The sequence below is a fragment of the Fibrobacter succinogenes genome (assembly GCF_902779965.1).
GTDB classification, from domain to species: Bacteria; Fibrobacterota; Fibrobacteria; order Fibrobacterales; family Fibrobacteraceae; genus Fibrobacter; species Fibrobacter succinogenes_F.
Window position 1 is genome coordinate 57,672 of the sequence record NZ_CACZDK010000005.1, and the last position, 57,671, is coordinate 115,342.

54 protein-coding genes and 1 tRNA gene (2 of these 55 cut by a window edge) are annotated in these 57,671 nt (G+C 46.8%); 25 read left to right on the top strand and 30 right to left on the bottom strand.

Features of this window, described 5'->3' with window-relative positions; all coding sequences use genetic code 11:
* On the top strand, nt 1-2,311 hold the 3' portion of the coding sequence (locus HUF13_RS03890; protein WP_304038788.1) for a fibro-slime domain-containing protein. The gene continues 1,256 nt to the left of window position 1, outside the view; 2,311 of the gene's 3,567 nt are visible here — the last part of the coding sequence; its start codon lies off the left edge, out of view; its stop codon occupies nt 2,309-2,311.
* Between the two features lie 239 nt (nt 2,312-2,550).
* On the opposite strand, the gene HUF13_RS03895 is transcribed toward HUF13_RS03890, so the two are convergent.
* The gene (locus tag HUF13_RS03895; protein WP_173473906.1) at nt 2,551-4,086 is read right to left on the bottom strand and encodes an Rne/Rng family ribonuclease; all 1,536 of its coding nucleotides are present in this window, start codon (nt 4,084-4,086) and stop codon (nt 2,551-2,553) included.
* Nucleotides 4,087-4,631: 545 nt separating this feature from the next.
* Here HUF13_RS03895 and HUF13_RS03900 point away from each other — a divergent pair.
* Complete coding sequence (locus HUF13_RS03900) at nt 4,632-5,501, top strand: hypothetical protein (RefSeq protein ID WP_173473907.1); 870 nt, start codon at nt 4,632-4,634, stop codon at nt 5,499-5,501.
* Between the two features lie 14 nt (nt 5,502-5,515).
* Here HUF13_RS03900 and HUF13_RS03905 read toward each other — a convergent pair whose 3' ends face one another.
* Together HUF13_RS03905 and HUF13_RS03910 are read right to left on the bottom strand one after the other, a co-directional pair.
* Nucleotides 5,516-6,337: a M23 family metallopeptidase gene (locus HUF13_RS03905; protein ID WP_173473908.1), complete on the bottom strand. Its 822-nt coding sequence runs from the start codon at nt 6,335-6,337 to the stop codon at nt 5,516-5,518.
* The gene (locus HUF13_RS03910) at nt 6,324-6,608 is read right to left on the bottom strand and encodes a hypothetical protein (protein WP_173473909.1); all 285 of its coding nucleotides are present in this window, start codon (nt 6,606-6,608) and stop codon (nt 6,324-6,326) included. The genes HUF13_RS03905 and HUF13_RS03910 overlap by 14 nt, the downstream gene beginning before the upstream one ends.
* 60 nt (nt 6,609-6,668) lie before the next feature.
* On the opposite strand from HUF13_RS03910, the gene HUF13_RS03915 reads away from it, so the two are divergent.
* From HUF13_RS03915 to HUF13_RS03925, 3 genes are all read left to right on the top strand, one after another.
* The gene (locus HUF13_RS03915) at nt 6,669-6,818 is read left to right on the top strand and encodes a hypothetical protein (RefSeq protein ID WP_173473910.1); all 150 of its coding nucleotides are present in this window, start codon (nt 6,669-6,671) and stop codon (nt 6,816-6,818) included.
* 3 nt (nt 6,819-6,821) lie between these two features.
* Nucleotides 6,822-7,943, top strand: a complete 1,122-nt coding sequence (dnaN, locus tag HUF13_RS03920; protein WP_173388856.1) for a DNA polymerase III subunit beta — start codon at nt 6,822-6,824, stop codon at nt 7,941-7,943.
* A 198-nt stretch (nt 7,944-8,141) separates the two neighbouring features.
* The gene (locus HUF13_RS03925; RefSeq protein ID WP_041260116.1) at nt 8,142-8,864 is read left to right on the top strand and encodes a tRNA 2-thiocytidine biosynthesis TtcA family protein; all 723 of its coding nucleotides are present in this window, start codon (nt 8,142-8,144) and stop codon (nt 8,862-8,864) included.
* A 68-nt stretch (nt 8,865-8,932) separates the two neighbouring features.
* On the opposite strand, the gene HUF13_RS03930 is transcribed toward HUF13_RS03925, so the two are convergent.
* Nucleotides 8,933-9,616 (bottom strand): fibrobacter succinogenes major paralogous domain-containing protein, encoded by a 684-nt coding sequence (locus HUF13_RS03930; RefSeq protein ID WP_173473911.1) that lies wholly within the window; start codon nt 9,614-9,616, stop codon nt 8,933-8,935.
* Nucleotides 9,617-9,815: 199 nt separating this feature from the next.
* Here HUF13_RS03930 and HUF13_RS03935 point away from each other — a divergent pair, with 199 nt between their 5' ends.
* From HUF13_RS03935 to HUF13_RS03985, 11 genes are all read left to right on the top strand, one after another.
* The gene (locus HUF13_RS03935; protein WP_173473912.1) at nt 9,816-10,412 is read left to right on the top strand and encodes a hypothetical protein; all 597 of its coding nucleotides are present in this window, start codon (nt 9,816-9,818) and stop codon (nt 10,410-10,412) included.
* Between the two features lie 2 nt (nt 10,413-10,414).
* Nucleotides 10,415-11,965, top strand: a complete 1,551-nt coding sequence (locus tag HUF13_RS03940) for a type I restriction-modification system subunit M (RefSeq protein ID WP_173473913.1) — start codon at nt 10,415-10,417, stop codon at nt 11,963-11,965.
* A 77-nt stretch (nt 11,966-12,042) separates the two neighbouring features.
* Nucleotides 12,043-12,918 carry a KilA-N domain-containing protein gene (locus tag HUF13_RS03945; protein WP_254899954.1) on the top strand — a complete coding sequence of 292 codons (876 nt, stop codon included), beginning with the start codon at nt 12,043-12,045 and terminating at the stop codon, nt 12,916-12,918.
* Nucleotides 12,919-12,960: 42 nt separating this feature from the next.
* On the top strand, nt 12,961-14,568 hold the full coding sequence (locus HUF13_RS03950) for an AAA family ATPase (protein ID WP_173473914.1): 1,608 nt from the start codon (nt 12,961-12,963) through the stop codon (nt 14,566-14,568).
* Nucleotides 14,555-15,250: a DUF4145 domain-containing protein gene (locus HUF13_RS03955; RefSeq protein WP_304038790.1), complete on the top strand. Its 696-nt coding sequence runs from the start codon at nt 14,555-14,557 to the stop codon at nt 15,248-15,250. The genes HUF13_RS03950 and HUF13_RS03955 overlap by 14 nt, the downstream gene beginning before the upstream one ends.
* 43 nt (nt 15,251-15,293) lie before the next feature.
* Entirely contained in the window at nt 15,294-16,223 is a 930-nt protein-coding gene (locus HUF13_RS03960) for an MBL fold metallo-hydrolase (RefSeq protein ID WP_173473915.1), read from the top strand.
* Nucleotides 16,220-16,717, top strand: a complete 498-nt coding sequence (locus tag HUF13_RS03965) for a hypothetical protein (RefSeq protein WP_173473916.1) — start codon at nt 16,220-16,222, stop codon at nt 16,715-16,717. The genes HUF13_RS03960 and HUF13_RS03965 overlap by 4 nt, the downstream gene beginning before the upstream one ends.
* A 5-nt stretch (nt 16,718-16,722) precedes the next feature.
* A complete protein-coding gene (locus HUF13_RS03970; protein ID WP_173473917.1) occupies nt 16,723-18,021 on the top strand; it encodes a restriction endonuclease subunit S in 1,299 nt (432 codons plus the stop codon).
* Between the two features lie 21 nt (nt 18,022-18,042).
* Complete coding sequence (locus HUF13_RS03975; RefSeq protein WP_173473918.1) at nt 18,043-19,101, top strand: virulence RhuM family protein; 1,059 nt, start codon at nt 18,043-18,045, stop codon at nt 19,099-19,101.
* An 8-nt stretch (nt 19,102-19,109) separates the two neighbouring features.
* The gene (locus HUF13_RS03980; RefSeq protein ID WP_304038791.1) at nt 19,110-22,205 is read left to right on the top strand and encodes a type I restriction endonuclease subunit R; all 3,096 of its coding nucleotides are present in this window, start codon (nt 19,110-19,112) and stop codon (nt 22,203-22,205) included.
* Entirely contained in the window at nt 22,205-22,906 is a 702-nt protein-coding gene (locus tag HUF13_RS03985) for a M48 family metallopeptidase (protein WP_173473919.1), read from the top strand. The genes HUF13_RS03980 and HUF13_RS03985 overlap by 1 nt, the downstream gene beginning before the upstream one ends.
* 36 nt (nt 22,907-22,942) lie before the next feature.
* On the opposite strand, the gene HUF13_RS03990 is transcribed toward HUF13_RS03985, so the two are convergent.
* Nucleotides 22,943-23,848, bottom strand: a complete 906-nt coding sequence (locus tag HUF13_RS03990; RefSeq protein ID WP_173473920.1) for a LysR family transcriptional regulator — start codon at nt 23,846-23,848, stop codon at nt 22,943-22,945.
* 254 nt (nt 23,849-24,102) lie between these two features.
* Between HUF13_RS03990 and metE the strand changes: the two genes are divergently transcribed.
* The 4 genes from metE to HUF13_RS04010 all read left to right on the top strand — a co-directional run bounded on the left by metE (nt 24,103) and on the right by HUF13_RS04010 (nt 29,618).
* Nucleotides 24,103-26,370 (top strand): 5-methyltetrahydropteroyltriglutamate--homocysteine S-methyltransferase, encoded by a 2,268-nt coding sequence (gene metE, locus HUF13_RS03995; RefSeq protein ID WP_173473921.1) that lies wholly within the window; start codon nt 24,103-24,105, stop codon nt 26,368-26,370.
* A 473-nt stretch (nt 26,371-26,843) separates the two neighbouring features.
* Nucleotides 26,844-28,049, top strand: a complete 1,206-nt coding sequence (locus HUF13_RS04000; RefSeq protein WP_173473922.1) for a cytosine permease — start codon at nt 26,844-26,846, stop codon at nt 28,047-28,049.
* A gap of 77 nt (nt 28,050-28,126) precedes the next feature.
* Complete coding sequence (locus HUF13_RS04005; protein ID WP_173473923.1) at nt 28,127-28,957, top strand: pyridoxamine kinase; 831 nt, start codon at nt 28,127-28,129, stop codon at nt 28,955-28,957.
* Between the two features lies 1 nt (nt 28,958).
* Nucleotides 28,959-29,618 (top strand): TatD family nuclease-associated radical SAM protein, encoded by a 660-nt coding sequence (locus tag HUF13_RS04010; protein WP_173473924.1) that lies wholly within the window; start codon nt 28,959-28,961, stop codon nt 29,616-29,618.
* 6 nt (nt 29,619-29,624) lie between these two features.
* Here HUF13_RS04010 and HUF13_RS04015 read toward each other — a convergent pair whose 3' ends face one another.
* From HUF13_RS04015 to HUF13_RS04030, 4 genes are all read right to left on the bottom strand, one after another.
* Nucleotides 29,625-30,959 (bottom strand): ATP-binding protein, encoded by a 1,335-nt coding sequence (locus HUF13_RS04015; RefSeq protein WP_173473925.1) that lies wholly within the window; start codon nt 30,957-30,959, stop codon nt 29,625-29,627.
* Between the two features lie 109 nt (nt 30,960-31,068).
* Nucleotides 31,069-31,956, bottom strand: a complete 888-nt coding sequence (locus tag HUF13_RS04020; protein WP_173473926.1) for a hypothetical protein — start codon at nt 31,954-31,956, stop codon at nt 31,069-31,071.
* Nucleotides 31,957-32,041: 85 nt separating this feature from the next.
* Complete coding sequence (locus tag HUF13_RS04025; RefSeq protein ID WP_173473927.1) at nt 32,042-32,470, bottom strand: hypothetical protein; 429 nt, start codon at nt 32,468-32,470, stop codon at nt 32,042-32,044.
* Nucleotides 32,471-32,583: 113 nt separating this feature from the next.
* Nucleotides 32,584-33,903, bottom strand: coding sequence for an aspartate kinase (locus tag HUF13_RS04030; protein ID WP_072830594.1), 1,320 nt, complete (start codon nt 33,901-33,903; stop codon nt 32,584-32,586).
* 338 nt (nt 33,904-34,241) lie between these two features.
* On the opposite strand from HUF13_RS04030, the gene HUF13_RS04035 reads away from it, so the two are divergent.
* On the top strand, nt 34,242-35,186 hold the full coding sequence (locus HUF13_RS04035; protein WP_173473928.1) for a sigma 54-interacting transcriptional regulator: 945 nt from the start codon (nt 34,242-34,244) through the stop codon (nt 35,184-35,186).
* Nucleotides 35,187-35,191: 5 nt separating this feature from the next.
* Here HUF13_RS04035 and HUF13_RS04040 read toward each other — a convergent pair whose 3' ends face one another.
* The 3 genes from HUF13_RS04040 to HUF13_RS04050 form a co-directional block, all read right to left on the bottom strand.
* The gene (locus HUF13_RS04040; protein WP_173473929.1) at nt 35,192-36,106 is read right to left on the bottom strand and encodes a PorV/PorQ family protein; all 915 of its coding nucleotides are present in this window, start codon (nt 36,104-36,106) and stop codon (nt 35,192-35,194) included.
* A 262-nt stretch (nt 36,107-36,368) separates the two neighbouring features.
* On the bottom strand, nt 36,369-37,901 hold the full coding sequence (locus tag HUF13_RS04045; RefSeq protein WP_173473930.1) for a phosphomannomutase: 1,533 nt from the start codon (nt 37,899-37,901) through the stop codon (nt 36,369-36,371).
* 164 nt (nt 37,902-38,065) lie between these two features.
* Nucleotides 38,066-38,959 carry a hypothetical protein gene (locus HUF13_RS04050; RefSeq protein WP_304038793.1) on the bottom strand — a complete coding sequence of 298 codons (894 nt, stop codon included), beginning with the start codon at nt 38,957-38,959 and terminating at the stop codon, nt 38,066-38,068.
* 22 nt (nt 38,960-38,981) lie between these two features.
* On the opposite strand from HUF13_RS04050, the gene rsmA reads away from it, so the two are divergent.
* Both rsmA and HUF13_RS04060 read left to right on the top strand, forming a co-directional pair.
* Nucleotides 38,982-39,854: a 16S rRNA (adenine(1518)-N(6)/adenine(1519)-N(6))-dimethyltransferase RsmA gene (gene rsmA, locus HUF13_RS04055; RefSeq protein WP_304038795.1), complete on the top strand. Its 873-nt coding sequence runs from the start codon at nt 38,982-38,984 to the stop codon at nt 39,852-39,854.
* Nucleotides 39,855-40,007: 153 nt separating this feature from the next.
* Entirely contained in the window at nt 40,008-40,889 is an 882-nt protein-coding gene (locus HUF13_RS04060) for an MBL fold metallo-hydrolase (RefSeq protein ID WP_173473931.1), read from the top strand.
* A gap of 202 nt (nt 40,890-41,091) precedes the next feature.
* On the opposite strand, the gene HUF13_RS04065 is transcribed toward HUF13_RS04060, so the two are convergent.
* Together HUF13_RS04065 and HUF13_RS04070 are read right to left on the bottom strand one after the other, a co-directional pair.
* Nucleotides 41,092-41,874 carry a YggS family pyridoxal phosphate-dependent enzyme gene (locus tag HUF13_RS04065; protein WP_173473932.1) on the bottom strand — a complete coding sequence of 261 codons (783 nt, stop codon included), beginning with the start codon at nt 41,872-41,874 and terminating at the stop codon, nt 41,092-41,094.
* Between the two features lie 171 nt (nt 41,875-42,045).
* Nucleotides 42,046-42,972, bottom strand: a complete 927-nt coding sequence (locus HUF13_RS04070; protein WP_173473933.1) for a hypothetical protein — start codon at nt 42,970-42,972, stop codon at nt 42,046-42,048.
* Between the two features lie 212 nt (nt 42,973-43,184).
* Between HUF13_RS04070 and HUF13_RS04075 the strand changes: the two genes are divergently transcribed.
* Nucleotides 43,185-43,406, top strand: coding sequence for a hypothetical protein (locus tag HUF13_RS04075; RefSeq protein ID WP_173473934.1), 222 nt, complete (start codon nt 43,185-43,187; stop codon nt 43,404-43,406).
* A gap of 142 nt (nt 43,407-43,548) precedes the next feature.
* Here HUF13_RS04075 and HUF13_RS17245 read toward each other — a convergent pair whose 3' ends face one another.
* The 6 genes from HUF13_RS17245 to HUF13_RS04100 form a co-directional block, all read right to left on the bottom strand.
* Complete coding sequence (locus HUF13_RS17245) at nt 43,549-43,866, bottom strand: S16 family serine protease (protein ID WP_304038796.1); 318 nt, start codon at nt 43,864-43,866, stop codon at nt 43,549-43,551.
* Nucleotides 43,787-45,979, bottom strand: coding sequence for an endopeptidase La (lon, locus tag HUF13_RS04080; protein WP_304038798.1), 2,193 nt, complete (start codon nt 45,977-45,979; stop codon nt 43,787-43,789). Before lon ends, HUF13_RS17245 begins: the two co-directional genes overlap by 80 nt.
* A gap of 47 nt (nt 45,980-46,026) precedes the next feature.
* The gene (clpX, locus tag HUF13_RS04085; protein WP_173473935.1) at nt 46,027-47,313 is read right to left on the bottom strand and encodes an ATP-dependent Clp protease ATP-binding subunit ClpX; all 1,287 of its coding nucleotides are present in this window, start codon (nt 47,311-47,313) and stop codon (nt 46,027-46,029) included.
* A complete protein-coding gene (locus HUF13_RS04090; protein WP_173388824.1) occupies nt 47,313-47,903 on the bottom strand; it encodes an ATP-dependent Clp protease proteolytic subunit in 591 nt (196 codons plus the stop codon). The genes clpX and HUF13_RS04090 overlap by 1 nt, the downstream gene beginning before the upstream one ends.
* Before the next feature lie 12 nt (nt 47,904-47,915).
* Nucleotides 47,916-49,175, bottom strand: coding sequence for a trigger factor (gene tig / locus HUF13_RS04095; RefSeq protein WP_173473936.1), 1,260 nt, complete (start codon nt 49,173-49,175; stop codon nt 47,916-47,918).
* Nucleotides 49,176-49,222: 47 nt separating this feature from the next.
* Nucleotides 49,223-49,302: transfer RNA gene (locus tag HUF13_RS04100), tRNA-Leu, on the bottom strand.
* A gap of 66 nt (nt 49,303-49,368) precedes the next feature.
* Between HUF13_RS04100 and HUF13_RS04105 the strand changes: the two genes are divergently transcribed.
* Complete coding sequence (locus HUF13_RS04105; protein ID WP_173473937.1) at nt 49,369-50,598, top strand: oligosaccharide flippase family protein; 1,230 nt, start codon at nt 49,369-49,371, stop codon at nt 50,596-50,598.
* Here the strand turns inward: HUF13_RS04105 and HUF13_RS04110 are convergent.
* From HUF13_RS04110 to secY, 10 genes are all read right to left on the bottom strand, one after another.
* The gene (locus HUF13_RS04110; protein WP_173473938.1) at nt 50,542-51,897 is read right to left on the bottom strand and encodes an O-antigen polymerase; all 1,356 of its coding nucleotides are present in this window, start codon (nt 51,895-51,897) and stop codon (nt 50,542-50,544) included. The two genes, HUF13_RS04105 and HUF13_RS04110, sit on opposite strands and share 57 nt — an antisense overlap.
* Before the next feature lie 3 nt (nt 51,898-51,900).
* Nucleotides 51,901-53,100, bottom strand: a complete 1,200-nt coding sequence (locus tag HUF13_RS04115; protein ID WP_173473939.1) for a lipopolysaccharide biosynthesis protein — start codon at nt 53,098-53,100, stop codon at nt 51,901-51,903.
* 3 nt (nt 53,101-53,103) lie between these two features.
* The gene (locus HUF13_RS04120) at nt 53,104-54,282 is read right to left on the bottom strand and encodes a polysaccharide biosynthesis/export family protein (RefSeq protein ID WP_173473940.1); all 1,179 of its coding nucleotides are present in this window, start codon (nt 54,280-54,282) and stop codon (nt 53,104-53,106) included.
* Nucleotides 54,283-54,483: 201 nt separating this feature from the next.
* Nucleotides 54,484-54,957, bottom strand: a complete 474-nt coding sequence (rplQ, locus tag HUF13_RS04125; protein ID WP_173473941.1) for a 50S ribosomal protein L17 — start codon at nt 54,955-54,957, stop codon at nt 54,484-54,486.
* A gap of 2 nt (nt 54,958-54,959) precedes the next feature.
* Complete coding sequence (locus tag HUF13_RS04130; RefSeq protein ID WP_015732009.1) at nt 54,960-55,934, bottom strand: DNA-directed RNA polymerase subunit alpha; 975 nt, start codon at nt 55,932-55,934, stop codon at nt 54,960-54,962.
* 18 nt (nt 55,935-55,952) lie between these two features.
* Nucleotides 55,953-56,378: a 30S ribosomal protein S11 gene (rpsK, locus tag HUF13_RS04135; RefSeq protein ID WP_049858437.1), complete on the bottom strand. Its 426-nt coding sequence runs from the start codon at nt 56,376-56,378 to the stop codon at nt 55,953-55,955.
* A 26-nt stretch (nt 56,379-56,404) separates the two neighbouring features.
* Nucleotides 56,405-56,773, bottom strand: coding sequence for a 30S ribosomal protein S13 (gene rpsM, locus HUF13_RS04140; protein ID WP_173473942.1), 369 nt, complete (start codon nt 56,771-56,773; stop codon nt 56,405-56,407).
* A 9-nt stretch (nt 56,774-56,782) separates the two neighbouring features.
* Complete coding sequence (rpmJ, locus tag HUF13_RS04145) at nt 56,783-56,914, bottom strand: 50S ribosomal protein L36 (protein ID WP_173473943.1); 132 nt, start codon at nt 56,912-56,914, stop codon at nt 56,783-56,785.
* 25 nt (nt 56,915-56,939) lie between these two features.
* On the bottom strand, nt 56,940-57,158 hold the full coding sequence (infA, locus tag HUF13_RS04150) for a translation initiation factor IF-1 (RefSeq protein WP_014546098.1): 219 nt from the start codon (nt 57,156-57,158) through the stop codon (nt 56,940-56,942).
* Nucleotides 57,158-57,671, bottom strand: partial view of a preprotein translocase subunit SecY gene (gene secY, locus HUF13_RS04155; protein WP_173473944.1) — the 3' portion only. Its footprint extends 848 nt past the window's final position; 514 of the gene's 1,362 nt are visible here — the last part of the coding sequence; the start codon falls outside the window, past its right edge — the gene reads right to left on this strand; its stop codon occupies nt 57,158-57,160. Before secY ends, infA begins: the two co-directional genes overlap by 1 nt.

The window sequence follows — 57,671 nt, forward strand, 5'->3', positions numbered from 1 at the left end:
CTTTGGTGCAGTGAATCTCGACACGCTCGGGCTTCAAGAAGGCAAGAACTATCCGTTCCATATCTTCTATGCCGAACGCCATACAACCCAGTCCAACTTTATGATGAGAACGTCCATCGACCTGAAGACCGAAGCAAGTATCCTCGCCAAAGACATGTCCGATGCAGGACTTATCAATTACGAAATATTCCAGCGCATTAGCAAGCAAGCCCTTTCTTGCGATTTCTCTGGAACAACAACGGTAGATACCGTAGCTGCCCCGTCTAACTTTACCTTGTTCGGTAGCGGAGCATATGCCGAGGGCGTCCCTCTGGATAGCGTTGGCGTTTGGTTTGGCGGCATTGTCATCAAGCCGGGCTACACCGGGTTCACCATCGATACGGCACAAATCAAGTCGAAGAGAGCTCTCCCACCGGGAACCTATCAATTACGTTTCTCATTGCAGAAAGATGAATCCCAGTATGACGAAATCACATTTGTCATAGACAAGTACGCAGCACTCCCCATTGTCTATGCCCGCGTCGATAACCAAAATCAATGGAGATCCCTTGGAGCGGAAGTCGATGGCACTGTCGATACACTCGGCAAATGGGTGAACACGCGTTACCCTGTAAATATTATGCTCGATGATGGAGCTGCTTTTGACGACATGGTTTATGTTATCACGAACAACCCTGCTGTAATTCCCTGCGATGAAAACGGAACTCCCATCACGGCAATTACGCTCAAGAACGGCAAGGCGACATTCTACGTCAAGGCAACCGCACCAGTTCAAGGAATCAAGATTATCGTCTCTAGCGCAGACGAATCGCAAAAAGCAGTTTGGAAGAACATCTCATTCATGGAACCGCCTGTACCACAAGTCGTTTTCGCCTGCATATTCGACAGGGATGGCGATGGACGTGGCGATAGCGTTTATGCAAAGCTCAGTAAACCATATGGGAACACTCAAGTCAACAACTACGTCAAATTGGATTCCGTTCAACTGGAATTTGGCGAAAAGTTCCCGACGATTCTCGATATAAACGACATTAAAACAAGCGCCCATGACAGCACCATGATAATCACTACCGCCGGTGGCTTTGGAGCCGTTCCATTCACAGGTGGTGCTGAATCCATCTATAGCGGAAAGATTACACCTTTCTGGAAATATCAGGACGCACCAATCAGCCTTACAAGCGATGTGACCGACTCCATTGGCCCAGTCATTACATCTGCAGATATTTCTTACAGCAATGACGGTTCTACAGTACTCTTAGTTTCTTTCAGTGAAGGGTTAGATTGCGAAGATGATGTTGCCGCAACGTACTTCACGTATTTCTTCAGGCAAACAGCTACTGAAAGACAAGATATCGTCCCAGATATTATTGCCAAAGAAAAGAAATTTAGATGGAGACTCATCTTTAGAAGTTCCAACAACGACAAGGAAAATATCCCGGTCATGGGCGACTCCATCAAGCTGGTTCCCGGCGTTCACATGGACCTTCTCCACAGAAGTACTCCTGTAACGAACCCGTATGTTCGCATCTCCGGCGAGCAGAAGATTGTTGTCACAAGCGCTCCAGTCGTAACGATTGGCGAATCAGATGTTTCTAGAGAAATTATTACAAGCCCCACACCGACTATTCCGAAGATTGTTCCAGCTGACCAATCCAAAACAGCAAAGGAAATCGCAACCGAATACGGAGCGCAAGGCCATTACCTTGGCGACCTGAGCCTTTCAAGCTTAGTGAAAGACGAAGTCACGAACATTGAAGCCGCCATCAAGAACGCCAACCAAAAAGCAATTGAAAAAGAAGGCAAAAAGCTAACAGATCTCATTGTCGAAAAAGGTGTTAAAGCCGTAGATAAGGAATATGATCTTGGTAAAGAATTCATGAACGCCTACAGCAACGAAATAATCTCGCTTGAGGATATCAAGGAAATAACCAAAGGCAATTCAGCCATAACTGCCAAAATAACGAAGAAACTCGCCGAAGAGACAAAACTGCGCTATCAGACAAAGTATTTCACAAGCCTTGGCATTTTCGTGAATAGCACTTCGGGTTCATTCAGCTGCATAGATACCAGCAGTAACGTGAACAAGCCGTATAACGGCAACTGCCTTGACAAGGACAACGACGGAAAGATATTCCTCGCCTGGAATATGCGTTCCAAGAAAGGAAGGCTCGTCGGCACAGGAGTTTACATTGCAAGACTTACGTATGAAATCAAGATTGGATCCAGAACTGTCGTAGACCGCACGCAGGACTTCCTCTGGGGTGTGCGTCACGGCAAGACAAAGGGATTCACCATCGATTTGCGTGAATAAGAGCTTTCCCCTCTCTCTAAAGGCGCCTGCTCGCTCGGCAGGCGTCTTTTTTGTTTAAAATTTTAAGAATAAATGTCATAATGGAGATTCCCGCTCGGTGGCGGGAATGACAAGGGGAAAAAGCGACCCACGCCTTCGCGGGAATGACAGAGCAAAAAAAAGAATCCGTCGGTGATTGCCGGCGAATTCTTTTACGTTAAACGCGAAAACGTTATCGCGAGAAGTGCGGGAGCGACAACTTATGCGAAGTTGTACAAATCCGTAATGTCTTCGCCCGACTTGTCGTACATCCAGAACTGGTTTACGTGAGCCGATTCATCTTCCACGAGGGAAATCTTGATGTTGTGCTTGTATTCCAGATAGTTGAACATGCGGTTCAAGTCCTTGCAAAGGACATCGACGACCGGAGCGCTCACCACGAGGGTTACTTCGCGGAGACGGGCCTTGGTGTGGGCACGTGCAAGCCAGCGGTCAATCATGCCAAGCGTCGATTCCAGCGTGGCAATGCGGCCACTGCCGTTGCACACGGGGCAGCATTCGGTCTTTTCGGTCATGAGGTTCACGCGGACGCGCTTACGGGTCACTTCCATGAGGCCGAACTGGCTAATCGGAGCCGGGCTGATCGGAGCCTTGTCGCGGCGGATTGCCTTGCGGAATTCCTGATAGACGGCTTCGCGGTCTTCGTCCGTTTCCATATCGATGAAGTCGATGATGATAAGACCACCCACATCGCGGAGACGGAGCTGCTTTGCAATTTCGTGGCAAGCATCGAGGTTCGTTTCGAGAATGATCTTGCCCTGGTCCTTGCCGTGGACCTTCGGACCCGTGTTCACGTCGATGGACACGAGAGCTTCGGTCTGTTCAATGACGAGGTTGCCACCGCGCGGAAGCGGGACCTGGCGCTGCAAAGAGCGAGCGTAGTCGTTTTCGATCTTGAAGTATTCGAACAAGCTTTCGCTGGAGCTCCAGAGCTTGACCTTGTCGAGCTTATCTGGAGAGAGAACCTTCAGATATTCACGAAGGGCAAAGTATTCGTCGCGGTTGTCGATATACACGTAGTCCGTGTTTTCGCCGAAATATTCGCGAACAGTCTGTTCAATGGAATCGGATTCTTCGTAGATGCAGGTCTCGGGCGGCATGGTTTCGAAGTTGTACTTCGTCTGTTCCCATTTGCTTTCGAGTTCGCGCATCTGCTTGTTGATTTCGAATTCGGATTCGTTGAGGCCGTTGGTGCGGACAATGTAGCCTACATCGCGACCCTTGAGGCGGCGTACGACCTTCTTGAACTCGCGGCGCTTGACCGGATCGCGTTCACGCTTGGACACACCGACGAAATTTGTACCGGGCATGCAAACCAAGAAACGACCAGCAAAGCTCAAGTGCGTCGTCAAACGGGCACCCTTAGTGCTAATCGGTTCCTTGACCACCTGCACCATGATTTCTTGACCTTCCTGGAGAATTTCATCAATCGAAATTTCCTTAGATGCATCGCCTTCGTCATCATCGTCACCATATTCTCGGCGCAACAATTCGTTGCGGTCCATGGCGTCTTCCTGATGCAAAAAGCCAGCCTTCTCCAGACCAATGTCAATGAATGCCGCCTTGAGTGCGGGAAGCACCTTCTGAACGACACCCTTATAAATATTGCCCAGAACTCGATTAGACGAAACACCTTCCACAACCAATTCTGCGAGTTCACCATCTTCCATGATGGCGATGCGCTTTTCGTACGGCGTTTTACTAATCAAGATTCCGCGCTTACACTTATTTGCCATTAAAACTCCTAAAGGGTAAAGCAAAACTTGATAGATATCCCCAAGACCAGTCCAAAAGTATGGACCGTATCCGAGCCTCCAACGTTTCTTGACGGAAAGTACCGCCCGCCTGCATTGCAAGGCCTGGGGACCATAAATATAACAAGTAGGAAGTAGGAAGTAGGAAGTAGGAAGTTAAAATGTAGAGAGAAATAGGAAGTAGGACAAATGCGTAGGTCGAGAGTCGCGACAAAACTTGTTTTGGCATGACCGAGACCAGCATTTGGTACTTGAGCGGAGCGAAAGTACAAGTAGGAAGTTAAAATGTAGAGAGAAATAGGAAGTAGGAGGCTTTAGTTACTAGTTCTGAGTTACTAGTTACTAGAGCTTAGTTGGCAGAACTTAGAACTTAGTTGGCAGTGGGAAGAGTTTAGAATTTAGGGACGTCATCCTGACACCATAGGTGGAAGGATCCAGTAAAGTTTTAGTTGGTAGAGCTTAGAGAAAAGCGGCAATGGGCTTGCTCATTGGGAGACAAGTCGACTGGCTAGAATTTTTGTAATTTCATGGATATGCTTACCGAAGTCAATCTCAAAGACAAAGATTATCTAAAAGCGTACGAGGAGCAAATCCGAACACTCCCCCTAGACGAGCTGTATGAAGTTTTAGATATCATCAAACGCGACCCTTCCCGCGAACGCATTGACATTGTCGAAAAAAGAATTCAAGAATTAGAAGGAACAACCTTCGTCGAAAAGAAAAAAGAGAAATCGCAAATCGAACTACAACCAAACAGTGAAACTCAAGTCAAAAAAGACGAAGCAGAAGAATCAAAGTCTGAGACATTCTACATCAACCAGCCTTCATCCAATTACAAAGGAACGTTGTCTGAACGGGAATTAGCCGAAGCACGCTTGTTTGCACATTTAGTCGATGAAAAATATAAAAATGCGCCACCACCGCCTCGCCAACGTACTCCCGTAGATATATTAGTTAACTTGTTCTTTTTCACACTTGTATTTGGCAGCTGGATCTTTATCACTGCAATAGGCGGCTACCACAATCAAAAAGGAACGCTTGTATATTACCCTGAACATAGCATTTCGGATTCTATAGCAATCGCTTCATATTTCTGCCTTGTCGGATGTTTTATTTTCGCACGCTGCTATAAAAAAGAAGGTTCAATAGGTGTAGGCATTGCAGGATTTTTCTGGATTAAATCTTTTTGGGGATTTCTTAAAGGGATTTACCCAGGCTTTTTCGTAACACCCAATGCATCCTTGTCTCGGATTATATCAATGTCAATCCTTATTTTATCATCGTTGTTCGTTGTCAAAGTTATTACGACCAACGAAAAAAGCTATATGAAAAAAACTTTGCTAATGGTTCTTTTTTGTCTTGCCATTGAACAAGTCGGCTGGCTGGAATATTTATAACCAACAACTATTGATTACTTTGTAATAAAGTAATCTTCGGGATTGACAGGGACGCCATTCACGCGGATTTCATAGTGCAGGCCAAGACTCGACTGGAGGCCGCTCTTGCCAATCAACGCAATCGGATCGCCACGACGCACTTTTGCGCCAGGCTTTAAAAGCGTTTCACCAAGATGCGCGTAGAACGTTTTCACATGCTCCATGTGCTCGATTTTCATGGTCAGTCCAAAACCGCGATGCTTGCGAACTTCTACGACGGTTCCGCCACCAGTTGCATAAACCGTATCGCCCTCAGCCGCCAAAAAGTCAACACCTCTGTGCGGAAGTTCCTGATCGGTAAACGCATCGAACACCATTTCGAATCGGCTCTTGATATCGTGATGATTCTTGAGCGGATGAAGCACCGGGACGCTCGCCGCAAGCGCAGAATCCTTTTCCAAGATATTCAAAGTCTTGCGTAACGTTGTTCTCATTTCAATCAAATTCTTTTTCGGAGAACCATCGTCTTCTGATCCATTTTCAAGAGTGAACCCCAGCCCGCCAAGTTTCATGGAACTATCGCGAACCATGCGAGTCTCTTCAATCTTTAAAATCGTTGTATCCACAACCGTGCGGATTTTCTTGATTTCACCCTTGATCACAGAATTCTGGTGATAGACATCCATCAAGTTGCCGTTCGACAAGTTTTCCACAATCTGAACCGGCGAGAAAGTGAAAAAGCCTATAATTGCGCAAATAGTTAGAACAAAATAAACAATAGCTTTCCGTACGGAGAACGTTATATCTCGTCCCTTGGTATCCCTGTTCGGATAAATGTGCACCTCAAGCTTTTTCACTGGAACCTTCGGCTTTGTTCAATTTCTGTTCGAGTTCGGCGACCTGTTTTTTGATTTCGAAAATAGCGCCCACGGCCTCGACCGTAGACGGGTCATCCTTGATGGAATCTAGACGGCCTTCCTGAATAGCCTCATAAACATGTTGTCCGAGCAATTGGAACTTTGCCTTGAGCTTAGACTCAACCATCGACAATTCAACGCGTGAAAGTACGTTAGACGCACAGTCCATAGCCGTATTTTTCAGCTTATTTAGAGTATTTTCATTTATCATATCATTCGACCTGTCTCTAAAATAGTAGATTTTTCGATATAAAACAACGGAGAATTTCCTATGAGTCGTAGCGATCGCAGAAGAGCAAAGCAAAACGTCAAAAAATTCGTACCAAAGAAGGCAAATGCGCTGGATAAACGAGTTATCGTGGCCCTCGCAATCATCGTCGTTGTATTTTTCGTAGGAACAATGATCATCCAAAGAGGCTAATTAATGAAGTTCACTATCCAGAAGAATGTTTTGCAGGAAGCCCTGCAGGCAGCAATTAGCGCTGTTCCGAACAAGTCCACCATCCAGATTCTCAACAACTTTTCGCTCCGCCTCGAAGGCAATTTCCTCGAAGTGAGCGCCACCGACCTCGACCTCGGTATCAGGGTCAAGGTGGAAGTTCAGGGCGAACGTGATGGCGCAGTCGTCATCAACGCACGCAAGTTGTTCGACCAGGTGAAGAGCCTCGTGGACCCGAGCATCACGAACATTACTTTTGACGCCCAAGATTACTTGGTCAAGATCCAGTGGAGCGAACGCGGTAAAGCAAGCATCATCGGCTTTGATGCAAACGACTTCCCGCCGTTCCCGGAAATTGAAAATGGTGAAACGCTCAACATTGCTGCAAGCGAACTCGCATTCCTCGCCGAAAAAACATTGTTCGCCACTTCTACCGATTCCACCCGCTTGAGCTTGAACGGCGTGTTCCTCGAAGCGAAGGACGGCAAGATTTCCATGGTCGCCACCGACGGTCACCGCTTGGGCCGCGCCGCCATCGACCAGGAAGGCGCAGAACTTTCGAACGGTGTCATCATCCCGCACAAGGCATTGCAGCATATTCTGCACATGGCAAAGGGCGATTCCACTGTTGAAGTCCGTGCATCTGCAACGCACATTCTCTTTAACACCGGTTCTATCCAGGTGATTTCTAAGCTGTACGAAGGACCGTATCCGAGCTACCGCTCCGTGATCCCGACGCAGTTCGAACGCACCGCACAGGCCAACACGACGGAATTCCAGAACAAGATCCGCAGCGTGATTTCTATGGCTAACGCACGCACCCGCAAGATCCGCTTGCAGTTCGACGGCAACATCCTCGAACTCAGCGCCACGGACCCGGATGTTGGCGGCGATTCTCGCGAAGCACTCGCTATCACGCACAACGGCGAAGGTAGCTTCTGCATTGGTTTCAACGGCCAGTTCCTCGCAGAAATCCTCGGCATGTGCAAGAGCGAAGAAGTCATCATGAAGATGAACAACCCGCTTGGCGCTTGCATCATCGAACCGGTTGGCGAAAACATGAACTTCTCGTTCTTGTTGATGCCGACGCACCTGACGGACAACTAACCGCAGTTCGGAAAGATTTAAGGGCTCTCGAGAGAGAGCCTTTTTTATTCTGAAGAATTGTGTACGCAAAGGGAACCGTGTCCGCAAGTGGAACCGCGCCAAGTTTAATGGGAATGAATCTGCAAAAGGAAGTGCCGCGAACTTTAATGTGAATTGTCGCGCAATAGGAAACGCCGCACATTTTGGATAAAGTAAATCATGTCGAGTCAAATACGCAAGAGAGTCAATAAGAAAATCACGAAAGCCATTCACGACTTCAACCTGATTGAAGACGGAGACCGCGTGCTCATCGCCACAAGCGGTGGCAAGGATTCAAGCGTGTTGTTGATGGAGCTCGCCGCACGCCTCGGCAAATTCGGGCCCAAGTGCGAACTCGCCGCCATCCACATTCAAAGCGATTTTGCAGACAAAGCTCCTCGCGAATTTTTGCAGCGCATGGCAGAAGAATACCCGCAAGTGCCATTCTACTTTAAGGACGTGGCCGTAGAGGCTCGCCTCAAAGAAGGCCGCAAGCTGAACTGTTATTGGTGCAGCACGCAGCGCCGCACGGAACTCATCAAGTTCGCAAGCGAAAACAACTTCAATAAAATCGCGCTCGGCCACCACATGGATGACATCGTCGAAACGCTTTTGATGAACATGCTGTACAAAGGCGAGTTTAGCGGGATGCCGCCAATGGTTCCGTACGAGAAATATCCGTGCAGCATTATCCGCCCGCTCTGCTACTGCGAAGAAAGCGAAATCATCGCCTACGCCGAAGACGCGGACATTCGCAAGTTCACCTGTACCTGCGAATTCTCGAAAGCAAGCCACCGCAAAACCATCCGCGAAGAAATCAAGAGCTTAACGAAAGGAAGCTCCACGCTAAAAGCAAACTTGTTCGAAAGCATGCGAAATATCAGGATGGATTATTTGTTGTAAATGCGTATGGTTCGAGGAGTATGCGCGACCTCATATAGAATGTATCTGCAAATGGTACCGCGCGGGCTTTATCGGACACAGCGCACGGAACGATAGTCCTCTTTCGCGAACGAATTTAAACTTGCAGCATCGCTGCTGAACGACAAGAACAGATAATACGCATTCGATTCTGGATTTTCAGCATCTTCAGTCGCACTCCAAAAGTACGCGTAACCGCCAATACCATCAAATTTACCGCCAGTCATCGAGCCATCATCTGCTTTCGAAATTGCGCCGCGATACCCCGCCGGGAGTGCATTGAATCCGAATTCATCCGTGCCGTTTCCTTTCTTGAACCAACCATCTTTTGCTTTTAATGCTAGGCCCGCATGGTTATTCTGAACTGCATTAGACGCATTGGGAACTGCGCCGGAATTGCCAGCTTGAGACTGCGCGACATTCCCAGGCGCCGCAATCATCAACGCCTCGAAATCCGCCTTCGTCGGGAGGCGCCAACCCTCAGGGCAAACCGTTTTTGCCTCTGCCCACGTATAAAGGCGACCCAAGCGTTTGCAATTTCGCGAGTCGCCATCCGGACAAGCACTCGTTTCTGTTTCGTAATTCAGATTTTCCGCCATCCATGTAAAATCACCAATCTTCACAACATCATAGCTCTGCCCGTCACGCGAATCCGTAAAAGACTCGGAACAAGCGGAGATGAGGAATGAAAGAGATAATGCGAAAGTCGCTAAAAAACGAAAGCGGATATTCATATAAGCAAAGATATATTTATTCCCCACCTCGCAAAAAAAACGTCGGCAATATTTACAAGTCAGCAGCAAACAACATTTATCAGCCTCTTTACAAAAAAAATCACAAATCGACCATAACAAATATTTTTATAAAAACTATTGCTTTTAGGCAGTACATAAGCTATATTAGCATCATAATCCACAAAAAATGCATTACATTATGTTTTTAAGCAATGTTTCTACAGTAAGAACGGGGCTTGTTACAGCCCGAAAACAGGCAAAAGGACCCGAAAAAGGCCTTTTCCAAGAATATCGTCTGTTGAGCCTGCGATGCATCAAGGAACCAGGCGTCTTGGACGTAAGCCTAGCCGAGCCGTATATGTCAAGGGAATTGCTAAAATCAGACTTTTTAACCAAGCGCGATGACATTCTGGTGCGGCTAAGCGCCCCTTACACGGCGATTTTGGTCAATGACGAATCCGCCGACTATGTGGTTCCCTCCCATTTTGCGATTATCCGCGTCGACAAGTCAAAAGCGGATCCCGCCTATGTGTTGTGGATTTTGCGTCAGCAATCCACCCTGAAGCAAATCTACCAGAATGTGAGTGGCACAGTCGCATTCGGCACCATCAGTTCCAACTTCTTCAACGACTTGAAAATTGACGACATCCCACTCGAAAAACAACGGCTGATCGGCGCGATTTTGAAACTATCAGAAAAGGAACAGACTCTGCTTTCAGAACTCGCAAAAGCCAAAGCCGAACAAACCCGAATCGCCCTCCAAGTGGCATACAAAAATTTAAATAAAGGAAAATAAAGATGACGACAAAACAGAATATTGAAAAGGCTCTCTGGAGCGCTTGCGACAGTTTTCGCGGCAAAATCGATAGTTCGCGCTACAAGGACTACATCCTTTCGATGCTCTTCGTAAAATACCTGAGCGATGTGTATAAGGAAACCCGCGAAAAGTACGAAAAGCAGTACAAGGGCGACAAGCAGCGCGTGGAACGTGCCATGAGCCGCGAGCGTTTCGTGATGGACGAAACCTCCACGTTCGATTACCTCTACGAAAAGAGGAACGACAACCAAATTGGTCAGAAAATTAACGTGGCATTGGCGGCAATCGAAAACAACAACAGTGCCAAGTTGCACGATGTGTTTCGCGCCATCGACTTTAACTCCACGGTTGATTTTGGCGAGCCCAAGGAAAAGAACGCGACCCTCAAGAACCTGCTGGAAGATTTCAAGGATCTCGACCTGCGCCCGTCGCAGCTGGACAATGCCGACATCATCGGCGATGCCTACGAATACATGATTGCGAACTTCGCATCGGATGCGGGCAAGAAGGGTGGCGAATTTTACACGCCGAACAAGGTTTCTGAACTTGTCGCACGCTTGGTGAAGCCCAAGGAAAACGACCGTATTTACGACGGAACTTGCGGAAGCGGCGGCTTGCTGCTCAAGGCTTTTGCGCAAATCAAGAATCGCAAGGCGCGTATTTATGGCCAGGAACAGAACATGCAGACATGGGCACTTTGCCGCATGAACATGTTCCTGCATGGTGTTGACGATGCCGTGATTTGGCAGGGCGATACGCTCTCGAACCCGGGCAACATCGAGAACGACCAGCTGATGAAATTTCAGTGCATCGTGGCCAATCCGCCCTTCTCCTTGGACAAATGGGATAGCGGCTTCTTGGGCGATGTTGCTGAAAATGACAAAAAAGCGAAGATGTCGGCCGACCTGGACACGTTCCATCGCTTTGACTGGGGCGTTCCGCCGACATCCAAGGGTGATTACGCCTTCGTGATGCATTTCCTCCATAGCCTCGATGACGCGACGGGCCGTATGGGCATTGTGCTTCCGCATGGCGTGCTGTTCCGTGGTGCAAGCGAAGGCAAGATTCGCCAGACGATTATCGAAAAATTCAACTTCCTGGATGCGGTTATCGGGCTTCCGGCAAACCTGTTCTATGGCGCCGGCATTCCCGCCTGTATTCTCATTTTCCGCAAGAACCGCGGAGCCAATAATCACGTTCTCTTTGTGGACGCAAGCGGTGACGAGCATTACGAAAAGGGCAAGAACCAGAACATTTTGCGCGAACAGGACGTGTCGAAAATTGTCGATACCTACAAGACTTATCTTGCCGACCCGAGTTACGGCGGCGAAGAAAAGTACAGCTACGTGGCTACACTCGACGAAATCAAGGAAAACGACTACAACCTGAATATTCCGCGCTATGTTGATACCTTCGAAGAAGAAGCGTTGGTGGATATTGACGATGTCAAGACGAATATCAAGAACATCGAAGAAGAACTCTCGAAGGTCCAGAAGCAGATGGCTAAATATATGAAGGAACTCGGACTGTAAATACAACAATTATCATTTTCGTGAAGCCACGAAAATGATGTTGAGATATCATAATAAGGCAGAAATAGGAGCGTGGTATGGTAAAAAAGATGATTCAAGCGAAAAAAGAGACGATTCATGCCTTAGGGATTGATATTGGTATCTATACCGCAGATTTCGAAAATGAGTATATCTCCCTGACGGATATTGCTCGTTTTAGAAGTTCTGACCCAAGAATTACGATTCATAGTTGGCTTAGAAATAGGGATGTGGTGGATTTTTTGGGGTTGTGGGAAGCCCTTCATAACACGGATTTTAAACGTAGCGAATTCGATACGTTTAAAAAAGATGCCGGTAGTAACGCTTTTACGTTCTCTATAAAGAAGTGGACCGATGAGATGGGGGCGGTGGGCATTGTCTCGAAGTCTGGCAGATACGGTGGCGGTATTTTTGCGCATAGCGATATTGCCATGGAATTTGCTTCATGGATATCTCCTGAATTCAAACTGTATATTGTCAAGGATTATCGACGTCTTAAATCAGATGAAAACAGCCGCCTGTCCCTAAATTGGAACCTGAATAGGGAAATTTCCAAGCTAAATTACAGGATTCATACTGATGCGATTAAGGGAAAACTCATTTTGCCGCAGTTGACCTCGATGCAGAAGAGTTTTGTTTATGCCGATGAAGCTGATTTGTTGAACGTGGCTCTTTTTGGAGAAACCGCCAAGGAATGGCGGGATGAAAATCCGGATAAAAAAGGGAATATTAGGGACTATGCCGATATTCCGCATCTTTTGGTTTTGGCGAACCTTGAAAGTTACAATGCCATTTTGATAAAGGAAGGGGTGCCGCAATCAGAACGACTTGTAAAATTACGTGAAACAGCAGAAAGTCAACTAGGAACTATTCTATCACTTGATTTACAAAAGCCGATTTTGATTGAAAATGGAACAAAGAGGATAGGGAAGTAGACCAATTTCGTGGAGTCGTGAAAATGGTAAGGAGTAAGTGATATGATAAAAATTCGAAAAATACAGTTTTGGGAACATCCTGTGCTGGGCAATTTGAGTCTAGATTTTTGTGGGCGTGATGGTAAAGCTGCTGATACGATTTTATTAGCGGGGGAAAATGGTTCAGGTAAGAGTACCATTATAAACGCTGTTAGCGGAATTCTGAATGATACCTTGTTTAGTTTGTCTCGCATTGAATGGGAAAACGATGGGGTTTGTCATTTTGTAGATATCCAACATGTAAAAGAAAATGTTTATTGCACCGATGATACTGGCGCAAGGTACCATGGTATAATCTCTCTTTCTCGGTACAACGAAAATAAACCCATAAATACCATTTTTTCGGATGTTGATATCAATTTTAGTGCGAGTGTTATTAAATCGGTAACTAGTAAAAATTTAGATGCAGCAAAAGGATATGTCCGATCAAATTTTAATTTCCCAACGGAAATCAAGCAATTGTTAGTTGATATACAAGCTTTAGACAATGATGCGATTGCCCGCGAAGTGGAAGCTAATCCTGAAATTGCATATAAGGATTTAACAATTGAAAAACGAATGACTCGCTTTACGAATGCGTTTAATAAAATGTTTGACGATTTAAAGTATTGTCGAGTCAACAATGCAAACGGTCATAAGGATGTTCTATTTGAAAAATATGGAAAAGAAATAACGATTGATCAATTGAGTTCTGGTGAAAAGCAGATTGTGTACCGTGGATGTTTTTTGCTTAAAGATAAAGAATCTATGAACGGGGCAATTGTCTTTATTGATGAACCCGAAATTAGTTTGCATCCTATATGGCAAAAGAAAATAATGGATTATTACAAGGGTATTTTCACAAACGTTGAAGGGGTTCAGACTTCTCAAATTTTTGCTGTAACGCATTCTCCCTTTGTTATTCATAATGAAAATCGTAAGAATGACAAGGTAATTGTCCTGAAACGTGATGCAGAAGGAAAAATCGGTATTGATGAAAAACCTGAGTATTACGACTGTTCTTCAACAAAGGTGATAGAAGACGCTTTTTCTATCAGCGACTTTACTGAGCACCAGTATGATGCGGATCAGCCCTGTGTTTATCTTGAAGGTAGAACGGATGAAAAGTATTTCAACAAGGCATTAGCCGTTTTTGGATATAAGGATGTTCCGTTCCAATTCAAATGGATTGGGTATATAGATGATAAAGGGGATGAACGATATACAGGATGTAAAGCGCTGGATCAGGCATGTGATTTTTTAATATCGAGTAGATTAAGTGTAAAAAGTGTTTTGTTGTATGATTGTGATACAAAGAAACCATCGACAGAAAAGAATAATGTTTATACAAGAGCGCTCCCGACTTATCCGAATTCAAAGGGGATGAAAAAAGGAATTGAGAATGCTTTGGTTTTAGACTCGATAGACCTTACGGGCTTTTATAATCATAAAACCATTTATGGCGATTATGGAGAACCAAAAGATATTCCTGAATTCAAGAAAATGGAATTTTGTGATTACATTTGTTCTTTAGATGATGATTCATTGAAAGAAGTTTTGGGAAACCTTAAAAGGGAAATAGATTCATTAATAAATATTTTTAAACATGAGGCGAAAAATGATTCAGTTTGATTATGGCAAAAGAATTTATACATGTCCGTTTTGCAGGAGGCAACAAGCAATAAATGGCGCCTCATTTGTGAAAAATTCAACTGGTTTTTATGATGAATATGGTCAACCAATACGAAATGGGTATGAAAGTGAAACTGAACTACAAATATGCAGCATAAGATGCTCAAATTTGGATTGTCGTAGGATAACTGTTCTGGCAATGGATTTTCGTATGCAAAAACGTGTTTGCGATATCATCCCCAAGAAAGTGATTCGACAATTTCCAGACTATATTCCTCAGCAAATTCGTAATGACTACGAGGAGGCCACTTGCATTTTAAACGACAGTCCTAAAGCGGCTGCAACATTATACAGACGTTGCTTGCAGGGAATGGTTCGGGACTTTTGGGGTATTGCGAAAAACAAACTTGCTGATGCCATAAAAGAACTGAATGGAAAGGTTTCTGTTGCACAATGGAATGCCATAGATGGATTAAGGAAAATAGGGAATATTGGGGCCCATATGGAAAACGATGTCAATATGATTATTGACATCGATGAAGGTGAAGCAGAAAAACTTGGGAAATTGATTGAGCTACTTATGGAAAAATGGTATATCGCTAGACATGATGAAGAAGCTTTGCTTCAAGATATTTCTGCAATATCTGCACAAAAGCAGGATGAAAGAAAGGGTGCAAAATAAATCCAGAGATTGAAAAAGGATACAAAGAGGATTGGAGGATAAAATGTCTATAATTAAATCTTTTTCTGTTGGCGAAGGTGACATGTTTTATATAAAACATGGTAGTAGCAATTTTTCCATTATAGATTGTTGTCTAGGTGATGATAATGCAGACGCTATTATTGAAGAAATTGAGTGCGAACGCAAAGGCAAAGACATCACCCGATTTATTTCAACGCATCCTGACGAAGACCATATTCATGGTTTGAAGTACTTGAACAGCATACTAGATATTCGAAATTTTTATTGCGTTGCGAATAGAGCGACGAAAAACGAACCTACAGGTGATTTTAATTATTATTGTGCTTTTAGAGACAATCGTGATGTTTATTTTTATGTCCATAAAGGTTGTTCTCGTAAATGGATGAATGCTAATGATGAAAATGACGGCCAAAACTACGGCTCATCTGGGATTAACTTTTTGTGGCCTGATTTGAACAATGCCGATTATAATGAGGCCTTAAAACAAGCTGCACAAGGAGTCGCTTTCAATAATATTTCTCCTATTTTTACTTATGAAGTTGCTAATGGGGTTAAAGTGATATGGATGGGAGATATGGAGAAAGATTTTCAAGAAAAGATAAAGAATTGTGTTGCGTGGCCACAAGTAGACATTCTCTTTGCTCCACATCATGGGAGAGACTCGGGCAAAGTTCCTGAAGAAATTTTAAAGAAACTTAATCCTCAAATTATTATAATAGGAGAGGCTCCATCGGAACATCTTAACTATTATAGGGGATACAATACTATTACACAGAATACGGCAAAAGACATCACATTCAATTGTGTTGATGGTCTGGTACATGTTTATTTTTCTGAATTAGAATATCCATATGATTTATCTTTTTTGACCAATTGTCGAGCAGATAATTATTATTTAGGTTTTTATAAAGGATCCTTTTTAACCCATAATGCAGCAAGGATTAGACGATGAAAGAAAAAATACCTTTCTACAACATAGTGAATATGTTCTTCGTTGGATGTGTGTTCGTTATATTTACGATCCCGTTCTTTATTGACGCCATTGATTTAGATGCAACAAAAAAATACAGTGAAATAATCTCGAATTGGACCGGAATTATTTCGGTAGTTGCAATTGCAGCAATGTTTGAAATAGGTTTTATTATAAATAGGCTTGGCTCAATAATCATTGAACCTCTATATGTCATTCTAAAAATCTGGCCACGTGAAAAATACGATGCAAAGATTTCTGAAATAAGTCAGAGTAATGCCAAATTTCAGTCGATGATAACAGAACTCAATCTTATGCGTAGTCATATTATGATTTGCTTGATAATCTTGATTGCTGCGTTGTTTTTGGGGAAATTTCTTTATGCATTGAGCATGTTTGCCTTGATATGTGTTTTTTCTTTTGGTGGAAGAAAACATAATACAAAAATCAATATTATTAGAAAACAGAATGGGTAGAGTGTATGACTCCAGAGATTGAAAAAAGAATTAAGGCTGTGCAGGCGGGGCGTGTTCCGGCTGGGTATAAAAGGACTAAAGTTGGAATTGTTCCGAAGGAATGGGATGAACTCAAACTTTCGCATTATTTGAGCGTATCCAAGGAAAAGAATACCGAGTTGAAGTATTCAAAAGAAGATGTTTTTTCTATTTCTGGCGAACTGGGAATAGTTAATCAGATTGAGTTACTTGGACGCTCTTATGCAGGTGTGTCTGTAGCTCCGTATGGAGTTGTTAAACCCAACGACGTTGTGTATACCAAAAGTCCATTGAAAGCAAACCCGTATGGCATCATAAAAACAAATAAAACGGGAAAAACAGGGATAGTTTCGACGTTATATGCAATTTTTAATTGTAAAAATAATGTAAATCCGATTTTTGTTCAGTATTATTTCGAGTCTGATAAGAATTTGAATGATTATTTGCATCCAATTGTTAATATCGGTGCGAAACACGATATGAAAATTAGTGACGAAAACTCTTTAAGTGGAATTGTCATTTTCCCGCCTCTTTCGGAGCAGAAGAAGATTGCGGAGATTTTGGCGACGCAAGATAGGGTAATTGAGCTGAAGGAAAAGTTGATTGCCGAAAAGCAGTGTCAAAAGAAATATTTGATGAGCGTATTGTTGGGCGATGATTTCAAGAAGCCCTTCAAATTGAATGGCGTAACCATTGATAAGAAAAAATGGGAAATTACCAAAATCAATTCCGTAATAAAAAAAGTTGATAATCCTGTTGTTGTGAATAAAGAAAATCAATATACACAAATAGGTATTTATTCGCACGGGAAAGGTCTGTTTTATAAAGAACCTGTTACCGGAAAAGAACTTGGAAATAAATCTGTGTTTTGGATTGAGCCAAATTGCTTTATTCTGAATATAGTTTTTGCATGGGAACAGGCTGTTGCAAAAACAACTGAAAAAGAAAAAGGATTTATCGCATCTCATAGGTTTCCGATGTTTAAGCCTATCGATAATCTTATTGATGTTGATTATGCTGTGTATTATTTTTTAACAAAAAAGGGAACATATATCTTAGATGCCGCATCTCCTGGTGGTGCAGGAAGAAATAGAACTTTAGGTCAAGATCGTTTCCTTGAAAGTAAAATTCTCCTTCCCTCTCTCCCTGAACAAGAGGCGATTGCCAAAGTCCTTTCTGCGGCAGATGAAGAAATTTCCCTTTTGCAAAAGGACTTGGAACAGGAAAAACTCAAGAAAAAGTCCCTAATGCAGCTACTGCTCACCGGCCTTGTGAGAGTGCAATAAAAGTAGAACGAAGGTGATTTTATGTCAAAGTCCCGAAAGATAACCCCAGTCTCCATTCGCAGCTCGGCTGCGGAGTATTTGACTTATGTCTCTGCTGTTGGCGGTTCCGAGCAGAGCGTAGAGATGCGTTATGAAAACGAAAATGTTTGGCTGACGCAGAAGATGATGGCGGAATTGTACGGGGTTGATGTTCGAACGATAAACGAACATATTTCCAAGATTTTGAGTGATGGAGAATTGCCAGAAGATCCAACTATCCGGAATTTCCGGATAGTTCAAACCGAGGGTTCGCGGCAAGTATCCCGTGATGTATTGCATTACAACCTCCAGATGATTATTGCAGTTGGGTTCAAGGTCAATAATGAACGTGCAGTGCAGTTCCGCAAGTGGGCGGGACAAATCGTCAAGGATTACACCATCCAGGGTTGGGTGATGGACAAGGAACGCCTCAAGAATTTCGGGACCATCTTGACCGAAGATTATTTTGAGAAACAGTTAGAGGCAATTCGTGAAATTCGCGTTTCGGAGCGTCGATTCTATCAGAAGGTGACGGATATCTATTCTACGGCATTGGATTATGACCCTTCGGCAAAAATTACACAGGATTTCTTCAAAAAAGTCCAAAACAAGTTGCACTGGGCGATTCATGGACATACTGCAGCCGAACTGATTGCCGAACGTGCCGATAGCAAAAAGGAACACATGGGCTTGAAGACTTGGGCGGCATCACCCAAGGGTAAAATTATGAAGTCCGATGTGATTGTGGCGAAGAATTACCTGGACAAAGAAGAGTTGAGTGCGCTTGAACTGATTGTTTCGGGTTATTTGGATTTTGCGGAAATGCAAGCGAATAGGCATATTCCCATGACTATGGAAGATTGGGCTAAACATCTGGACCGCATTTTGATGGCAACCGAACATGAACTTTTGACCAACGCTGGGAAAATTTCGATGGAAGTGGCGCAAGCCCATGCGATAACGGAATGGGAAAAATACCGCATCGTGCAGGATAAGCTTTTCCGCAGTGATTTTGACTACTTCTTGGAACTCCATGAAAAAATGGCACAGTACAAGGCGTGAGGTAATCTATGAGTTTTACAAATCAATCAGACTTGATGCTTGAAGATAATGCGAGCAAGTACCCCGCCATCGAAGTGTTGGCGAAGCTAGGCTATACCTACATTTCGCCCGAAGAGGCCACCCAGGAACGCGGTACGCAATACAATGTGTTGCTCAAGGATATCCTCCGCAAGCAGCTCCAGAGAATAAACCAGTTTGAATATAATGGCATCGCCTATAAGTTCTCCGCCGAGAATATCGAGAGGGCTATTGCAGAACTGGATGTACCCTTGACCGAAGGGCTTGTAAAAACTAGCGAACGAATTTACGACGCCTTGATGCTCGGCAAGAGTTACCAAGAAAAACTGATTGACGGGACTTCCAAAAGTTTCAACCTGAACTATATTGATTGGGATAATTTTGAAAACAATGTTTTCCATGTAACGGAAGAATTCTCTTGCAACAGTTGGGATAAACAGAAAAATGCCCGCCCCGACATCGTCGTGTTCGTGAACGGAATCCCTTTTGCGGTTATCGAATGCAAAGCTCCGCATATTTCTGAAATGCAAGCTGTCGAGCAGAACATCCGTAACCAGCTCCCAGAATATATTCCGCAACTTTTCAAGTATGTGCAGATGGTCGTTGCGACCAACAAGAATGCGGTCAAATACGCCACCGTAGGTACGGGCAAGAAATTCTGGAACGTATGGCGCGAGCAGGATACGGAATGGCAAACGAATCTTGTTGATCAGATTGTTGCGGGACGTGTCCCGACGGAACAGGACAAGACTTTGATTTCGCTGTTCGAAAAAGAACGCCTGCGCAAGTTCGCCAAATATTTCGTCGTTTACGATGCCAACATCAAGAAGATTTGCCGTTACCAGCAGTTCTTTGCGGTTGAGGCGATTATGAAGACCATTGCAGAGAATGACTCCGCAGGCAACCGTCAGAGCGGCGTTATTTGGCATACGCAAGGTTCAGGAAAGTCGCTTACCATGGTGATGGTTTCCAAGTACATTCTCGAAGAATTGAGTTCCGTGAACCCGAAAGTCATTGTTGTTACGGACCGTAAGGAACTCGACAAGCAGATTGCAAAGACTTTCTCGCATACGCGAATGACTCCAGTGCGAGCCACTAGTGGAAAGAACCTTTGCGACCTTATTAATGAGGGCAAAGTTGATATCATCACTTCGATTATTAACAAGTTCAATACTGTCGATAATCAAGGTGTTAAGAATAATTCTAGAGACATCTTTGTCCTTGTCGATGAAAGCCACCGTTCGAACTACGGCTCGCTAGCGACCAAGATGCGTACAGTTTTTCCAAATGCCTGCTATATCGGCTTTACGGGGACTCCGCTTTTGAAGAATGAAAAAAGCACATTAAAGCGTTTCGGAAAGCTGATTCACAAATACACCATCAAAGATGGTGTTGAAGACAAGGCGATTGTCCCGCTGATTTATGAAGGCCGCTTTGTGGACCAAAAAGTCGATGAAGAAAATATCGATTTGTGGTTCCAGATGGTCACAAAAAAGCTAAACAAGGCGCAAATTGCTGAACTGAAAACGAAATGGAGTAGCATTCAAAAACTGACCTCTAGCGATTCTCGCATACGTCGCGTGGCAATCGACATCTATCAGCATTTTATGGACGGCTACAAGGAATCGGGATTCAAAGCGATGCTTGCTTGCAACTTCAAACGTGATGCAGTGCGCTACAAGCTGATATTCGACACGCTTTGCGACATAAGGACCGAAGTTGTGATTTCGGCTCCGGATATGCGCGAAGGCTACGATGATATTGATGAAAGTTCCGATGATCTTGTCGTAAAGTTCTGGAACAAGATGATGAAGCAGTACGGCAACGCTGACGATTACGAAGACACCTTGAAGAGCCAATTCTACGATGGTGAAATCGATATTTTGATTGTCTGCAGCAAGTTGCTCACGGGCTATGATGCGCCGAGAACGCAAGTTCTTTACATAGACAAGGAACTCAAGGATCACGGGCTGTTACAAGCGATTGCACGTACAAACCGTCTTTACGAAGGCAAGGATTTTGGCCTGATTGTAGATTATCGCGGACTTATTCGCAAGCTGGATTCCGCGATGGAAGTGTATAGCGGCGCCGGACTCGAAAATTATGATTCAGCGGACATCAAAGGCGTCGTCGTTGATGTTATGGCGTGCGTGGCGAGACTCCGCGAAACATATTCGCAGCTGTGGGATATTTTTGCTCCGATAAAGAATCGTAAAGACCCCGAAGAAATTGAAATTTTCTTGGCTGATATGGATGCTAGAGGCAAATTCTACGATGCGCTTTGTGTATTCGGTCGTGCATTCACGATGGTGATGAATTCCGAGAAAGCCTTTGCCGCATTTGATCGCAAGGAAATTGAGATGTTCCGCGACACCTTCGTCTTTTTCTCGAAGATTCGTCGCAGCGTGAAGATTCGCTATGCCGATGCATTAGACAATTCGGAATACGAACGCCAAATGCAAAATCTATTGGACACCTATATGTCCGTGAAAGATGTGCAGCAGATTTATGAACCGATTGATATTATGAATATCAGCGACTTTGACAAGGTCATCGAAAAACTGCCATCAGATAGGTCAAAAGCAGATGCCATCGTGTCGCACCTTACAAAGCGTATCAAATTAAACCGCGATGAAGACCCTGCATTCTATGACAGTTTTTCCAAGAGGATTAACGCTGTTCTGGAAGAGTTCAAGAACAAGATCCTTTCGGAAAAAGAATATCTAAAGCAGATGTTTGAAGTGATGGGCGATTTCCGTAAGGGCGATACAAAGCAGAAGTTCCCGGAAAAGATTGCGGGTGATTTGGACGCGCAGGCGTTCTACGGCGTAATTGATCCGATTCTGTCCGATAGTTATAAGCTGGAATCGGAAATTGTTGCAAACATTGCGCTTTCTATAACGGCAATTATTCGAAGACACGACACGGTCGACTGGAAAAACAATATCGACATTCACAATCGCATTCGACAAGACATTGATGACCTTTTCTACGAAATGGAATGTAAGCAAGGAATCGCCGTAGATTTAGACGATGTTGATAAAATCCTAGAAAGCGTCCTCAATGTCGCCATAAGGAGATTTTAATGCTCCGCACTGTTGATGTTGACGACAATGCAATTAGCTACACGCTAGAACGAAAGCCGGTCAAGAATATAAATCTGAGAATCAAGGCCGACCAAAGCGTCTATGTGTCCGCTCCGAAAGATGTTCCTGCAAAAACGGTCGATGCATTTGTCAGAGAAAAGTCAGCATACATATTGCGTGCCATTAAGAAATTTAAGGATAAAAATCGGCTAGATGCTTCGGAACATCAGTTTGTAGATGGAGAGACTGTCAATCTTTTCGGCAGAAATTTGCGGCTAAAAGTTCGTTACGCAACACGAAATAAAATAGAATCCGATGGAATCTATGTGACATTGTATGTTAAAGATGTGAATGACTCCGAACTAAAAAAAAGAGTCCTTGAAACTTGGCTTCGAGAAAAATGCAAAGACGAAGTAACATCCATTTGCCAAAAGGTTTACCCCAAAGTAAAAAAGTATGGAGTCGCATTCCCTGAAATTCAGATGCGAGAAATGGTTTCCCGTTGGGGCTCCTGTTCTCCGAAAAAAGGATTTGTCACCTTCAACACAGCCTTAATAGAAATGCCTGTTTCGTGCATAGAATATGTGGTAACGCACGAATTTACGCATTTTCTTTACCCAAACCATTCTCAAAAGTTCTATCAGCAGTTGGCAATATTTATGCCCGATTGGGAAGAACGAAAAAAAAGACTGGAAGGGTGATATTCACAATTGTTGATGAGTTGTTAAATAAATTCCCTACCGACAATGTTTCTTGAGCGCTGCAATGTACGCCTCAGCATAGCGTGATTTTGCGACGCCTTTGCGCATAACGTAACCGACTGTCATTTTGTCGTGAACGGCAAGCTGTTTGGCGATGATGTTCTTGCCGTTGAGTTTGTGGCTGATGACGCCGGAGCAGATGGTGTATCCGTCCAGGCCGATGAGCAGGTTAAAGAGTGTGGCGCGGTCGCGGACTTTGATGTTTCGCGGGCAATCGAAATCGATGGCAGTGAGGGGTTCTTCGGCAAAATAGAACGAGTTAAAGTCACCTTGTTCGTAAGTGAGGTACGGATAGGGCTGAAGGTCTTCGAGGGTGATTTTGTCTTTTTTCGCAAGCGGGTTCTTGGACGACATGAACACGTGAAGCGGTGTTGCAAAGAGCGGTTCAAAGACGAGGTTGTTCTTTTGGATGAGCTTGGTGATGACCTTTTCGTTTTTATCGCTGAGGTAGAGCACGCCCATTTCGCTTTTCATTTTGGCGACATCGTCAATAATTTCGTTTGTTTGCGTTTCGCGAAGCGTAAAGTCGTAGCTGGGGCCACCGAATTTGCGGATGACATCGACGAACGCGTTCACCGCAAAGGAATAATGTTGGCAGCTCACGGAAAAGATGGTGTTGCCGCCCTTGCCGCCTTTGTAGCGGTCTTCGAGGAGGGTCGCTTGTTCCACGACTTGCCTTGCGTACGAGAGGAATTCATCGCCTTCGTTTGTGATGGTGACGCCTTTATTGGAGCGGTTGAATATGGTAATGTTCAGCTCGCTTTCGAGTTCATGGATAGAGGCGGTAAGGCTCGGCTGCGAGATAAATACTCGCTTGGAGGCTTCGGTGATATTTCGCGTGTCCGCAATGGCAATGGCGTATTTAAGTTGTTGTAGGGTCATGATTAGGTATGGGGTTGTGGGGTCGCACCTTCGGTGCTTTGGGGTATGGGGTTTTATTGGTCATGTGCAGTCATTCTATATCGTACTACGGGACTTCTCCTTCGTTTTCATTATAAGATTACTTTATAACCAGTTATAAATCACCATAGATTTTTTCTATGGTGAACGTATAAAAAATAGTATTTTACCGATGATAAAAAGGGAGGTATATTTGGAGCGTTCAAAAAACAAAGTAAAAAGGTAGGTAAAACACTATGAGTAATAAAACATCTGTAATTGGTTTCCCGCGTATCGGTAAGAATCGTGAACTCAAGTTCGCAAGCGAAAAGTTCTTCAAGGGTGAAGTTTCCGAAGCAGAACTTCAGAAGGTCGCCGCCGAAATTCGCCTGTACGGCTGGAAAAAGCAACGCGAAGCCAATATTTCCTTCATTCCGTCTAACGATTTCTCGTTCTACGATAACGTTCTCGACACCGCATTTTTGCTGAATGTTATTCCGGAGCGCTACAGCAGCCTCGAATTGAGCACGCTTGAAAAGTATTTCGCAGCCGCCCACGGCTACCAGGGCGAAAAGGGCGACGTGAAGGCCCTCCCGATGAAGAAGTGGTTCAACACGAACTATCATTACATTGTTCCGGAAATTGACGACGCTACCGAACTTAAGCTCGTCGGAAAGAAGCCTGTCGAAGAATTTAACGAAGCCAAATTGGCCGGAATTGAATCCATTCCGACGGTTATTGGCCCTTACACATTCCTCCATCTCGCACGTTACAACGGTCAAAAGAAGGCAAAGGACTTTGTAGCAGCAGCAATTGCCGCTTATGCAAAGCTCGCCGACCAGCTCGCTACTGCAGGCGCCAAGTGGATTAGCATTGCAGAACCGGCTTTGGTTTTTGACGTCACCGCCGAAGAACGCGAACTCTTCAAGTCCATTTACGTTGAACTTATCAAGCAAATTCACGAAGTAGCCAAGTTGAAGATCAATTTGCAGACTTACTTCGGCGATATCCGCGATGTTTATGAAGATGTTATCGCACTCGGCTTTGACGGCATCGGCCTTGACTTTGTGGAAGGCCTCCAGTCTCTCGAACTTTTGAAGAAAGATTTCCCGAAGGGTACGGTTCTTTTCGCAGGCGTTGTGAACGGCAAGAACATCTGGCGTGCCGATTACGCACAGAAGAACGCACTCCTCGCTGAAATTGAAAAGTACGTGGCTGCTGAAAATGTGGTCGTTGGCACTTCTTGTTCTCTTTTGCATGTGCCTTACACGGTCGCTGCTGAACAGAAGCTCTCCGCCGACATTCTCAAGCACTTTGCATTCGCCGAAGAAAAGCTCGTAGAACTTGCAGAACTCGCAAGCGCTGACGCAGCCGCTCTCGAAAAGAATCGCGCACTCTTTGCAAGCGCACGCATCAACGAAAACAGCAATGTTCAAAAGCAGCTTGCAGCCCTCTCTGCTGCTGATTTCGAACGCAAGCCGAGCCGCCTTGAACGCCGTGAAGTGCAGAAGGCAGAATTCAAGTTGCCGGCATTCCCGACAACGACAATCGGTTCCTTCCCGCAGACTGCCGAAGTCCGCGCCAACCGTGCCGCATTCCGCAAGGGTGAAATTTCCAAGGAACAGTACGTTGCATTCAACCAAAAGAAGATCGCAGAATGCATCAAGTTGCAGGAAGAAATTGGCCTCGACGTGATTGTGCATGGTGAATTTGAACGCAACGACATGGTGGAATATTTCGGTTCCAAGATTGACGGCTTTGTGTTCACGCAGAACGCTTGGGTGCAGAGCTACGGTACCCGTTGCGTGAAGCCGCCTGTCGTTTGGGGTGACGTGAGCCGCAGCGCTCCGATTACGGTTGAATGGTCCGTTTTCGCACAGAGCTGCACCAAGAAGCCGGTGAAGGGCATGCTTACGGGTCCTGTCACGATTCTCAACTGGTCGTTCCCGCGCGAAGATGTTTCCTTGAAGACGCAGGCACAGCAGATTGGCCTTGCCATCCGTGACGAAGTTTTGGACCTCGAAAAGAACGGCATTCGCATTATCCAGATTGACGAAGCCGCTCTCCGCGAAAAGTTGCCGCTCCGCAAGAGCGATTGGCACAAGGAATACCTCGACTGGGCCATTCCGGCATTCCGCTTGGTTCACGCCAAGGTCAAGCCCGAAACGCAGATCCACACGCACATGTGCTATAGCGAATTCAACGACATCGTGCGCGACATCGACAACATGGACGCTGACGTGATTACGTTCGAAGCCAGCCGTTCTGACCTCAAGTTGCTCGACGCCTTGAACGAAGCCAAGTTCGAAACGCAGGTGGGCCCGGGTGTTTACGACATCCACTCTCCGCGCGTGCCGTCCGAACAGGAAATCGTCGATGCTCTCCACAAGATTATCGCGAAGGTCCCGCAGGCTAATGTTTGGGTGAACCCGGATTGCGGCCTCAAGACCCGCGGTGAAACCGAAACCACGGCAAGCCTCAAGAACCTCGTCGCCGCCGCCAAGAAACTGCGCGAAGAGAAGTAGTGAAAATATGTATGGATCCTCGTATTCACGAGGATGACAATTCGCAAAAAACTTACACCTCTACTGTCGTTGCTAGGCTACAACTATCTTCATTGATAGACAGATTCTAAGTTCGCTCTAGTCTATCGATCAAACCCTTGCAATGACGGTAAACGAATCAATCCCCGTGTGCATAATGCCGCGGGGATTTCTTATTGCCGGAAAATGGCGGATCATGCTTCGACATTGCATTCTATCAAAAATTACAAAAACCACGTACTAAGTATAAACTATCACTTCCCATTTTCTATAGTAAAAATCTATAACTCAGCATAAAAAAGTAGTATATATAAAGGGGCTTGCGACCACCCCACCCCATTGCTATCTTTGTGCCGTATTTGAAATAAAGGCGACCCCGGCACAGTGGCCGGGGTGACATGCTGAAAGGTCATCCCAGAACGGAGTCCGGGATGACAAACAACAGGAGGCGCAACATGGAAAAACGCACAGGACTTTTTGCAAATGGTATTATTTGGTTTGGCGTCGCCATCTCCGTTTCCGAAATCGAAGCGGGTATAGAAATTGGCGCAGCCGCCGCAAGGGATTCGCTTTGGCTCCCGCTCGTACTTGGGCACATTCTGGGCGGCATATTGCTCTTTTTCGTGGGCCTCATCGGCGCGCGCGTTCGCCTGAACGCCATGGAAACGACCAAATCCTCATTCGGCAAATACGGTTCCAAGTTCTTCGCCGCGCTGAACACATTCCAGTTGCTCGCCTGGGTCGCTGTTTTGAACGCTCAGGGCGCTTCGGCATTGGCAGGACTCAACTTGCCGATTTCATTCCCGCTCACGTGCGTGATTCTCGCAGCTCTCATCGCCGCCTGGGTTTACGTAGGCATCCGCCGTTCCGCAAACGTGACAACCATCGTGATGGCCGCTCTTACTATTTTGCTTGCAATTTTATCCGTTAAGTTATTCGGTCTCGGCAGCAGTTCAAGTGCCGCCGCTAATGTTGCAGGTGCCGCTGGAAACGCTGCAACCGCCACCGCGCTCAAGTTCTGGAACATTTTCGAAATTTCTATCGCCATGCCGATTTCTTGGTTGCCGGTCATTTCGGACTACACGAAGGATGCCGAAAAGCCCGTGAAGGCGACCGCCATCTCTGCCATCGCTTATTCTTTTGCAAGCCTCTGGATGTACATCATCGGTATCGAAATTTCGGGCATTGGTGCAAGCAATAACATCGCGCAAGCCATTCTACTTGCCGGCCTCGGCATCCCGGGAATCATCATCGTGGTACTCTCGACCGTGACGACAAACTTCCTTGCGGCAAACTCCGCAGGCGAATCTTCCAAGGCAATTTACAATAAAATAAATCCAAAAATTGCAGGTGTCGTCGTGAGTTTCTTGAGCGCTGCGCTTGCGATTTCGGGAATCATGGAACATTACATCAGCTTCCTTTACTTGATCGCTTCCGTGTTTGCCCCGATGGCCGCTGTTCTTTTAGTTTCGTTCTACTTCTCCAAGGATCGTACTGAATCGCTCGGCGTTTGGCTCTGGAACATTTTCGCCTGGCTCGCCGGTTTTATCGCTTACCAGGTGGCAGAACATTTCGATTCCGTTTTTCTCGGCCCGACCCTCCTTGCAGTCATCGTTTCGGCGGCATTCGCCTCCGTGCGGGTACTGTCGGAGAGAAAATAAACCGTATGGATTCCCTCCCCTATCGCTACGCTCCAGGGTCGAGAATGACTTATACATTTTTTAAATTATAGTCTGTCATGTCACAAAAAAAAATCGCGTTAATTAATGATGTTACAGGATTTGGTCGGTGTTCCATCGCAGTTATGGCACCGATCGTTTCGGCTATGAAAATCCAAGCGGTAACAGTTCCAACCGCTGTTCTTTCGGCGCACACGCAGTTCCCCGAATACTACTTCGACGATTACACTTCAAAAATGCGCGATTACATTCAAACCTACAAGGATTTGAATCTAACATTCGACGCCATCGCTTCTGGGTTCCTTGGTTCCGAAGAGCAAGTCGATATCGTGATTGACTTTTTCAAGACATTCAAGAAAAACGGCACATTCACATTAGTGGACCCGGTAATGGGTGATTACGGGCGACTTTACGAAACATACACGCCTAGTTTGTGCGAAAAGATGAAAGCACTCGTCCGTTACGCCGATATCTTGACGCCGAACCTCACCGAACTTTGCACCTTGACCGATGTAAAATACCGCGAAGAAGGATTCAACGATGCAGAGCTTGCTTGCATGTGTCAAAAACTTGCAGATCAAGGCCCAGAACATATCGTAGTCACGGGCATCCGCTACAACAGCAAGCAAATCATGAACTACGTCTACAGCAAAGGCGAAGAACCGCGAATCGTGATGGTGGACCGCATCGGCGGCGACCGCAGCGGAACCGGCGACGTCATCAGTTCAATCATTGCCGGCATGTATTTGAACGGGCATGATTTTTACGAATCCGTCAAAAAGGCGGCCGAATTCGTTTCCAAGTGTTTGCGCTACTGCGAAGACAACAACGTGCCCACGCACTGGGGACTTTGCTTTGAAATGTATCTCCGCGACTTGATGGAGGATTAAAATGGTTGTTTATACCGTAACTGGAAACGTCGGAGAAGCCGGCTATTTAGACATCGCGAACAGCGGCGATATTACAGGCAAAAACATTTACGTGAACATGACTAACCGCTGCCCGTGCAGCTGTGTTTTTTGCTTGCGCCAGACAAAAAAAATGATGGAAGGCAATTCGCTTTGGCTCAAAGGTGGCGAACCCAGCGTCGAAAGCGTGCTCGGCATTTTTGAAAAATACGATTTGTCCGTCATTAACGAACTCGTCTTTTGCGGCTACGGCGAACCGCTCGAACGTTTGCACGACGTTTGCAAAGTTATCGATTTTCTGCGCGGCAAATACCCGAAATTAAAGGTCCGTCTCAACACAAACGGACTTGCCAACTTGATTCACGGCGAAGACATCACGCCGCAACTTGAAGGACGTTTCGATACCGTTTCGATTTCGATGAACGCGCCGACCGCCGAAGAATTCCTCGAACTCACACGTTCGAGATTTGGCATCAAGTCGTTTGACGCGCTGAAAGAATTTGCAGCACTCGCAAAATTCCATGTGCCGAACGTCATCATGACCGTTGTAGAAAAAGTGATGCCCGAAGAAAAAATCAAGCAGTGCCGCAAAATTTGCGAAGAACTCGGCGTCACGCTGAGAGTCAGACCGTTCGAAGAATAAATCGTATTACACCACAGTCAACATAAATCCCATATACAGCGGAAGCGTAAGCACGGCCCCATTACGACCAACATTGTAATCACCAAGTTTTATCGCCTGCTCCACATGGTATTTTTCAAAATTCTTCAAGACCGTCTTCAACGACTTTGCATCTCCATTACGCGCCTTGCATTCTACAGGTGTACACTTACCTTGATACCGCATAACAAAGTCTAGTTCAATGCTACTGTCCTTATGGTAATAATAAAGCTTACGGCCCATTTTTCCAAACAAATCTGCAACCAGATTTTCAAAAATAGCGCCCTTATAGCCAAGCAAATCTCCACTCAAAATACTAGATTGCGTTCCATCTTCGAGCATTGAAATAAGCAGCCCGATATCGGACATATAAACTTTAAATTCGCTTTGGATTCGATTGCCATCCAAAGGCAATTCCGTAGCTTGAATATTGTAGCACCGACGAATAATTCCCGCGTCTTCAATCCATTGCAGGCTACCTGCATAATCACGGCCACGGCCTCCTGTACGCACTACATTATACGAGAACTTTTTGTATTCACGGGCAAGCTGAGCAGGGATGGATTCAAAGCACTCCCGAATATGAGACTTATCTGCAGGAGCGGCATACTTCACCATGTCAGCTTTATATTCATCGACAATCCTCTTCTGCACAGCAAGCACTTTGCCCACAATCCCCGTTTCAAAAAACGTTGTAACAACTTCAGGCATGCCTCCGACAATCACATACTGATGGAGCAATTCACGAAAACGATCATGCAGCGCCGAATCAACAGGCATTTCGTTCTGCAAGCAATCTTTGAGGTAATCAAAGTGCATCGGCTTTATGCCATTAGCCCAAAGCCATTCTTCAAAGTCCATCGGAACCATTTCAACAATATTTTCGAAGCCTACAGGTATAGACGCATCAGCCTCATCTTTCAGTTCCTTAGTCCTGTAACCATGAACTCCAAGCAAAGAACCCGTACACATGACTTCAAAACGACCATCCAAGTAAAAATACTTGAGAGAACTGCGTGCAAGTGGACAATCCTGAATTTCATCAAAAATAAAACATGTTTCGTAAGGTTCAATTTCAGCAGAAGGCATCGCTGCCGATATACGCATAACGACGGAGGATACAGAAACATCCGGAGTAAAGAACTTCTTGTAATCCGGATGTTCGCGAAAATCAAGATAAACAACATGCTTGAAATGACGTGTAGCAAAATCCATCACGCTACTTGTTTTTCCACACTGTCGAATTCCCTTCACAACAATAGGTTTATGGTGGGGTTCATGCAGCCAATCTTCTAGTATTTTATCAATTTTCCGTCTAAACACATTTTCCTGCCCAATTTTTAATAAATATACACATTTTCCTGCCCAATTTTTCAGAAAAATTACACATTTTCATAAAAACGGAATTATCAGCGGGCAATTTTTGCATCAATCACCCTTTTATTTTCTGCAGGCACGATTTCACCCACTCGGGTTTTATAAAGAATACCGCAATAGCAATCACAGTTGACGTATTGAAAAGGGTATGGAAAATAAACGTGAACGCAACATAAGAATCCATTTCAGGAACGCGAACAAAATACATTACGTTCAATAAAATTTGGAAAAGCATCATTAAAGAGCCGACCATTAAAGCCACGACATTCTTTTTTGCAAGTGCAAATACACCAACCGCTAGATTAACAACGCCAAAGAACGCAAGTTGAAACACAGGAGGCTGCATAAAAACAAAATGCGTCAAGCTGTTCAATCCGCTCACAATAAAACAGACTGCGCAAAGCCGGAATAAGCCTAAATTAAATGTTTCATCTGCAATGGCAATCTCGCTTTCATCATGCTTTTTAGAAGCCACAAAGAACGCCGCCACAGCAACGACAATGTTCACGTTAAAAATCAAGTTAATGAGATTCTGGGCAATATTAACTTGTCTTATTTCATTTTCCGTTAAAGCATTGATGGAACTGACGGCAAAAGCACCCAAGACAGCCCAAATTAGGAACAGCACGGCCAATATTTTTAGAACCTTTACGTTCTTTTTGACAAACGCAAATACCCCTAGCGCAAATAAAACAGCAACGGCCAAAACACCCAACACAAACGGAATGAAAACTCCCGACGCGATCAATAGCCCACCCATTCCAAGCAAATCTTCAAACGATGAAGTTGTAAGTGCACTCCACAGCGAACTGAAAAATCCGCCACGCCCTGCCATAACAGCCATGTTGATAACAAGGTTCAACAAGTTCACAATGAACACGATAACGCAAACTCTGAGTAAAGTCTGATTACCGTTGAATTGAAATTTTTCTCCTTCGCTCATTTGACCCCTCTATTATAGGATTAAATATTTTTCGTTCATTCAAAATTTTCTAACGCAAAGATACAATTTTTTGCAACGCATCCACTCATACATCTCCCTTAATATTCAAATACTTTTCCAGTTCAGGAAATGTTGAAAGGCTGAAAAAAGAAAATCGACCTCGAACAAACACAAAACCCGACCAACCCTTAATAAATGGAATATGATCTTTCAATCTTATAATTTTAAATCTATTGGGCTTCAATGCCACAGAATTTCCAAGTAAAAAAGTAATGCGCACAGATTCGTCTTCAAGGATTTCAACTTTTCTAGGATACAAGTGGAAAAATACAAACAAAATATAAAACTCAAAGATAATCAAACAAATAAAGAACCATTCATGACCTTTGTAGGCCCCAGAGTTCATCAAAGCCTGTATATTACAACCTATATAAGTCGCCATCAGAAAAATGCCCACATATGAGCCCCAAAGCCACAGCTTCGTTTTCGATTCATATACTTTATTTTCACTCATACGATGACCTCGTTCTAAAAATACAAAAAACGGCCCGGATTTTATTCCGAGTCGTTTTTGAAAATGTCACTGGGTCCTTCGTGGTTTCGCCACTCAGGATGACGCCATTGGCGTTATTTTACGAAAGCGGCATAGATAGCCTTGATGGCCTTTTCAGTATCGGCTTCGTCAACACCCGTGATGATGTTGATCTGGGAAGAACCCTGGTCGATAATGCGAACGTTCACCTTGCTTTCTGCGAGAGCCGTAAAGAGCTTTGCAGCAACACCGATCTTGTTCGTCATGCCGTGACCCACGGTAGCGATAAGAGCGATGCCCGGGAAAATCTTGATACGGTCCGGACGCATCTGCTGCGTGATGTCTTCGAGGACAACGTCCTGCACGGCATCGAGAGCCTTGGAATCCACGACGATGCTCATGGAGTCAATTGCACTCGGGCAGAGTTCGTAGGAGAGTCCTTCGCTTTCAAGCACAGCGAGCACGCGGCGGCCAAAGCCAACTTCCTTGTTCATCATGGACTTTTCGATGTAGATCATCGAGAAGCCCTTGCGGCCTGCAACACCCGTGATCGGGAGCTTTGCGCTTTCCGGAGTCGGGCCAATGATGGTGCCAGCGTCTTCGGGGCGGTTCGTGTTGCGGATGTTGATAGGAATCTTCTTCGCGCGGCACGGAGCGATGGATTCGTCGTGGAGCACGCTTGCACCGGAGTAAGCGAGTTCGCGAATTTCGCGGTAGCTCACGTATTCAATCGGGAGCGGATTTTCGACGATGCGCGGGTCTGCCATGAGCATACCCGAAACGTCGGTCCAGTTTTCGTACTTGGCAGCGTCAATGCCGTTGGCAAGGATTGCGCCAGTGATGTCGGAACCGCCACGGCTGAAGGTTTTGACTTCGCCACGGAGGTTAGAGCCATAGAAGCCCGGCAATACGTACAACTGATTTTCGTCGCCGAGAGCCTTTGCAATTTCTTCGTAGGTCTTCGGGGCAATGCGATACTTGTCATCGAAAGTGATGAGCGGGTAGCTATCGACAAAGTTTGCACCGAGGTACTTGGCCATGAGACGTGCGCAGAGGAATTCGCCGCGACTTACGAGGAAGTCGGTGCTCACGGATTCCGGATGGTTCTTGAGCTTGTCTTCGAGACTGTCGAGGTCTTCGGTAAGCTTGTCTTCAAGACCCAAATCCTTGCAGATTTCGTCATAGCGCTGACGGATCAGGTTCCACGGAGTCGAAAAGTCGAGTCCCTTGGAAGCGAGGTCGTATGTGCTGTAGAGGAGGTCGGTCAGTTTGGTTTCTTTCGGGTTACGCTTGCCCGGAGCAGAAACGACGATGACTTTGCGGTTCTTGTCACTTTCGACAATGGCCTTGATTTTCTTGAACTGACCTGCATCGGCAACGGAAGAGCCGCCGAACTTACAAACGATTCTAGACATTTTTTTTCCTTTGGGCCACCAAACCTCTCAGCTTCGAGCGCAACCGCTTTCCTCGCGATTGTCGTGCCCAAGCCTACCCATCTGGCCAGCCACTTGGTTATGCAGCGGCACTTTACCGCCGCGCGGACAAAGATAGAAAAAGTGTGCAAGGCGAGCAAGGCGCGAAAACCTGTTTTCGCATCTTTGAGCCGCAGCCACGGACGCCGTAGGCGTCAAAAAAGACGCGCAAGGTGTCAATGGTGCACGGCAAATTGACTAACAAAAATTTACAGGACAAACAAGTAAAAAAAACGTGTTTATAAGTAGGGAATCTCTAAACAGAGTGGCCAAGAGAATCTATGAAGAAACACGAAAAATTGATGTTCATCGCCGCAAAATCAAACATTCCAGTCCTTTTGCAAGGGGAATCCGGAGTCGGCAAAGAAATTGCGGCAAGGTTTATCCACGAGCACAGTCCACGGAATGGCGGGCCGTTCATTGCACTCAACTGCGGCGCCATCGCCAGGAATCTCGCCGAAAGCCTTCTGGAAGGCGCCAAGAAGGGTTCCTACACCGGAGCATCCATCGACCATCAGGGCATTGTGCAGGCTGCAAACGGAGGCACACTTTTTCTTGACGAAATCGGGGAAATGCCCTTCGACATGCAAAGCAAACTTTTGCGCATTTTGCAGGAACGTTCCGTACTCCCACTGGGGGCAACGCAAAACGAACCCGTTGACTTTAGGCTCGTGTGCGCCACGAACAGGGACTTGCAAAACGAAATCCGCGATGGCAATTTTCGCAAGGACTTGTACTTTAGGCTAAGCGCCTTCCCCATCGTAATCCCGCCGCTTCGCAACAGAGACGACTTTCCAGAAATTGCCGCAACATTATGGAGCGAAATCACAGCCAAAACTTTTGCAGAACAATTCCCGCTACGCAAAAACGAAATCAAGGAATTATCCAAATGCAATTGGCCAGGCAACATCCGCCAGTTAAAAAACGTTCTACAGCGTTACGCGCTTTTAATGCAGCACAATATTTCACTCGAAGAAATCCTCTCCGAAGAATTTTCACAGACAACGTTAAACGATATTCACGAAAATTTTGCATACCAAACCGCACGAGCATCGGCGCCAAATTGGGCGTTTATTCAAAAAGCACTAAACGAAAACAAAGGAAACAAGTGCAGAGCCGCAAGGGCATTAAAAATCAGTCGCGGATGCCTTTGCTACCAAATAAAAAAGCATGAGCTCCAAGAATGGAACTCATGCGAAAATTTTGGAAAGTGTTCGCTCGTCTAACGCGACTAGAACTTTACGCCAACAGCAATGTAGTGGTTGCCGCCTTCAAACGCAGGACGCGGGCTGTAAGCGTAATCGAATACAATCCGGCCAAACTTTACGCCAAGACCACCGCTAATTGCATCTTCAGTATCCGGGCGGAACGCATAGCCCATGCGGAATGAAAGCATGTCAAAATAAACGACTTCACCGCCAATCAAAAGTTGCGCCTTTGTATCGGCACGGCGATACGCATCTACAGACAAATGAATCATCCAGCGATCAAGAACCGGGATAAATCCAGTTACACCCGCCTGGAGCGCAAGCGGAGCCGCTTCTTTTTCGGACTCATACTTGCTTGCAAAACCGAGATTCGTAAAGTTAGCGCCAAAAGCAAAATACTGGTTTAAACGGAAAGAACCGCCAGCATCAAACGAGAAAAGGAAACCCGTTTCATCGTCAATCGTCTGCGTTGCAAAACGCATTGAAGCCGCCCAGTTAAAAATCTTGGAACGGCTACCGAAACCGGCCAAAAGCGACCAAGCGTAAGAACCGTATTCCGAAGTTTTGAGACCATTCTCGTCACGGCCTTCGATGTTGTCGTAACCTAAGAAGTCAACCGCAAATGCAAGGGTAAACTTATCCGCAATAGGCAGTCCGTAATAAGCCGAAACAAAATTATCGGCACCGCCTTCGCCAAAAATCACCTGACTCAAGCCAAATTCAGCTTCGTTAGCCACACTCATCGCAAGAGGATTACGCGAAACTTCCGAAACGCGGCCCGGATCAGCAACGCCAGCGCCCGAAAGAGCAGCCGCACGCGGCGAAACCTGCATCGACAAGAACTTCATTGTCACGCCACCCGGATCCAAATGCCAATACTCCCCAGCAAACGCGAGGGAACCTACGGTAAGCGCAAACGCAAGAATCTTTTTGAACATACGAGGTATAAGATACAAAAAAGTAGGAAGTAGGAAGTAGACAGTAGACAGTAAATGGGCTCGAGGTATGAGGTCGCTTCTCCCCATTCGCGGATCATGACTACATAAGTGCTAAAGCACTAAGTAGTCAAAGAGCTTTGAGCTATGAGCTGTATGCCTAGATAAAAATTCCATCGAATTTCAAAGGTTCATTAGCACCAACACTCAAAGGACCGAAGGTCCGACCTCATCGCTCATAGGGGCGCAAGCCCCGAGCTCACACCTATTTCCGCCAGCCTTCCATAATTTTGAGGCATTCGGCGAGGAGTTCTGCGCTGCGGTCCTTGCCTTCGGTTTCCACGTAGCAACGGAATTCCGGAGCGTTGCCACTCGGGCGCAAGTGGATGATGTCGCCGGAATCGAATTCCATGCGGTAGCCATCGACTTCGTTCAAGGAAACGATCTTGCCTTGGAACGTCTTGTCCTTTGCAAATTTGGAAGGCTTTGCAGCAAGCGCACCGAACAGCTTTTCGCCGAGATTCTTTTCGCGGATTTCGGCAAGCTTCGCCTTGGACTTTTCGGTCGGGAATTCCTTGAGGCGGTCGCTCACGGTAAAGCGCTTGGGCAACTTGCGGAGAATGTCCACAACGCACATGCGTTCTTCGCGGACCATGACCATCACGGCAATCATCGGGAGGAGCGCGTCACGCGTCGGGAGAGCCTTGAGCGTACGAGATTCACGCTTGTCGCCCTTCACAAATTCACGAGTCAAATCCGTTTCGAGCAAAAAGCCGCCATTTGCTTCATAACCGGCAACGCTTACACTCTTGTCGTTTGCATCGACCAGGCTTTCCATGCCAGCAATCACATACGGGCTACCAATGCGCGTGCGGCAAATCTTTTCGAAACTGCCGGACTTTTCGAGTGAAGTGTTGCAACTCACCGGAGTTGCAATGCGCTTGATACCAAGCGCCTGGGCAGCGAGGATGCCCAGCACGTCGCCACGGAGCCACATACCCACGTCGTCAGCCAAAAGCGGGCGGTCCGAATCGCCATCGGTGCTGAACACAGCATCCACGTAATCCTTGTGCGTAAATTCGCGGGCAAGTTCTTCATCTTCCTTGCGGATGGCTTCGGTATCGACCGGAACAAACACATCGCTACGGCCAAACGGCTTTACCGTCGCACCGAGGCTTTCGAGAACCTTCACCACAATGTCGCGGCCCACAGCGGAATGCTGGTAAACGCCAATCGTAAGTCCGTGCAGAGCATCGCTACCGAAAAAGTCAGGATAACGCTTGCAGTAATTTGCTTCGGCTTCCGCTTCAACCGCCGGAAGTTCTGGAGCATTTTTCAACATGCCATCCGCACCAAAAAGTGCTTCGTCGAAATCCACCGACTGCGACACGATTCCCTGTTCGTCGGCCTTCGTGATTTCGCCATTCGGGTGGTCGAACTTGATGCCATTACGGTCTGCCGGAATGTGGCTACCCGTCACCATGATGGTCGGCAAATGCTTATCGATGCCATACATCGCAATCGCCGGGCTCGGGATGCGACCGCAGTAAATGACCTTCCAGTTCGCATCGGTACCAGCCTGCACCAGCGACCTCAAGATGCGTTCCGTACTCGGGCGCAAATCGCCAGCAATCGCAATCGTATGTTCGCACTTGTAAGACGCTTCGCAGTACTTGATAAAAGAACGCGCGTACACATAGCACACACGGTCGGTCATAGCGCTCACGAGACCACGGGCACCGCTCGTACCAAACGCCACCCCGGACTGTTTCATCACATCTTGCATCGCAACGGACATAGAAAACCTCGAAATAGTGATTAGTGGTTAGTGGCTAGTGATTAGGATAGCAAATGTCAAAATGCATCTTCCTAAAATGCCGCTAAAACCACCAAATGATTTTACAAAGGATAAGATAGAAAAAGCTAGATGATGCTAAAAACTATTTGGATTCAATATGGGGGTTAAATCAACTTGCGGTCTTTGAGATCATCCATGATCCAACTGGGCATCCACTTTTCAAGTTTTTTATATTCAGCGTCCTTGAGATTGTTACGTTGTTCACTAGCTTTGGTCTCGTTGCCAGCATCATGGTAAATGCGGATTAGATTCAATACCGCGCTCCAGTAGCGAATGGATTTCCCAGTGCGAGCGAGATAATCGGCGGCACTTTTCTCGTAAGCCGCAGCGGCTTCGTCATAGCGTTTGAGTCTATAGAGCATGTCCGCCTTGATTTGGAACATAATCGGATGGTTTGGCGCTTTTTTAAGACCAAGTTCAGCAAGTTCCAAACCCTTTTGGAAATCCTTACGATCGAAGTATATCCAAATGAGCGGTGTCAAGAACAGCGGCCAAAAACGTTTCGACTTGAGAGATGCCTCATTAAGTATTTGAAGATACGTTTCGCGATTATCCGATTTGAACGGAAGCCAAACTAAGCTATTGTCTATAAAGTAAGCATAAACAGCATAAAATGCTTGCGACTCCAAATCCGAAGACTTTTCGAACAACTTTGCTGCCGAACGCGTTTGCAAAGCGCCCTTGATGGCATGGCCAGTTTCCAAAAGAACATACCCGATTTCATAATTACGGAGAGCATCCCAAAGCCCTTCGAGCTTACAAGATTTCAAATTCTTAGCAGCGGCCTTTATCGAGGCTGTATCGCCTTTATCATCGTACAGGCTTACACCAATGATGCCTTGAAAAAGGCAGCCCACACCATCGTTTTCAAGGCGGAGCTTGCGCGCCAAATTGAACGCCTCGACATAGTCGAGTTCCATCGTCTTTTGAGTAATCTGTTCTGCGAGTGCATTTTGCGACGGTGAAAGCGCAAAAGAAAGCCCATCGGCAAAAGCCACGCCGCATACCAAAAAACACGTTATGATTATTCTCGAAAACATTGATTCCAATTTACAAACTTTTGACGTTGCGCACCACACGCAAGCGTCAACACCATTTTCTATATTCGGCATCATGGATAGAGCACGCCGCCGTAAATTCGGACAAAACTTTTTGGATGTCGAAACCGCCACCGCCATCGCAGGCGATTTACCCGCTGACGCCGGTGAATTCGTTCTTGAAATTGGGCCAGGTCACGGCGCACTTACCGAACACCTGCTCAATCGCGGGCTAGAACTTACCGCTGTCGAAATTGACGAGCAGTGCGTCGAAGTCTTGAAAGAAAAGTTCAAGGACTACAAGAACTTCAACATTGTCAACATCGACTTTTTAAAGTTCGACTTGCAGGCATTCCTGGATGCACACGAAAAGCCGTGGGTTACCGGCAACTTGCCGTACAACGTAAGTACAGCCATTATTGCAGGGCTCATGCCGCGATTGCATTTGACCAAGGGCTTTATGGGAATGGTGCAGCTCGAAGTTGCCGAACGCATTTGCGCTGAGCCCTGCTCCAGCAATTACGGGAGCCTTTCCGTGCTCGTTTCCGCATTCGCAAACACGCAAATTTTGCGCAAGATCGGTCCAGAACATTTTACGCCAAAGCCGAATGTCGATAGCGCCACGATGCTTTTGACACCGCGCGAAGATGCCATCCAAGCGCCCGACGGATTCTTTGACTTTGTCCGCACCGCATTCACGCAAAAGCGCAAAACACTTGCCAATTCGTTCGGCAGAAATTACGACAAGAAAAAAATCCAGACGACCATCGAACTTTTGGATTGGCCCACTACCATCCGCGCCGAAGAACTCAGCCCTGAGCAGTTTTTGAATTTCTACAAGGCGTTTATGCAATAGCTCCTCACCCGTCATTCTGAGCAACGCGAAGAATCCAGTAAAGGTTCGCAGCATTAACAGTCACACTTCGTCAATCCAGCGTCCTTGTCATTCCCGCGTCCTTGTCATTCCCGGCTCGACCGGGAATCCCCCTCCCCCCCCAAAAAAAGAAAAATGAAAATCAAAATTCTCATAGACAACATCAGCGGTTACGTTCGCGACATTCGCAACACTTGCGATTCTTGCACAGTCGAAGTTTCGCAAAAGCAATTAAAGGGTGAATGGGGCCTTTGCGTCTACACCGAATTCAACGGCAAGCGCATTTTGCTCGACACAGGAGCCTCCGCACAATTCGCCAAGAACGCCGCTTTCATGGGAATTGACCTCGCTTCAATTGATGCCGGCGTTTTGAGCCATGCACACTACGACCACGCCGATGGCATGCAGGAATTCTTCAGAAAGAACGACCACGCCAAATTCTACTTGCGCGACGCCGCCCGCGAAAACTGTTACCATACGCACAAATTCTTAAAATTTTTCACGTACCAAGAATACATCGGCATCCGCAAAGGAACGCTCAAGAAAAATGCCGAACGCATCGTATTCGTCAACGGCGACGTTGAAATTTTCCCAGGAATAGCCCTCGTCGGCCACAAGACGCCAAACCTCGATGAAATCGGCAAACGCGCCCACATGAGCGTCAAGGAAAACGGCAAATACCGCCCCGACAGTTTCGACCACGAACAAAGTCTTGTTTTCGATACGCCCAAAGGACTGTTCATCATGAACAGTTGCAGCCACGGCGGTGCCGACAACATCATCAAGGAAATCGAAGCGACATTCCCCGGCAAGCCAATTTACGCCATCCTCGGCGGATTCCATCTGTTCCGCACGCCAGACGACCGCGTGAAAGCATTCGCCGAACGCCTCCGCGATTTGAACGTGCAAAAAATATACACAGGCCATTGCACCGGCCAGCGCGCTTACGAAATTCTGCACGACGTACTCGGCGATAAAGTCGAACAAATGCACACCGGCATGGAAATCGCGATATAAAAAATAACTGGATTCTAGCCCATAAAGCTTAACTCTACTAAGGTGCAAAGCCCCAAGTATCGTATATCGGACGTTCAGTCCTCAGAATGACGGCTTTCACTATGTGGGATCGTTTGTGAGCAACAAGTTCTTGATATCAATCAAGAACGATTGCGAGAGTGAGCGCATATTACACTTCACCTTTAGCTTTAGCGCGAACGGTCTATAATTGTTTGCTATAGTCGCGTTCGCCGAAGAGTGCCGTTCCCACGCGAATCATCGTAGAGCCTTCTTCGATGGCGACTTCCAAATCAAGCGTCATGCCCATCGAAAGCTGATCGAATTTTGCAAAGGCGCCACCGCGCGCCAAGAACTTGTCGCGAAGCCCACGCAAGAACGCAAAGCACTCGCGGCTATCTTCTGGAACACCCGTATTCTTGCCAATCGTCATGAGGCCGCGGAAACGCAAATGCGGGAATTTTTCGCTCTTGCCATCATCAGTGGCAGCACCCGCTTTTGCAGCAAGATCGTTCAAGAAAGCTTCGGCTTCGTGAACGTCCAAGCCGCTCTTCGTTTCTTCTTCGCCCGCGTTCACTTGGAACAAAATATCGAGAACCTTGCCCTCGCCATTTGCAGCTGCAGCACAGACCTTCTCCAGTTTTTCTACCGCTTCAATGCTTGCGATAGAATGGATGCAGTCGGCCACAAGCGCCGCCTTTTTGAGCTTGTTACTTTGCACCGGGCCAATCACGTGGCAACGCACGCGGCTTCCGTCCTTTGCCGTGCGCGGCTCGGAAAATTTGAGTTCCGCTTCTTGCACGCGGTTCTCGCCAAAGTCCGTTGCACCCAAAGCAATCGCATTTTCCACAGCTTCTGCCGGGTGGAACTTGCTCACCCACACAAGCTTAACCGAATCACGGCTGCGGCCCGCAATCTTGCAAGCCTCGCCAATCCTTGCTTCGAGAGCTGCAAGGTGCTCGCGCATTTCGTCAAGAGTAAATTCCATAGTAGCAGTAAACAGTGGTTAGTGATTAGTGGTTAGGTATAAATCGCGCCTGCGGCGCTTTGAGGTTAAAATTCAATTTTCAGCTAAAAGATAATAAATCGGCAAGGAACTATAAATTAATTATACCAAGTAGCATTATACTATTCGATATAATTTTTACTAACATTTTCATTAGCGAACTTCAAACAGAAATAACTTTCTTGCCTGTAGCTGATTTCCCAAACCCCAAGGCAAGTAAGAATATCGACCACATAAAAATTCTCCATGTTGCCCAACCTTATCTAATACATTTGGATCTTCTTGGGTAATCATCATAGCCGCAGTCCTTAAAGAAACTGAATAAAGACCTTTTTCAAGAGGATTCTCAGACGTTCCAAAAGACATATCAATAGTACCATTCTTTACTACAGCGGATGTATCTTGATAAACCAAACTATCAACGCGTTCATTCTGTAGTTCTGCGTAAGCTATAAATCCATCTGGCAAATTCGTCTTGATACTGACATGAGCTATACGCTCCTTTGACGGATAAATTTTCGGTTTAAAAAAAGAAGCATAAATGACTTTTTCAACACGCGGATATTTTTTCACAGAAGATGGAATAGATCTAGGATTTCCCATATTGACTTTAACACCATCATAAAACCATTTACCCGAAATATTCCGAAATCCAATTTCTTTTACCATTGCTATGGTTTTCACATCAATTTCACCATCCGTCAAAACCTGTTCCGGACAAGTTTCCATATGAACCATACGGTTAATCCGCAAAATACTCTTGCCATATTTTTCGGAAGTTTTTAGTAAAGCGTATGCGACAGCCCTATCCGTTCCAAAACGATCCTCATAATATTCTCTCATCATATCGAAAAAACGCGTTTCATCGAACATATATGATTTTTGCCATCCACCATCATCTTCACTATCTTCCATAATTTGCGTTTGACGCTGAACACTTTTTCTTATCGATCTAGCTTCATTATAAATCTTATATTCAGGCCAAGAGAATCCCCAAAAAATTTTTTCCGTAATTGAATAATGATCTCCTGCAAAAACAAGAGTACAGAAAAATAATATCATTATCACGCATTTTTTCATAATATAACCTCAATATAAAGATATATTATGTAACTGTCATATTTAGACACTTTATAGAAACATGCCTAAAAAAAAACATATCGCCTGTGCAGAATTAATGAATTGTGATTATCTTTTAAGTACAGACAAGCGGATGCTTAAATACAAAAGCAATTCAGTAAAATTACTCAACCCCATAGAGTTCCTTAATCTAATAAGCGGAGGTGCTGAAAATGATAACTGAAATCACTCCACCTGCAACAATTGAACTGCTTTCCAGAGGAATGGAATGCCTTATCCGTGAACTCGGAGTTGTTGACACTGAGTATTTTATCGCAGCTGTCCAAAGAGAACGATTTGACTATACCAAATGGCAACGTGAACATTTTGACAAAATGGATCTGCAAAATTTTGTTGACAAGGCCTCTGCCTACGCCAAAGAAAAAGGAAAATAGTCATACACATTAATAAAACCATTTAGTATAATACTAAATGGTTTTACTTTTCAATCGCTTATAAATAGAAAATCCCTGGATCCTTCCCCTTTACAGGGTCAGGATGACGAATCAAGGATAACTGGACTTGTGGGACTTTTAATTACGCATTCTTCGTAGATTTTTTCGCGGGCTTCTTCGCAACAGGTTTTGCGGCAGTCTTGACAACTTTTGCGTCAGCATTTTTCGTTTCGGATGGTTCGGCAAGCTCACCAACCTTCGCTGCATTCTCGTCTTTCGCCTGGCCCGCGACCTTCGGCATTTTGAACAAAATCTTCACGATTTCGTCGATATGCTTGTGCGGATAAATCTTGAGGCCCTTCTTTGCCGGTTCCGGGAGTTCAGCCACATCCTTCCTGTTGCCTTCGGGCAAGCGGAGCGTCTTCACGCCAGCGGCAAGTGCAGCAAGCGCCTTTTCCACCCGTAAACGCGATATCCGGTGCAATCGGCTGTTTTGTAAACGCACTGAGCAAGCAAAGCGTGAGCGCGATACCTGCAGAGGGGCCATCCTTCGGCACAGCGCCTTCCGGCACGTGAATGTGGATGTCGGTCTTTTTCACAATTGCGGGATCAATGCCAAAACGCTGCAAGCGTTCACGGACAAGCGAAACAGCAATCTGTGCCGATTCCTTCATCACGTCGCCAAGCTTACCGGTTAAAATGAGTTGACCCTTGCCGCTCAAGAGCATGCATTCAATAGGCAGAATTTCGCCACCGACACTTGTCCAGGCAAGGCCAGTCACAACGCCCGGACGACCCGGTTCCGGCAGCTGGTTGTCGAGGAAACGCGGAGCACCAAGGTAATCCTGAAGAACTTTCTCCGTCATTTCCGGCTTGAATTTCTTGCCCATCACAATGTCTTTTGCACGATGGCGCACCGCATTTTCAAGAGTGCGTTCAAGTTCGCGCACACCCGCTTCGCGGGTCCAGCCGCGCATCACTGCGTTGATCATTTCGTCGCTAAAGCTAATCTGCTCATTAAGCTTTACGCCGGTACGTTCGCAAATACGCGGGAGCAAATACTGGCCTGCAATCTGCAACTTTTCATGCGGGTAGTAGCCCGGCAAGCGCACGATTTCCAAGCGGTCGCGCAAGGCTTCAGGGATTTCGCTTTCGCTATTTGCGGTCGCAATGAACAATACACGGCTTAAGTCAAGCCCCACTTCCATAAAGTGGTCCGTAAAATCGTGATTCTGTTCGGGGTCCAAGACTTCGAGCATGGCACTTGCGGGGTCGCCTCTAAAGTCACTTGCCATCTTGTCGATTTCGTCAAGCAAAATCACAGGGTTCATGCATTTTGCACGGCGCAATGCATGAATGAATCGGCCAGGCATGGCACCGATATAAGTACGGCGATGTCCGCGGATTTCGGCCTCGTCGCGCACGCCACCAAGCGTAATGCGGACAAAGTTACGCTGCATGGCAGCAGCAATCGATTCCACGAGCGTTGTTTTACCCACGCCCGGAGGGCCCACAAGGCAAAGGATCGGAGCGCGGCGTTCCGTACCGGTAAGCTTCAGCACGGCAACGTATTCCATAATGCGTTCCTTGACCTTGTCCAAACCAAAATGCTTGGAATCAAGTTCCGCCTTTACCTTCTTCATGTTGAGGACGGTATCGGTGTAAACGCCATAAGGCAGCGCCAAGAACCAGTCCACATAATTGCGGCTCACTGCATATTCCGGCGATGTCGGCTGCATCATGCGCATGCGGCTGATTTCGTCTTCGAGCTTTTCTTCAATCGCCTGGCTAAACTTCTTGGCCTTGATTTTCTTGAGCAGCTGATCCGGTTCCGAAGCGCCACCGTTTTCGCCATCCAGTTCATCTTGCAGCTGGCGGATCTGCTCCGAAATAAACCATTCCTTTTGCTGTTGCGCCATCTTCTGGCGAACATTCTGCTGCACGCGAATCAGAACATTCTCGTTCTCTTGCGCCACCTGCATCAAGCTAATCAAACGCTCTGCAAGCGCATCAATCGTTTCCATCTCCAAAAGCGCCTGCTTCTCGGAAAGCGAAATCGAGAGGAACGGGATCATCCCGTAAAAGGCATTGATGTGGCTATCCATCGTAAAGAGCGCTTCGACCATGCCTTCCGCGATGTTCCTGTGCATCGCGTAATCGCGGAACATGTTCAGCACATCTTCAAACTTTTCGCACTTGTCTTCGGCCTTAATAAAATGTTCCCTTGCAGAAACGGTCACCTGCAAGAATCCGTCGCGCAAAATAATCGAGCGCAGGTCCACCACGGAATCGCCTTCCAAGACAACCTTCACGCAGCCGTTCGGGAACGGAGTCACATTCGCCACGCGAGCAATCACGCCCACCGTGTAAAGGTCGAGCATCGGATTGTCGAGGGATTCCTGTTCCACATTTTTCTGTGCAACCAAAATAATTTCATTGTTATGGTTCTCAGCAAATTCCAAGGCGCGAAGAGACATCTCGCGACCTACCAAAATGCGTCTCGTTGTCAGCGGAAAAACAACAGCATCCCTCAGCGGGAGCAACGGATACGTTTTATTAAAGTCAAAAGCCATATTATAAAATTAGTAAACCTCGCAAAATTGCGAGGTAATGAAGTTGTCTAGGCTACGCCAGTCTTTGATTTCTTAGCCCCGCCACCCGAGGTAGGCTTGGAATAAAGACTTTCCTTCACCATCTCGACCGTCACGGTAAATGTTTTTTCGCCAGAACCCGGCATCTTGAACATCGCCTGCTGCAACACGCGCTCCATCACGGATCTGAGGCCGCGGGCGCCCGTCTTGCGGGTCATCGTTTCGAGAACAATTTCCTTGAGGGCATCGTCTTCGAATTCAAGTTTGATGTTGTCCATAGCGAACAAGCTCTTGTACTGCTTGACAAGGGCGTTCTTCGGCTGCGTCAAGATGTTCATCAAGGCAGTTTCGTCGAGTTCTTCAAGTGCAACGGCAATCGGCAAACGGCCAACAATTTCCGGGATGAGACCGAACTTGATCAAATCTTCCGGTTCAAGCTGCTTGAAAAGTTCACTCAAGCTGTTTTCGCTTGCCGTGTGGATTTCGGCACCAAAGCCCATGCCACCCTGGTTCACGCGCTGCGAGATAATCTTGTCGAGCGTTTCAAAGGCGCCACCGCAAATGAACAAAATGTTTCTCGTGTTCACCTGCACAAGGGGTTGTTCCGGATGCTTGCGGCCACCCTTCGGCGGGACGGATGCAACCGTACCTTCCAAAAGCTTCAAAAGTCCCTGCTGAACGCCTTCACCGCTCACATCGCGAGTAATGGAAGGGTTCGCCGTCTTACGTGCAATCTTGTCGATTTCATCGATAAAGATAATGCCGCGTTCGGCCTTCGCCACATCGTAATCGGCAGCCTGCAACAAGCGCACAATGATGCTATCGACATCTTCACCCACATAACCAGCTTCAGTCAAAACTGTAGCATCGGCAATGGTAAACGGAACATCCAAAAAACGAGCCATCGTTTGCGCCAAAAGCGTCTTTCCCGAACCAGTCGGGCCAACCAGGAGCAAGTTCGACTTTTCGACATCGACATCGTCCTTGGACTTGTGAGTCTGCTTGTAGCGGAGACGCTTGTAATGGTTGTAAACGGCCACAGAAAGCGCCATCTTCGCGCGATCCTGCCCAATGACAAAATCGTCCAAATGCGCCTTGATTTCGGTCGGGAGCGGAAGCGGCTTCGAGGAAATTTCCTTCGCTTCCTTTTCCTGTTTCGTACGCGCGAGGTCTTCTTCCAAGATACGGCTACACATGCGTATGCAGTCACTGCAAATATACGCACCGGCGCCGGTAATCATCTTTTCGACCTGTTCTGCCGGCTTTCCGCAAAAACTGCAACTCACGGCCGGGTGGTTTTTGCCACTACGATACATTAAACACCTTCTTTACGCGGCACAAAAATTTCGTCAATCACACCAAAAGCCTTTGCTTCTTCGGGGCCCATGTAAAAGTCGCGGTCCGTCTTTTCGCGGACTTCGTCGACAGCCCTGCCAGTGTGCTTTGCAACAATTTCGGTAAGGGTATCCTTGGTACGGATAATTTCTTTTGCAGTAATCTGAATATCTGTAGATTGACCGGTAGCAGCACCCGACGGCTGGTGCAACATGATGCGGGAATGCGGGAGCGCATAGCGCTTGCCCTTCGTACCTGCAGCAAGGAGCACGGCGGCCATCGAAGCACAACTACCAATGCAGATGGTCGCGATATTCGGACGAACATGCTGCATGGTATCATAAATGGCAAGCCCTGCCGACACGTAACCGCCCGGGCTGTTTATGTACAGCGTGATATCCTTTTCCGGATTCTCGTATTCCAGGAAAATCAACTGAGCCATGACATTATTTGCCACTTCGTCGTTAATCGGCGTGCCCAAAAAGATGATACGTTCCTTGAGAAGTCTGGAATAGATATCGTAAGCGCGTTCGCCGCGCCCGGTAGTTTCAATGACGGTAGGGATGAGCATTTATTCCTCTTATTACTTTGTTTCTTCAGCAGCCGGACGGATACCAACGATGAAGTCAGCGGCCATCTGGAAGCGAAGTTCGTCGCGCAGCTGGTTGATACGGCCAGACTGACGGAAGTGGTTCTTCAAGTTTTCGAATTCCACGTGGTAAGCGTTAGCCATCTGCTGGAGGCGTTCGTCAACGAGAGCCTGCGTCGGCTTGATCTTTTCCTTCGTGGCAACGAATTCGAGAATGCGGTGCTTCTTGATTTCGCGGACAGCTTCGCCGGAGAGTTCGTTTATCTGTTCTTCGGTCGGTTCCACAACGTCCTTTTCGCTCTGGGCATTGCGGTTGAGCGTCCACTTGATGAGGTCGTAAATACGAGCCTTCGGCACTTCGAACGGGTTAGCTTCGATGAGCTTGTCGATAGCTTCATTGATAGCCTTGTTCTTGGCAGCGTCCTTCTTCTGGGCGGCGAGGCTTTCAGTGAGGTTGTTTCTCAAGTCAGCTTCGTCCTTCACGCCAATCTGCTTGCAGAATTCTTCGTCCAAAGTCGGCGGAACGATTTCGCGAACGTCCTTGATTTCGACGTTGAACTGAGCGGTCTTGCCGCGGTAGCGTTCGTCCTTGTGGTCATCCGGATACTTGAAGTTGATTTCCTTCTTGTCGCCGGCCTTAGAACCAGTGAGGCCTTCGTCGAATCCCGGAGAAGCGGATTCACCGAGGAGAGAACGGAATTCCTTGTTTTCCGGAAGTTCCTGCTTTTCACCATCGATAACAACTTCGATATAGTCACCAACAACAACGTCACCCTTCTTGGCTTCGCGGTCAACGTGAACGTCCTTGCTCCACATCTGCATGAGGCGGTCGAATTCGGCCTGAACTTCTTCTTCATGAACGGCAGTAGCCGGAACGGTGATGCCCGTGTCAGCGTAACCCTTGATATCGATTTCCGGATCAACTTCGACTTCGACCTTCAGTGTGATGTCGCTCTTTTCGTCGTCGTTGAATTCCTTAACGACCATCTTGCCAACCGGAATGATATTTGCGCCCTTGAGCGTTTCCTGAACAATGGAGTTCACGACATCATCAACGGCTTCGTGACGGATGGACGGTCCGAACTGCTTCAAGATCATGGACTTCGGCACTTGACCCTGGCGGAAGCCCTTCAAGGCGACCTGCTTCTTGTACTGAGAAAGCTTCTTTTCGAACGGAACCTTGAGATCACCCTGCGGGATTGTAATTTCAAGGGTGCGCACGGTTGCGCTTGTTTCTTTGATTTCAGCGGACATATATACTCCGATAGACGGTTGTTAAAAAGGTGATAAAAAAAAAGAACTGCGAGGGGTGGGAGTCGAACCCACACACCGAAGTACCAGATCCTAAGTCTGGCGCGTCTGCCAATTCCGCCACTCTCGCGATTTCAAGACCAAAGATACAAAATCTTAAAGACATAAGGAGCATAAACATCTATTTTATGGCACATTGCAAGCACTAAAGAACATTAAAATCGGTGTTTTTATATCCCTGGTCAACATCCTCATCCAGGGTGTTTCGGTTATGGTCCAAAATCTCATCGCCAATAACCTTGGAATCGTAAAGTTCGGATCATTCGGAATCCTGCAAAGCGACTTCACCATTTTCAGTGCACTCGCCGACTTCGGCATGGCAACACTCATTCTCGCCTATTTCGGCAAACGCGCAACCCAAGGCCGGCTGTTCATCAACGTGCTCCAGCTCAGGCTCTTCATGACAGCCATAACCGCTCTTGCGATGGGCATATTCGCCTTTACCGTACGTAGAGGGAGCGCCGTTTTCGAGGCCGAACTGGTGCTTGTACTCGGACTCCTCTTCCAGCACTCCTATTTCGACTGGTATTTCATCTGCGGGAACTTCTGGAAAAAGCTTTTGATTTCAAAGGTTCTCCACACGCTCTCCTACACCACCATCATGGGTATTGCGCTCTGGTGCTTCAAAGTAGATTCCCTCCCGGCAATAGCCCTTTCGATGGTCATTGCAGCCCTCCCCGCTTTCGGCTTCGGCGTTGGTCAGGCGTTCACCTTAAAAATTTTCAGCATCGGCGTTCACACGTTCCAGTTCTTCAAGCTGCTGTTCAAGTCATCATGCCCCTACGCTATTTCGAGCATAGCAAGCTTCGCCTACCTGCCCGCCGGCCTTTACACCGTCGCGCACTTTGCAACACCAGAATTTTTAGGGGCGTACAGCTTTTCACACAAGCTTGTCATTCTCGCCTCAGGACTCATGGTGCACTTCATCTCGTCAAGCCTTATCACGCTGCACCAGACCGACAGCCGCGTCCTTAGCCTGCGCGATCAGGTCGTTTTCACCCTATTCATCATTGGCGCAACGGCACCCTTCTGGCTACTGCCGCAGTACACGCTCCGCATCATCTTCTTTGCAGCCCCATGGACAAGCGAAGCACTGGACACAAGCTGCTTCTGCCTTCGCATTTTAGCATGCTCCCTGATATTGCAGGCAACCCGCATGGGAATGATTTCAACACTTCTCAAGGAAAAGCGCACCTGGCTCTATGGCGCAATGATTACCATCGGCGGCATCGTCAATATTGCGGTATGCATTGGCGGCGCAAGGATTCTAAAAGCCGACTACATTCCGGCGCTTACCCTCACCGGAGACCTATGCCTGAGCCTCTTCCTGCTTGTTTACTTTATCAAGAACCACAGGCTCCGCTAGGCTGGATTTTTCCGATTTGTCGTCCTGCACACACCGCTGTTCTGTACAAATTGTTGAGACGACAAAAATAACCATGCCCCAGATGCAATAGATTCCCTGCTTGTATCCCGACGTAAAGAACCACCATCCGACAAAGTAGATGAAGTAAGTGTACATCAGGATCTGGCGCGGAGTAAAAGGCCTGCATAGGCGCAAATGCAGTACCGTCAGGCCAAGCCCGCACAGGAACGGCAAGAGCATAACACCGAACAAATGGAAATCCTTATAGACATCCCAGAGGTAGTTCACCGTATTAAAGCCCTGAACCTTCTGGATTCTATCGTTAAAGGCATTGTCCCAACGGAAACTGTTCCTGAACGATGTCGTCAACTTTGCATATTCAAATAAGCCGCTAAAGAAATCTATCCCATAGGTATGCGGATGTATTTCCTGATCGTTCATCGGATTCAGCACATAGTCCAAGTTCCAGTAATTGTTCGCCAAATACTTGTAAGGCAGTTCAACAACCACATCCAAAGCCTTCCCCTCGACTGAACCACCGCCGTACTGGTCGCGAATGCTGCCTATCGAAATAAACGCTATGATTGCAAAGACAAGCAGGGAGGCAATTATTATTGGCGATATTCGTTTGTACAAATAATTTATAAAGATGAGGAAAAAGCCGACATTAAAAAACAGCGAAGTCCTATTCGGGTAGGCAAGCAGATTTACAACAATCGTCACAAACACCATCACAAACGAAACATGACGCACCCATGCAACATTGTTGAACTTCTTGAAAGACGCAACGCCAAAAAGGAGTACGCACAGCGGCCCGCTATTAAACAGCAGCGAATAGTAACCGTAATCCACATACTTCGTCATCCACTTCGCCGGATTCTGCGTAAATATGATGAGGTCCCCGACCTTCTGGTAAAGCCCATAGACGCCAACCAGAAAGACAAGGAACACCGCAAAGGACAAAAGCAAGTGGTACGTCCAGTTATATTGATTTGCACACACCGCAGGATGCACCTGAACCGGGACCGCCTTTGACTTCGCATGGAGCCTAGCTACAATACAGCCTCCAGCAAACGAAAGCATGCCAAAAAGCCATACGCCCCATGTGTACAAATGAAAATCCGACATTGCCCTATCGATCTGGAAATACGAAATGGCAAGCGTAATGCACTGCGTAAAGCAGTAGACATTTAACGGGCTAAAGAAATCCTTCTTGAACCACCATGACTGAAATAGGCAAAAAATGACTACCAGAAAAAGGGCGGAACTGACCGGATATTCACTCACCCATGCAAACACAAACTAGACCTTTTTCTTTTGGAAGTAAGCCCTAAAAGCATTCCATTCACGGGATACAGAAGTCCCGCGCTTAGATTCGGTTTCCAGATAGTCGAGCAAGTTGCAAATAATCGTCGCAATAATGCAGGCCACCAGGAATACAAAGATCAAGGTGACAGCCCTGAGCGGGTAGATCTTCTTGTCGTTTTCCCAAGGCGGTTCAAGCACATGGAGGTTCTTGAGCATCTTGGCTTCTTCCAAGCGCATCTGTTCGCTCTGCTGGCGGAGCAGCTTGTACAAGGTTTCCTGGATGCGGATTTCCGATTCACGCCTCAAGTACTCTGCATAGAGCTCCGGAGACTTCTTGAGCTCGATCATACCGATATTGCTATGCTTGCCCTTGAGCGCTCCACCAAGAGCCGCATTCATGCCCTTGACGCGCTTCTGGAGTTCCTGGTAGCGCTTGCTGTTCTCGCCGCGGTCGAGCTTTTCAAAGTCCATTTCCATGCCCATTTCTTCACGCATGGCCTGCAACTCGCTCAAATACTTAATCGTCGCCCCGAGCTGGACCGACGGCTCATAAACATTGTTCCTCACCTGGAAGTCGACAAACGAATTCAGCACAGAATCTAAAACATGTTCGCAGGAATCCAAGCGCGTCTGGAAATATTCTCTGGACTGGCGAGCCTGATTCGTCTTAAACGAGTTAAAGGCAGAATCCGCTTTTTCAAGCATGAATTCTATAACCTGCACAGCGCGTTTCGGGTCTGTGTCCCTGTAATAGAGGAAGAACATGTCTTCCTTGTTGTAGTTCAAGCCGAAATTCTTGCGGAACTCCTTCAGCAAGTCCGCATGGAACTTGCCCTTGAACTTGTAGTGCTTTGCGAGGTTGAACTGTTCGATAACCTTGTCGTGCAGTTCCCAGGAATTGAGGATGGTCCATACAACATTCGCATCCTCGTTATCCATGGAAATCCCGAGAAGGGAACTCATTCCAGTCCCGCCAATCAGGCCACTGAGCGCCCCCGACATGGGCTGCGTCGATGCAGGCGGAGTAACAACCGCAGTCGCTGCGTACCTAGGCTCAATAACCCACATGACCAAGACAAAAGCGACTATGGTCGGGATAGTCACAAACCAAGAAAAAAACTTGAAATGCTTCAGGTCGCTATTGACGACTCGAAGGCAAAATTCGATAAAACCTGTAGATTCCTGCTTTTCCATAAATTACTTGTACGTTGCGTAAATGATGAACACCGTCGAAATAGTCGTCACAAGAGAGGTCAGGAACATGGTAAAGTCCTTGAACGACTCATAATGGCTCTTCGGAATTTCAATAACATCGCCCGGCAGAATCTGATCCGTAGCCACGTTGATGGAAATGGCCTTCGGCTTTTCACCGCGCCAGACCTTAACCTGTCCCCAGTTGCCCGTTATCGTATTCATGCCGCCTGACGAAATGTAATCGATAGCATGCCATGTCGGATTGTAAGTATAGCGTCCGAGGAAATTCACGGCACCGCTCAGGTACACAAACAATTCCTTGATAAAGAATTCAACTTCGGTATTGGGTTCAACCGTCGTACTGCTCATTTCGTTAAGAGTAATCCAGCGGGGGTCCTTGTCCGGTTCACGCACACACACGGCCTTGTAGCCATAGTTATGCATTCTATTTGCACCCGCAAGGTCGAAGTAATCCTGGAGCGTCCTGTCAGAACGGTAAGCGACGCTTGTCCTGTATCCGGGGAAAACCAGCGTAACATTATCACCCATCGGGATAAAAGGGACAAAGATCTTGTCGCCCTGCTCGAGCATAATGTCATCATCAAAATTACCGTTTGTCGTCATGTTATTGTAGTTCACGTGCATCGTATCCCTGCCGCGAATAATCTGGATATCTTCCTTGTTCGCATTCGGCAAGAGTCCGCCAATAGTGCGGATAAAGAAGGTAAGCCTGTTCTGGGGATCGACGACATGCTGTCCAACAGCGGCTACAGCACCCATAACATTCACACGGAACCTTTTAAGGGCCGCAAGCTGCACGAAACAGAACTCGCGCTTGTAGCGCTTAGAAACCAGGTCCAAAATGAGTCTCTGGGCTTCGGCAATGGTCTTTCCACCCACGACAACAGAACCACATTCTTCAACAGTCACCCTTCCGTCCGGGTAAATCTGGACAGAGAGATACTTGTCCTCGAGCATCAAGTCCAAAAAGTCACCCGGACCGAGCACGTAATTGGAATCGACCGCCATTTCTGCAAACGCCGGCGTAAGCGATGCAGCACCGCGCATAGAAGGACCGTCATCGAACATGACATTTTTGCCATTGCCCGAACTGCCAAACATGGATTCCGAAGCAAAGACACACGCGCACATCAAGAGGATGCAGACAATAAAAGATCGCATATTACAAACTCATCCACTGTTGAGTAAAAGGACAACAAGTTTCCTAATTATACAAAAATTAAAATGAAGAGTTAGAACTAAGTTATTAGTTATTGGTCAATAGTCATTGGTTATTTGTCAATGGCCATTGGTCAAAAGTTTTTTAGAAAACAAAAAAGGCGCGGCATATAAGCCGTGCCTTTTTTCAAAGCGACTTTGATCTTAGTTAGCGGACTTGCCTTCGCCTTCGACCATGTCAACAGCAGCGTCAGCCTTAGCAGCCGGAGCAGCCTTCTTAGCCTTGGCAACGATTTCGTCTTCGACGAGACCGATCAAAGCCATTTCAGCAGCGTCACCAGCGCGGTTCGGGCCGAGCTTCAGCACGCGAGTGTAACCACCGTTGCGGTTAGCATAGCGCGGACCGATCGTGTTGAACAAATCCTGGAGAACCTTCGGGTCCATAATGAAGCGAGCTGCTTCACGACGTGCGGAAAGGTCACCCTTCTTTGCGTAGGTAATCATGCGTTCTACACAGCTGCGCACAAGCTTAGCCTTGTGGAGAGTGGTACGCACATAGCGCTTGTTCTGATCCGATTCCATGCCCTTACCGATGATGGAAGTAGTGAGGGCGCGGAGGATGGCACGCTTGTGTTGGGCGTTAACACCCAGTTTCTTGTTTTTTACACCGTGTCTCATGTTTAATCCTTCAAGTAATCATCGACGTCCATGCCAAACGAAAGGCCCATCGACGTCAACACCTCGTTAAGTTCAACCAAGGACTTCCTACCGAAGTTCTTGTATTTGAGCATATCGTTTTCCTTGTTGCGAACAAGCTCGCCAATGGTATGGATATTTGCCATACGGAGGCAGTTGCTGGAGCGAACGGAAAGTTCCAGATCGTCCACGCGCATACGGAGGAGGTTGGCGATACGCTGACGTTCTTCATCCATTTCAAGCTCTTCAGGAGATTCGAGATCGCCTTCGAAGTTGATGAAGATTTCCAAGTGATCCACAAGAAGCTTTGCAGCATATGCAAGAGCGTCCTCCGGGTCAATGGAACCGTCTGTTGTAATTTCAAGTTCCAGACGGTTGTAGTCCGTCTTCTGACCAACGCGGGTATCGCTGATGTGCATTGCGACTTTCTGAACCGGGTTGAAGTTCGCATCCATGGCGATAACGCCAATCGGAGCGTCCTTGTCCTTGAGTTCGTCGGCAACAACATAACCACGACCGCAGGAGATCTTCACGTCCATCGACAACGAAGCGTTACCGTTCAATGTCGCAATGTGAACATCCGGAGTCAGGATAGTGACATTGGGATTGTCCATAAAGTCCTTGGCCGTGACTTCGCCATCACCGGACATGTCCAGGTGAAGGGTTTCGTCGTGATCAGACAGGAGCTTTACACGGATGCTCTTGAGGTTGAGGATAATGTCAGTGACATCTTCCTTCACACCCGGAATCGTCGAAAATTCCTTGTCAACGCCTTCGATTTTCACGGAGACAATAGCCGCACCCTGCAGAGAGGAGAGGAGAACGCGACGGAGAGCGTTACCGAGGGTAATACCCCAGCCACGTTCCAAGGCTTCTACGACAAACTTGGCGTAGCGGCCATCTTCGCCGGTTTCCACTTTCTGGAAGCTGCGCGGCATCTGAAGTGATTTCCACATCATTGGCGATACCTCTTTGGATTAAATTCTTCTCTTCTTTTTAGGACGGCAACCATTGTGCGGGATGCCCGTCACGTCTCGAATAGAGAGAACTTCGAGGCCCGCATTCTTGAGAGCGCGGACGGCAGATTCACGGCCGCCACCAGCACCCTTAACGCGAACGTCCACCTTGCGCATGCCGAGATCGAATGCCTTGTGGGCAGCGGTTTCAGCGGCGAGCTGGGCTGCAAACGGCGTGCTCTTGCGGGAGCCCTTGAAACCGGAGTTACCCGGAGAACCCCAAGCGACCACGTTGCCGCGAGCGTCGGTGATAGAAACGATTGTATTGTTGAAGGAAGCGAACACACAGGCAATGCCCTGGATGTCAATGCGCTTCTTGCCCTTCTTGATCTTGACTTCTTCAGCAGCAGCCGGAGCTTCAGCAGCGGCAGCAGCAGTTTCCTTGATTTCTTCTTCAGCCACGATGATACTCCTTACTTCTTCTTGTTAGCCACAGTCTTCTTGGGGCCCTTGCGTGTGCGGGCGTTGGTGCGGGAACGCTGACCGCGGACCGGGAGGCCCTTGCGGTGGCGGAGGCCACGATAGCAGCCAATATCCTGCAGACGCTTGATGTTCAAGGTAACTTCTGCGCGGAGCTGACCTTCCACAGAGTATTCGTCTTCGAGGAGATGACGAATCTTACCTTGTTCTTCTTCAGTCAGGTCGTCACACTTCTTGTTCTTGTCAATGCCCAACTGAGCACAGACCTTGTTAGCGGTGAACAGACCGACACCATAGATTGCCGTCAGACCGTATTCAACAGTCTTGTTTTTCGGTAAATCGACACCAGCGATACGTGCCATACGATCTCCTTATCCCTGCTTCTGCTTGTGACGGGGGTTCTTCGAACAGATGATACGCAATACACCCTTGCGACGGATGATCTTGCAGTTTTCACATCTGGGTTTTTCACATCTGGGTTTGATGGAGGCTTTGATTTTCATAGGTTTGACCTTCTTTTGATACCTATTACTTGTAACGGTAAGTAATTCGCCCGCGATTTAAATCGTACGGGGAAATCTCGACCAACACTTTGTCGTCCGGCAAAATTCTAATAAAATGCCGGCGCATTTTTCCTGAAACATGGGCCAGGATCTCGTGACCATTTCCAAGTTGAACACGGAAGAAAGCGTTGGGAAGAGCTTCCAATACAACGCCTTCTACTTGTATACCTTCTTCTTTAGCCACTAGGATGCCATCCTGCCGCGAATGCGGCCACGTTTCAAGAAACCTTCATAATTCTTGGTATGCAACTGGGCTTCGAGCTGACGAAGAGTATCCAGAGCAACACCTACCACGATTAGGACCGAGGTACCCCCAATATAGAAACTCATATTGAGAGCGTCTTTCAAGTGCAGGGGAACGACGCTGATTAAAGCGAGGTAAAGGGACCCAGGCAATGAAATTCTGGTCAAAACATGGTCAATGTATTCTGCTGTCTGCTTACCCGGACGGACTCCCGGAATAAACCCACCGCTTCTCTTGAGGTTTTCGGCAATGTCGTTCGGGTTGTACTGGATTGCCGTGTAGAAGTAGGTGAAGAATATGATGAGGAGGGCGTCTACTACGCTGTAGGAGACATGTCCCGGAATAAATGCAGAAGCGAAAGCCTGCATCGCAGATACGTTCGGGAACCAAGATGCAACCATTGCTGGAATGAACATGATGCAGCTTGCGAAGATCACGGGAATCACGTTAGCG

Bases quoted from the DNA above. Each gene is read 5' to 3' on its own strand.
- lon (WP_304038798.1), bottom strand. From the start codon at position 45,979: ATGGCTTTTGACTTTAATAAAACGTATCCGTTGCTCCCGCTGAGGGAT.
- HUF13_RS04025 (WP_173473927.1), bottom strand. From the start codon at position 32,470: ATGAGTGAAAATAAAGTATATGAATCGAAAACGAAGCTGTGGCTTTGG.
- HUF13_RS03900 (WP_173473907.1), top strand. From the start codon at position 4,632: ATGGATATGCTTACCGAAGTCAATCTCAAAGACAAAGATTATCTAAAA.
- HUF13_RS04130 (WP_015732009.1), bottom strand. From the start codon at position 55,934: ATGATGTGGAAATCACTTCAGATGCCGCGCAGCTTCCAGAAAGTGGAA.
- HUF13_RS03955 (WP_304038790.1), top strand. From the start codon at position 14,555: ATGATTCAGTTTGATTATGGCAAAAGAATTTATACATGTCCGTTTTGC.
- HUF13_RS03975 (WP_173473918.1), top strand. From the start codon at position 18,043: ATGTCAAAGTCCCGAAAGATAACCCCAGTCTCCATTCGCAGCTCGGCT.
- HUF13_RS03970 (WP_173473917.1), top strand. From the start codon at position 16,723: ATGACTCCAGAGATTGAAAAAAGAATTAAGGCTGTGCAGGCGGGGCGT.
- HUF13_RS04040 (WP_173473929.1), bottom strand. From the start codon at position 36,106: ATGTTCAAAAAGATTCTTGCGTTTGCGCTTACCGTAGGTTCCCTCGCG.
- HUF13_RS03895 (WP_173473906.1), bottom strand. From the start codon at position 4,086: ATGGCAAATAAGTGTAAGCGCGGAATCTTGATTAGTAAAACGCCGTAC.
- HUF13_RS04045 (WP_173473930.1), bottom strand. From the start codon at position 37,901: ATGTCCGTTGCGATGCAAGATGTGATGAAACAGTCCGGGGTGGCGTTT.
- HUF13_RS04115 (WP_173473939.1), bottom strand. From the start codon at position 53,100: ATGGAAAAGCAGGAATCTACAGGTTTTATCGAATTTTGCCTTCGAGTC.
- HUF13_RS03985 (WP_173473919.1), top strand. From the start codon at position 22,205: ATGCTCCGCACTGTTGATGTTGACGACAATGCAATTAGCTACACGCTA.
- HUF13_RS04035 (WP_173473928.1), top strand. From the start codon at position 34,242: ATGAAGAAACACGAAAAATTGATGTTCATCGCCGCAAAATCAAACATT.
- HUF13_RS03990 (WP_173473920.1), bottom strand. From the start codon at position 23,848: ATGACCCTACAACAACTTAAATACGCCATTGCCATTGCGGACACGCGA.
- metE (WP_173473921.1), top strand. From the start codon at position 24,103: ATGAGTAATAAAACATCTGTAATTGGTTTCCCGCGTATCGGTAAGAAT.
- HUF13_RS03910 (WP_173473909.1), bottom strand. From the start codon at position 6,608: ATGATAAATGAAAATACTCTAAATAAGCTGAAAAATACGGCTATGGAC.
- rpmJ (WP_173473943.1), bottom strand. From the start codon at position 56,914: ATGAAAATCAAAGCCTCCATCAAACCCAGATGTGAAAAACCCAGATGT.
- clpX (WP_173473935.1), bottom strand. From the start codon at position 47,313: ATGTATCGTAGTGGCAAAAACCACCCGGCCGTGAGTTGCAGTTTTTGC.
- HUF13_RS03950 (WP_173473914.1), top strand. From the start codon at position 12,961: ATGATAAAAATTCGAAAAATACAGTTTTGGGAACATCCTGTGCTGGGC.
- HUF13_RS03925 (WP_041260116.1), top strand. From the start codon at position 8,142: ATGTCGAGTCAAATACGCAAGAGAGTCAATAAGAAAATCACGAAAGCC.
- HUF13_RS04075 (WP_173473934.1), top strand. From the start codon at position 43,185: ATGATAACTGAAATCACTCCACCTGCAACAATTGAACTGCTTTCCAGA.
- HUF13_RS04090 (WP_173388824.1), bottom strand. From the start codon at position 47,903: ATGCTCATCCCTACCGTCATTGAAACTACCGGGCGCGGCGAACGCGCT.
- HUF13_RS03980 (WP_304038791.1), top strand. From the start codon at position 19,110: ATGAGTTTTACAAATCAATCAGACTTGATGCTTGAAGATAATGCGAGC.
- dnaN (WP_173388856.1), top strand. From the start codon at position 6,822: ATGAAGTTCACTATCCAGAAGAATGTTTTGCAGGAAGCCCTGCAGGCA.
- HUF13_RS04070 (WP_173473933.1), bottom strand. From the start codon at position 42,972: ATGAAAAAATGCGTGATAATGATATTATTTTTCTGTACTCTTGTTTTT.
- rplQ (WP_173473941.1), bottom strand. From the start codon at position 54,957: ATGAGACACGGTGTAAAAAACAAGAAACTGGGTGTTAACGCCCAACAC.
- HUF13_RS03960 (WP_173473915.1), top strand. From the start codon at position 15,294: ATGTCTATAATTAAATCTTTTTCTGTTGGCGAAGGTGACATGTTTTAT.
- rsmA (WP_304038795.1), top strand. From the start codon at position 38,982: ATGATTATTCTCGAAAACATTGATTCCAATTTACAAACTTTTGACGTT.
- HUF13_RS04000 (WP_173473922.1), top strand. From the start codon at position 26,844: ATGGAAAAACGCACAGGACTTTTTGCAAATGGTATTATTTGGTTTGGC.
- HUF13_RS03945 (WP_254899954.1), top strand. From the start codon at position 12,043: ATGGTAAAAAAGATGATTCAAGCGAAAAAAGAGACGATTCATGCCTTA.
- HUF13_RS03930 (WP_173473911.1), bottom strand. From the start codon at position 9,616: ATGAATATCCGCTTTCGTTTTTTAGCGACTTTCGCATTATCTCTTTCA.
- HUF13_RS03915 (WP_173473910.1), top strand. From the start codon at position 6,669: ATGAGTCGTAGCGATCGCAGAAGAGCAAAGCAAAACGTCAAAAAATTC.
- rpsM (WP_173473942.1), bottom strand. From the start codon at position 56,773: ATGGCACGTATCGCTGGTGTCGATTTACCGAAAAACAAGACTGTTGAA.
- HUF13_RS03940 (WP_173473913.1), top strand. From the start codon at position 10,415: ATGACGACAAAACAGAATATTGAAAAGGCTCTCTGGAGCGCTTGCGAC.
- HUF13_RS04010 (WP_173473924.1), top strand. From the start codon at position 28,959: ATGGTTGTTTATACCGTAACTGGAAACGTCGGAGAAGCCGGCTATTTA.
- tig (WP_173473936.1), bottom strand. From the start codon at position 49,175: ATGTCCGCTGAAATCAAAGAAACAAGCGCAACCGTGCGCACCCTTGAA.
- HUF13_RS04030 (WP_072830594.1), bottom strand. From the start codon at position 33,903: ATGTCTAGAATCGTTTGTAAGTTCGGCGGCTCTTCCGTTGCCGATGCA.
- HUF13_RS04020 (WP_173473926.1), bottom strand. From the start codon at position 31,956: ATGAGCGAAGGAGAAAAATTTCAATTCAACGGTAATCAGACTTTACTC.
- HUF13_RS04005 (WP_173473923.1), top strand. From the start codon at position 28,127: ATGTCACAAAAAAAAATCGCGTTAATTAATGATGTTACAGGATTTGGT.
- HUF13_RS03965 (WP_173473916.1), top strand. From the start codon at position 16,220: ATGAAAGAAAAAATACCTTTCTACAACATAGTGAATATGTTCTTCGTT.
- HUF13_RS04065 (WP_173473932.1), bottom strand. From the start codon at position 41,874: ATGGAATTTACTCTTGACGAAATGCGCGAGCACCTTGCAGCTCTCGAA.
- HUF13_RS04060 (WP_173473931.1), top strand. From the start codon at position 40,008: ATGAAAATCAAAATTCTCATAGACAACATCAGCGGTTACGTTCGCGAC.
- HUF13_RS04120 (WP_173473940.1), bottom strand. From the start codon at position 54,282: ATGCGATCTTTTATTGTCTGCATCCTCTTGATGTGCGCGTGTGTCTTT.
- HUF13_RS03935 (WP_173473912.1), top strand. From the start codon at position 9,816: ATGTTTTTAAGCAATGTTTCTACAGTAAGAACGGGGCTTGTTACAGCC.